Origin of the sequence: Vibrio sp. CUB2, from assembly GCF_001557945.1 — a bacterium.
GTDB classification, from domain to species: Bacteria; Pseudomonadota; Gammaproteobacteria; order Enterobacterales; family Vibrionaceae; genus Vibrio; species Vibrio owensii.
This window is the reverse complement of sequence record NZ_LNRB01000013.1, coordinates 1-57,671: the sequence shown is the minus strand read 5'-3', so window position 1 is coordinate 57,671 and position 57,671 is coordinate 1. Positions and strand designations below refer to the sequence as shown.

Genomic DNA, 57,671 nt, shown 5'->3' with positions numbered 1-57,671 from the left:
GTGGTTTACACCGCGCAGCCCGGTGACCAAAAACAAGAAGATCGCGCGTTGTTGACCGACTTCTGGGGACCTGGTTTAAAAGCGGATGACGGCATTACACGCATCTTTCCTGCACTTGCACCAACCGAGCAAGACATTGTTTACACCAAGTGGCGCTACAGTGCATTCCAGCGCACACCACTCAAAGCCATGATGGATGAAACAGGCCGTGATCAACTGATCATCGTTGGTATTTACGCGCACATTGGCTGCTTGCAAACCGCTGCAGAAGCTTTCATGACCGATATCCAAGCCTTCATGGTGTCTGATGCCGTGGCGGATTTCTCTGAAAGTGACCACGAAATGGCACTCAACTACGTCGCAGGCCGATGTGGTTATGTTCTGGATAAGCAGCAATTGCTTTCTCAAGTCGAGAGCGCCAACGAATTCGCCGCTGGTGATTACAGCATTCCTCAATCTCAACAGCACCTTACCCAGCAATTGGCCGCGCTACTGGAAGTTCCGGTTGATGAAATGACGCCTGATGACAGCTTGCTCGATTTTGGTTTGGATTCGGTGCGCATGATGTCGCTGGTGGGCTATTGGCAACAAGCGGGGCTGGATGTGAGTTTTATGGAACTTGCCGCCAAACCCAGTTTGCAAGATTGGTGGCAACTGATCGAGAAGAAGCTGACTTAACAGCCCAAGAGGAAGAGTGACAAAGGAATGAACATGTACGATTTACCTTATACAGCGGAGCAATTGCTGCCGTTGACGGATGCCCAAGCAGGGATTTGGTTTGCCCAACTGCGTGACCCAGAAAACCCAATTTACAAGACAGGCGAATACCTAGTGATTGATGGCAAGGTAGACGAACCTTGCTTTGTTGAAGCCGTAAAAACCGCCATTGATGAAGTTGACTCATTACACGCTAAGTTTGTTACCACCACCGAAGGCCCTCGCATGGTGATTGATAGACAAAACTGGCAAGTAGAACGAGTCGATTTCTCTGACCACGATGCACCGTTAGATGCAGCAGTCGAGTGGATGAAAGCAGAGCTAAAACAACCGGTTGATTTAGAGCAAGGCCCGTTGTTCATCATGGCCTTACTCAAACTTTCAGAAGACCAGTTTGTGTGGTTCTTATCGCTCCATCACATCGCTATTGATGGCTACAGCATGTCGCTAGTCGCAGGACGTGTGGCACATATCTACGGCCAATTGGCTAAGGGCGAGCACTTCGACAAGATCGAATTTGTCGACCAACAAGCCTTACTGAAAGAAGACGACGACTACAAAGCGTCGGAAAAATACCAAAAAGACCGCGCGTTCTATCTACAACGTTACGCCGATCACTCAGATACGGTGAATTTGGCAGGCAAACCAACCGTCACGTCTGATCATTTCTTGCGCTTAAAAGGTGCGATGGAAGTGAGTGATTTCCAACGCATGGAATCACTGGCAAAACAGTGTCGCACCCACTGGTACAGCGTGCTTATCGCATCCATTGCCGCTTATGTTCACCGTATGACTCGTTCTAATGAAGTGGTACTTGGTGTGCCGTTGATGGGGCGTTTAGGTTCTGTAGCGATTCAAACCCCAGCAATGCGCGTAAACATTTTGCCTGTACGCGTGAGCTTTGAACAAGGGTTGGATATCAAGACGTTGGTGAAACAGGTTAACCAAGAGTTTTCCTCAGTACGTCGTCATCAGAGCTACCGTTATGAAGAGCTGCACCGAGAGCTCAACTTGGTAAAAGACAACCGTAACCTTTTCGGTCCGCTGGTCAACATTATGCCGTTTGAGTATGAGCATAAATTTGGTGAGCTAACGTCAAAGGCGCACAACTTGTCAGCAGGTCCGGTAGATGACATTTCGTTCTACTGTTATGAACTCGGCGGCCAGCTTCATATCGATATGGATGCTAACCCGGAGCTGTATTCCGAGAAAGACATTCACGAGCATCAACAGCGCTTGTTCCACTTTATGAGCGACTTCTTTGCAAGCGCGCAAGCTCAAGACCCATCGTTATGCCAAATCAGTGACGTGAATATTCTTCTCTCTGGGGAAAAAGAAAAAGTCATCGAAACTTGGAATGATACTGCGCACGACGTCCCTGAAACGACGCTAGCGGCACTGATGGCGAGACAGCGAATTCTTACCCCTCATTCACCTGCGTTGATTTTTGAAGGTCAAACGCTGAGTTATGAGCAGTTAGCAAAGAAAGTCTACTCATTGACTAACTGGCTGACAGCTCAAGGCGTTGAATTGGGTGACCGTATTGCAGTGTGTGTACCAAGAAGCGAAGAGCTGATCGTCGTGCAACAGGCCATTTTGGCCGCAGGCGCGGTTTATGTGCCAGTCGATCCAGATTATCCAGAAGGCCGTATTCACTACATGTTGGCGTCTTCTTCACCTAAGTTCGTCTTTTCTACCACGGCACTGCAAGACAAGTTGCCAGAAGACGTTGAAGTGAAGATCGTTGATGACGAAACGCTGCCTACAATCTACAAAGTGGTGGAGCCGTTACCTCCCCAAGTTCAGCCAGAGCCTCACTCTCCGGCTTATATGATTTACACCTCTGGCTCCACTGGTAAACCAAAAGGGGTTGTCGTTACTCACGATGCTATCGTCAACCGACTGCTGTGGATGCATGACCAATACCCAATTGATGGAAAAGACCGCGTTTTGCAGAAAACGCCAGCAGGCTTTGATGTGTCGGTGTGGGAGTTCTTTTGGCCGATGATCGTTGGTTCTTGTTTAGTGGTCGCCAAACCAGATGGGCATAAAGATCCGATTTATCTACAAGATCTTATCCAACGCGAGAAGATCACTACGCTGCACTTTGTTCCGTCTATGCTGCAAATCTTTGTTCAGCAAGCAGACGCCAATTTGTGCCAAAGTTTGCGCCAAGTATTCTGTAGTGGTGAAGCACTGCCTATCGAGTTAGTGAATCACTATTACCAAGAATTCAATGCTCCTCTACATAACCTGTATGGCCCAACAGAAGCGGCCGTGGATGTAACTTACTGGCCGAGTGAAGCCAACACAGAAGGTAACTCGATACCTATTGGTCGTCCGGTGTGGAACACACAAATCTATATTCTTGATGATGCGCTTAACCCAGTACCACCGGGTGTGGTAGGACACCTATACATTGCGGGTCGACAGTTAGCACAAGGCTACCACGGGCAAGAAGCGCTAACGGCAGAGCGCTTTATCGACAATCCATTTGGTCCGCAAGGCAGTCGTATGTATCTATCGGGTGATTTGGCTCGTTGGCGCGAAGATGGGGCGATTGAATACTGCGGTCGAAGTGATTTTCAGGTCAAGATCCGAGGCTTCCGTATTGAGTTGGAAGAGATCGAGAACGCCTTAGCTAATCATCCAAGTGTTGCCCAAGTGGCCGTGCTGGCTCAAGAATACAATGACGGCGACAAGCGTCTGGTCGCTTACGTTACCGCAGAGGATACAGAGCAGGGCATCGATAGTAACGCTCTACAAAAATACCTTGCGGAACCGCTGCCAGAGTACATGGTGCCGAGTTACTTTGTTGAGCTTGAAACCTTCCCGCTAACGCCGAACGGCAAGCTGGATCGTAATGCGCTACCTAAGCCTGACTTATCTGGTCAAGTTGGTACTAAAGGGCCAAGCAACTTAGTAGAAGAGCGCTTATGTAAGCTGTTCTGTCAGTTGTTGGATCTGCCTGCTGTTGGTGTAGAAGATAACTTCTTTGAACTCGGTGGCCATTCATTGTTAGCTGCTCAGTTGATTGCGCATGTGAAAGAGATCATGGGTGTTGAACTGTCACTGGCCGCTGTATTTGAGTCGCCAACCGTTTCTGGCATTGCTGCCAAGTTAAACGGCAGTGAGAGTGATGATGCGCTGAGCATTCTGTTACCGCTGCGCAAGCGTGAAGGTAAAGCGGCGATTTTCTGTGTTCACCCTGCTGGTGGTCTAAGTTGGTGTTATGCGGCGCTGACGCCAATCATCCCATCCAATGTTCCGCTTTATGGCGTACAGGCTCGTAATCTTGGCGACCCTTCTGCACCACTGCCGAAGAGTATGAAAGAAATGGCAGAAGACTACGTGGCTGCCATTCGTGAAGAGCAACCCTTTGGTCCTTACCATCTTCTAGGTTGGTCGATTGGCGGCATGATTGTTCACTTGATGGCGGGCATCTTACAAGAGCAAGGCCAAGAAGTAGGGCTAGTAACGCTGCTGGACTCTTACCCTGCTGAGCAGTGGCAAACCATCCATCCACCGGGAGAAGAGCAAGCGCTCGGAGCACTGATCCGTATGGCCGGTGTTGAGTTTGTTGAAGCGGCGCATTCAAGCATCACCAAGCCTGAGGTGATCGATATCTTGCAAGATGCAGGGTCGTCCATGGCGCACCTGAGTACCGAAACCATCACGGCCATGATTGAGGTGGTGATCAACAACAACCAGCGTGTACGTGATGCGGTGGATTACCAATACCAAGGTGACGTGTTGTTCTTCAATGCAGAGAAGCCGCCGGAAGAGGCCTTCCTTGACCGCAATGGTTGGTTCAAATACATGGATGGCGATCTCAAAGTAGTGGATGTGGCCTGTATTCACCGCGACATGATGCGCCCGGATATGCTCCGACTGATTGGTACTCACATGGTTGAAGAGTTAAGAGAGAGATTCGATGTTTGATTCATCCACTCAAGCTAAATCGAAAACTCAGTTGGAGGGGATGATTTCCCCTCTGACTTTCCTTAAAACCAAGCTGGCCTCTGGTTGTGTAGTGGCGATTGGTGAGGCGCATTGGTATGCCGAGCTGTTCGAACAAATGACCAACACTCTGCTCAATCCAGAGTTGGACGGAGTCTTCTCTCACTTATTCATCGAGTTTGGCAATGCGAAGCATCAGGCATTACTCAACAATTATTTGATGGGGGAAGCGGTGACCGACGCTGAGTTGGCCGCTGTCTGGCTGGATTCTGTTGCGTTTCCTGCTTGGATGCATCCTTGTTACGGTGATTTCTTCAAACGGTTAAGAGCGGCGAACGTACAACGTAAAGTCCCGATCAAAGTCGTGCTGACGGAGCCTTCTTTCCACTGGCAAGACATTACCCATGCCGGAGAGTTGGTCAAGCTCAATGCACAGCGTGATCAAGCGCTAGTCGAAGGGGTCGAAAAGCAGTTTGCTAAGAACGAGCAGGGAGTCGTCGTTTTAGTTGGTGCGAGACACATCCTAAAGCGTTCTCCTACGTTAGGTTTTATGTCCAAACACAAGACATTTGGCGATCTGGCGAAACAGAAGTTCGCTGATCGCTACGTGTCCGTGTGGCCCCACATTTTACCGACTGACCTCGATGAGACGGAGCATGGAGTCTATGCCACCACTCAACCGCAACTGAGTAAAAAATCGTTCCTTGATTTGATTCCTAAGAAGCCACCAGTCAATCCTTACGCGTTTATCTCACTGGATAAACTGGTGGATGCTTATTGGTATCTAGGGCCACAAAGCCGTCAGCTCGATGCACAAGGTGTGAGTGTGCCGCAAATGTGGAAATCACGTTTGGAACAGCGATTGTCGCTGGTCAACGAGCGGCAGCAGATGGTGATCAAAAAGGTCATCGAACAAAAAACATAAAAAGATTCATCAGGAAAAGTAGCACAGCGAGAAAACGTACTGCTGGTCAAAGCAGTAGTAACCATGAAACCCGAGATTCGGTAATTTTTCGCGTAATGCGGCTTGGTTGCGGCCAATCAGCTCAAAACGAAATTGCCCCGAATATTCGGTCGCTGGCTCTAACGTAATTTGTGCATCAAGAAAGTCGAAGTACATCTGAACAAAAGGATAGCAACACTTAAAAAGGCTTTCTTTGATGCTGAAGATAAGCGTATCGGGAATATTGCCCGTGCTTGCAAGCAATTGTTGCTCATCACGGGTGTAGACCGTTGAAAAAAGGTGAGTGGCAAGCGGCTTGTTGGTTTCAATATCGATGCCCAAGCTCGCGATGTTGCTTTTTAGCGCGCAAGCCGCAAGGCAAATGTTATCCGTGTGACTGATGCTACCACTGATGGTCGCGGGAAATAGAGGCTCTCTGGCATTGCCAGACAAAATCGGCACATTCGCATCATTGCTGGTTAATGGGATGAGTTTCTTGATCGCGGAGCGGGCAGCATGGCGACCTCCTCTGAATTCTTGTTGGCGTTTCGTTACCGCCTTTTGGATGAGTTTTTCTTCCTCGGGAAAGCCGTTTTGGCAATACATGTCCGCAGTGGCTTTCACGATGTAAACCTTTGGACTTAGACCTTCTAAGTGAAGACAGACAGGGGGAAGGGAATTACCTAGCTCTTTGTTTTTCAATGGCGTCACTTTGCAATGAGTTGCAGTTCAAAAATATAACTTAGCTCAAAATTGAATGTTAATACGAATGATAATTGTTATTTATACATTCGTTCTTTACAGTTTGCGAGCTCAAATTATTTATAAAATAGATATAAGGAAATGCAGTGAAAAGTTTAGTTAACAAGCCCACGTTTATGCCCTCTGTGCTGACAGGTGCACTTTTGACAGCGCTTAGCGGTCAGGCAATTGCAGACGACAAAGAAGACGTCGTAGCAATGGAGCGCATGGTAGTAACCGCGTCTCTTACTCAACACTCTGAGTTGACTGCACCCGCATCGGTGTCGGTTATTACCGCAGAAGATATTGCGAAGATGCCGGTGAAAGACATCTCCGAAGCGGTTCGCAGCGCAACGGGTGTCAGTGTATTGAGCAGCACCGCTTATGGCCGTAACACCATTCGTATTCGTGGTCTGGATTCTAAGCACACCTTGGTTCTCATTAATGGTCGCCGTATCAACTCTCAAGATGCGCTGATCCGAGGTAACGATTTCGATCTATCGAGTATTCCTCTTACCGCGATTCAACGTATTGAAGTCGTGCGTGGCCCGGTATCGTCTCTGTATGGTTCAGAAGCGATGGGTGGCGTGGTGAACGTGATCCTGAAGTCACCAACCGAAGAGCTATCTGGCTCTGTTGGTCTTGAATACGAAAGCATTCTTGAAGGTGATGGCGGTGATGGTTTGAAAGGTCACGCTTACGCAAGTGGTACACTGACGGAAAATGTCGAAGGCAGCATCATTGTTGAAAGCTCTGCTCGTGACCCTTGGCGTACTGACACTAACCCAGATTTCGATGCATTAGAGCAGAAAGACACCACCAATGTTTTTGGTGAGCTTGCTTGGCAACTGACAGAAGAGCAACGCCTGATCGCGGATGTGATTTACACCAACGATGAGCGTGAAGCGGATTGGGTTCATCCTCGTTCAGGCCCACAAACGAACACTCAAGACTCAACTCGTTGGAATTACGGCCTGACCCATGAAGGTGCTTGGGACACCGTTGATTCACAAGTGCGTTTGTACGGCGAAAACATGCAGCTGGATGACGCAAGTACGGCGTATACCAATGGCGCAGCAGACGTTGAGCTACAAAACAACACACTTGATTTTAAACTCTCTGGTTTGTGGCGTGACTCGCACGAGTGGGTATTCGGTGGTGAATACCGTACTTCCGAGCTGAAAAACAGTCGCGATGTGCCTTCTGGCGACATCGATAACTACCAAGGTGCGGTGTTCGTACAAGGTGAGTTTGACCTAGATAAGTTGGCGTTGACACTGGGTGGTCGTCAAGACTTCCATGAAGTGTATGGTAGCCACTTCAGTCCACGTGCTTACGCGGTTTACAGCTTTACCGATGAGTTTGTCTTGAAAGGCGGTGCTGGTGGCGGTTTCCGTGCTCCGGGCATGATGGAAAGCAGTGATCAAGTTCGCGTGATCAGCTGTGGTAACCGTTGTTGGCTCACTGGTAACGAAGATTTGAAACCGGAAGAGTCAGAAAGCTACGAAGCTGGCCTAGCGTACGAATCGACGTCTATGGGTTTGGGTTTGATGTACTACTACACAGACCTGAAAAACAAGATCGAACGTGACTTAACTCAGGTTGTTGGTATGGATGGCCCAATGCCTATCTTCACTTACCAAAACATCGGTAAAGCAGAAATCAAAGGTATTGAGCTAGAAGGTTGGTACGATATTACCGATAGCATCAATCTAAAAGGTAACTACACCTACACGGATGCAAAAGACAAGAGCACGGGTGATACGCTAACGCAAACTCCAGAGCATTTGGCAAATCTTGATGTTAACTGGGAAGTGTTTGATTCATTCACCACCTTTGCTCGCGTCAACTACATTGGCGAACAGGTGATCACGAACCAAAGTCGTGAAAACGTAACAGTCGATGGTTACACGCTAGTCGGTCTGGGCGTGGCTTATGACTTCCAACAGCTAAACCTGAAAGCGGGTTTGAACAATATCTTTGATGTTGAGTTGGATGACGAAGACGATTACTACGGATACTCAGAGAAAGGTCGCAGCGCTTACGTAAGTGCAACGTACGTGTTCTAACAGAGCTCTAAAATGTAATGAGTTAAAAATAGCCTCCGTATAGAGGCTATTTTTCATTTCTAACAAGTGATTTTTAGCATTCAGCTTCGAGTGCCGTGGCCGTTTCTGTTACTTTGACCTGAACGATACGATTGCTCTTAACATGCAATATTTCGAATCGCCAATGCTGATAGTCAACAGTTTCGCCTTGAGTTGGCACCCGTCCGATTAACCACATCAAAAAGCCGTTTAAGGTTTGAAAACCCTCGCTCTCTTCACCTTCAATAGTATTGAGTTCAAGTTTGTATTTCAGCTCGTTAAGGGGGATAAGCGCATCCATCAACCAACTGTTATCTTTTTGCTTTTTCGCCCAGACATGCTGAGGTGCCATACCTAATTCACCCGCTATGGATTTGAGTAAATCGTGGTGAGTCACTAAGCCTTGCACATCTCCATATTCATCGACAATGAATACCATCTCTGTACTGGTTTGCTGCATGTAATTGAGCAGCGCTAAGCCTTTCATCGACTCTGGTACAAAGCGTGAACGTTTGAGCAACTTGGCCAAGCGAGAAATCGACAGCTCGTCATATTCATCCAACAAGACCTTGGAAGAAATCGTACCTATGATGTTATCCAGCCCGCCTTTGCACACTGGCCAAACGGAATGCTGCGTTTGGCGCAAGTTTCTGAGCGTTTCTTCAAGGGGTAAATCGAGGTCGAGGTAATGCATATCGCAGCGAGGTGTCATTAGCGAGAGTGCAAGGCGATCATTAAGGTGCAGTAAATTGCGAATCATCAGTTGTTCTTGCGGTTCGATAGCACCGCATTCAGACCCCTCGCTCATCACGGCAAAAATGTCTTCCTCTGTGACGACTTCCCCTGTGTTGTTCTGCCGCAATAGCTTGAGTAAAGCATCGGTCGATAAGGTCAGCAATAGCACAAACGGCGTGGTCAGTTTGGCTAACCAATGAATAGGGTAGGCAACGATAACGGCAATGCGCTCAGCATTATTTTGAGCAAAGCGTTTTGGGACCAATTCGCCTATCACAATAGCGAAGTAGGTGATGACGACAACGACAATCGCGGTGGCGAGTACAGTGGCAACTTCGCGCTCAATACCTTGAGTCACGAGCCAGTGTTCAAACGGAACCGAAAGCGTAGCTTCACCAAAGATACCGCTAAGGATACCGATCACTGTGATGCCGATTTGAATAGTTGAGAGGAATTGCGTGGGATTGTTCTTCAGTTGTAGAGCGAGGCGGGCAGAAGCGCTGTGTTCGGCAAACTTTTTCAGTCGGCCGCTTTTGGCGGTGACTAACGCAATCTCAGACATGGCAAACACGCCATTGAGAGCGATTAATCCAACCAGTAATAAAATGTCCATGAAGTTTTCCAGTGATGCACACGCTAGCAGCATAACGAGCTTTGCAGGAGAGAAACGTGAAGTGGCGAATAATTCATCACGCTGTAACAATGAAATGCGTAATGAAAAGGATAGAATTTGATTATCGAACCTGCTGTTGCTTGCGCGATGATTGATTCTGTTACTTAGGGCGGATTCTGATACACTACGCGCCCATTTCTTCGTTGAGACGTTTCTATGCCATTTTCTAAGCTTGGTTTAAGCGCTCCTATCACAGATGCTGTGAAGGCGCTGGGTTATGAAAAACCGACTTCTATCCAACAAAAAGCCATTCCAATTGTTCTGCGTGGTAGCAACCTAATTGCCGCAGCACAAACCGGTACGGGTAAAACTGCCAGCTTTGTATTGCCAATCTTAGAAAAACTGAGCCAAGGTGAAACGCAACGTAAAAAGCGTGCACGAGCGATCATCCTAACGCCAACGCGTGAGCTTGCACTCCAAGTACACCAAAGCATTGAAGCTTACGGTAAGAACTTGCCTTTGCGTTCAATGGCGATGTTTGGTGGTGTGGATTACGCACCGCAAAAACAAGCGCTGATCGAAGGTGTCGACATTGTGGTGAGTACGCCAGGACGTTTGATTGACCTATACGGCCAACGCGCAATCCATTTTGATGAAGTAGAAATGCTGGTTCTGGACGAAGCCGACAAGATGTTGGATATGGGCTTCATCGATTCAATCGATAAGATCGTCGATTGCATGCCAGAAGACATTCAAAGCTTGTTGTTCTCTGCGACACTATCTAACCCAGTGCGTGACTTGGCGAAGAACGCGATTGTCGATCCTGAAGAAATTTCGATTGCGAAACACAGCGCATCGAAATCAAACATCAAGCAGTGGATCACTACAGTCGATAAAGACATGAAGTCTTCACTATTAAGCCATATGCTAAACGAGAACGACTGGTCACAAGTGTTGGTATTCATCGAAACCAAGCACGGCGCAGCGAAGCTGGTTACTCAGTTAGAGAAGCGCGGCATTGTGGCAGAAGCGTTCCATAGTGGTCGTAACCAACGCGTTCGCCAAGAGCTGATTGAACAGTTTAAAGCGGGTGAAATTCAATACTTGGTTGCAACGGGTGTTGCGGCACGCGGTATCGATATCGACAACTTGCCAGTAGTTATCAACTACGATTTGCCGTTCCCAGCAGATGAATATGTACACCGCATTGGCCGTACTGGCCGTGCTGGCGCGCAGGGTGAAGCGATCTCATTGGTATCGAAAGATGACTTCAAAAACCTGTGCATGATTGAAAGTCGTCTTGGGCATTTGCTAGAGCGTGTAGAAATTGAAGGTTTTGCACCAAGAAAACCAGTGCCAATTTCTATCTTGAACTACGTGCCGAAGAACAAGCGTAAACCGCAAGATCAGCGTCCTCGTCGTGACAACGGTGATAAGCGCAACGCGAAGTAATTACGCTTGAACCCTAGCGTATAAACTTGAATAAAAAAGAAGCCGCATTTGAATGCGGCTTCTTTGTTTTTCGCTTTAGTATTAGTGCAGTTCAGATTAGCTCGCCTTAGCTCTGGCTAAACGTTGCTGAACATATTGAGGCTCAGTACGCATGCCCATCACCAAGCTCACACACATCACTAATAGAATGATAGTGAAAGGTAAGCCGGTTGAGATTGTACCTGCTTGCAGAGCTTGAATCGCTTCTGTTCCGCCAATCCAAAGTAGAACCGCTGCAATTGCACCTTCTACGCTTGCCCAGAAAATACGTTGTGGAACGGGCGCATCGACTTTACCGCCAGCGGTAATACTATCAACAACCAGTGATGCAGAGTCTGAAGACGTGATAAAGAACACCATGATCAAAACGATAGAGATAACCGATAGCACAGTGCTCATTGGCATCGCTTCGTATGCGTAGAACAGAGACAGCGTAATGTCTGTTAGGCCGTTTGTGCCTAGCTCACCGACTTTATTCATGACTTGCTCAATCGCGATGCCGCCAAATGCTGACATCCAAATCAGAGTAATAGTGGTTGGAATCAAGATAACTGCGGTAATGAACTCGCGTACGGTACGACCTTTAGAGACGCGCGCAATAAACATACCGACACATGGTGACCATGAGATCCACCACGCCCAGTAGAATACCGTCCAGCCGTGCATCCAAGCTTCGTCTTCACGACCATAAGGGTTGCTCAGTGGAAGAATGTTTTCTACGTATCCCATCAGTGTGGTTGGGATCGTGCTCAATGCTGCGGCAAGGCCAGCCAGAATCACGAACACTAGTAGAGCAAATGCAACAGTGAGGTTGATGTTACTCAATACCTTCACGCCGCCATCAATACCGCGCACAACAGAGAAAATTGCCAGAGTGGTTACGAAGGCGATGACCGCCAACTGCATACCCAAGCCACTTTCGATACCAAATACATGACCTAAGCCACTTGCCGCTTGCTGTGCACCCAGACCAAGAGAAGTCGCGAGACCAAACAAGGTTGCCAGTACGGCCAACACATCGATCACGTGACCAAACCAACCCCAAGTGCGGTCGCCTAAAATAGGGTAGAACACAGAGCGAATAGACAGCGGCAAACCTTTGTTAAAGGCGAAGAAGGCCATAGAAAGTGCAACCACTGCGTAAATTGCCCAAGGGTGTAGACCCCAGTGGAACATGGTTGCGCCTAACGCGACTTGTTTGGCTTCTTCGGTAAATGGCGTTACACCAAGTGGCGTTTCATACCAACCTGTGAAGTAGGCTACTGGTTCTGCGACGCCCCAAAACATCAAGCCGATACCCATGCCCGCAGCAAACAACATCGCAATCCACGAGATATTTGAGTGCTCAGGTTTGGCATCTTCACCGCCAATACGGATCTTACCAAAAGGAGAAAAAACAAGACCGATACAGAAGATCAGAAAGATATTGCCAGCCCACATGAAGAGATCATCAAAAGAACCGATGATCTGCCATTTGACGCCATCAAGGGCAGCTTTTGCTGTGGCAGGATCGACTAAAAGAAGTGCGATTAAAAAAACGATGATCAGACCCGCGCTAGTACCAAAAACAGGGTTGTGAACATCAAATCCCCATTTTTGTACGTTGTCTTGGCCGACCGTATAGTCAGTATTCTCGATACTGTACTTATCCTTAGTTGTAGACATCATCCCTCTCAAACTACTTAGAGTACAAACTAATTTGTCGGCGCGCACTATAACAAAACTCAGATTAAATGGCTAATTTGCTGATTAATAGATCAGTAATGTCAGTTTTTATGCATATAAAAAGCAAAGAACACGAAATAATTTTTGGTGTGGATAAGCAAGCTGCACAAATCATTTGTCAAAAAAATGCATAGATAAATTTGTCGATAGGTGAAGTGTGAAGTCCGTGGCTATTCTTTTGATTTAATTGCCAATAATTAGGAAAACTTGAGAGATGTGTCTTACGCTTTACACAAATCGTACGCGAAGGTTTGAGTTAGGGTTTTGTCAATTTTTTGTCGTCTTGTTTGCAGATGATGAGGAATAGGCGCAGACTTTCGCGCCTGCTATTCAACGCATAAATGAGGCACGAATGAAAACTGGTGATAAGCAATTTGCTGTAATTGGCTTGGGTCGTTTTGGCTTAGCCGTTTGTAAAGAACTGCAGGATTCCGGTTCACAAGTTTTGGCGGTAGACGTTAATGAAGACCGTGTGAAAGAAGCGGCAGGATTTGTTAGCCAAGCCATCGTGGCGAACTGTACTCAAGAAGATACGGTAGCTGAATTAAAACTCGACGATTATGACATGGTCATGATTGCCATTGGTGCCGATGTGAATGCCAGCATCCTCGCCACGCTGATCGCAAAAGAGGCGGGTGTGAAATCGGTTTGGGTAAAAGCGAACGACCGCTTCCAAGCCCGAGTGCTGCAAAAAATCGGCGCAGACCACATCATCATGCCTGAGCGTGATATGGGTATTCGTGTTGCACGTAAGATGCTCGATAAACGTGTTCTTGAGTTTCACCCACTAGGCAGTGGCTTAGCGATGACAGAGTTTGTTATCGGTTCTCGCTGGATGGGTAAAACCTTGGGCGATTTAGCTTTGTGTAAAGTCGAAGGCGTACAGGTGCTTGGCTTTAAGCGCGGCCCAGAAATCACTAAAGCACCTGATTTAAATTCAGCGCTAGAAATCGGCGACCTCATCATTGTCGTTGGTCCTCAAGACAAACTTGCGAGCAAGTTGAAATCACTATGAAGCAATTTCATCAGAGAGGCGTTTTTTACGTCCCAGATGGCAAACGAGATAAAGCGAAAGGCGGTGAGCCGCGCATTATATTGCTGAGCTTTCTCGGTGTGTTATTGCCTTCTGCTGTACTGCTTACTTTGCCTGTATTTTCCGTTACCGGCTTATCGCTGACGGATGCGTTGTTTACTGCAACGTCTGCCATCAGTGTGACGGGGCTTGGCGTGGTAGACACGGGCCAACACTTCACATTGGCGGGTAAAATCCTGTTGATGTTTTTGATGCAAGTTGGTGGGTTAGGGCAAATGACCCTTTCAGCCGTTTTGCTGTACATGTTTGGTGTGCGGTTAAGTCTGCGCCAACAAGCACTTGCGAAGGATGCATTAGGCCAAGATCGCCAAGTGAACTTGCGTAAGTTAGTGAAGAAAATAGTCATCTTTGCCCTGATTGCAGAGGCAATTGGCTTTATCTTCCTATCGTTCCGTTGGGTTCCTGAAATGGGTTGGCAAACAGGCATGTTCTATGCGCTGTTCCACTCTATCTCGGCCTTCAACAACGCAGGTTTTGCGCTCTTCTCCGATAGCATGATGAGCTTTGTGAATGACCCAGTGGTTATTTTCACGCTGGCGGGCTTGTTCATTTTTGGCGGTTTGGGTTTTACGGTCATCGGTGATTTGTGGCTGCATTGGCGCAGAGGTTTCCACTTCTTGCACCTGCATACCAAAATCATGCTGATTGCCACACCGGCATTGCTCGCTGTGGGCACAATCATGTTCTGGCTATTGGAAAGACACAATCCGAATACGATGGAGTCTCTACCAGTCGCTGGGCAGTGGCTCGCCGCCTTCTTCCAATCAGCGAGTGCGCGTACAGCGGGTTTCAACAGTGTCGATTTGGCGCAGTTCACTCAACCAGCGTTACTGGTAATGATTGTATTGATGCTTATCGGTGCGGGTTCTACCTCAACCGGTGGTGGTATTAAGCTATCGACCTTTGCTGTGGCATTCATGGCAACGTGGGCATTCTTGCGTCAGAAGAAACACGTGGTGATCTTCAAACGCACTGTGAATTGGCAGACGGTGACTAAATCGTTGGCGATCATTGTGGTCAGTGGCGCTATCTTAACGACCGCGATGTTCTTACTTATGATCACTGAGAAAGCGGCCTTTGATAAGGTGATGTTTGAAACCATCTCAGCTTTTGCAACTGTAGGCTTGACTGCGGGTCTGACGGCAGAACTGTCTGAGCCGGGTAAATACATCATGATTGTGGTGATGATCATCGGACGTATCGGACCTTTGACGTTGGCGTATATGCTAGCGCGTCCTGAACCAACGTTGATTAAGTACCCAGAAGACAATGTCTTAACTGGCTAATAATAGATCTATTACCAGCAAACGATTACGCGAGTATGACGGTTAAACCGCTGCTCGCGTTTTTTATAAATACATCAGCAAAATGAGAATAATTTCGATTTATTTGCGATTGCAGTATTTCAATCTTTAACGATTTCTGTACTATCCCATAGTTCTTTCATATACAACTTGTTGTTTTTATTTGCGTATGGAATGCGTAATCGCGCATCGAACTCATGGAGCCGTAGTTTGAAGTTCAAGACTCTAGCACTCACCATGCTGGCCACCGTTATCTCTGGTCAAAGCATTGCAACCACACCCCCTTCTCCTGTTTGGCAACCCGTTACCCTCAGCGATGGAACATCCAGTGATATTATTTTACGCGGAACCGCTGCGTTTCACTGGCATGAAGACAAGCAAGGCAATGCCCTGATCAAAAAAGATGGACATTGGTTCTTTGCCGAGATTAAACGTGAATCCGATTCTCCAATTTTGGTTTCAACGGGTGTAGAGAAAACACAATCAACGTCAGCACCAGAAGCTTCACAGCTTCGTCCGAGTGTGTTGGTTAAGCCTGCTTTGTCTTCGTTGAGAACGATTGAGCCAAGAGCGCGTGCAAACCTGATGCGTCAGCAAGCCCAAGGTTACCGAGCAATGAGCTCATCAGGTGTGACAGAGCAACCTTTGCTGGTGGTGGAAGTCTCTTTCAATGACCAGAAAATGGTGCATGATTTTCAACAGCTCGTGTTTGGTGAAAACCGTCAAAGTGTCGTGGATTTCTACGATAAAAACTCAAAAGGTCAGTATCGAGTTGTACCAGCTAACGAAAACTATGGTACGACAAATGATGGTGTGATTAGCGTTACTGTGAATCAAAACCACCCGGATTGTAACAGTAATAGTCGTGGTGATGCGTGTGACGTAAAAACCAACGCAGTTTTTGCCGAGGCATATCAAAAGCTCGATCAATACATCAACTTGGCGCAATACGACACGAACAACAGCGGCAGTGTTGATCCAACAGAGCTGTCAGTGATGTTTATTTTTGCAGGTGGTGATTTAGCCGCTAACCAAGTCGATCGTCCTTCTATTTGGCCGCATAAGTTTTCCCATGATGACGTGACGATTGATGGCACTGTCATCAGAGACTACTGCGTATTTGCTGATTTTCAGCTAACGCACCAATCGACACTGGGTGTGATTGTGCACGAGCTCGGTCACCTAATGTTGGGATTACCTGACTTGTACTCATACAGTGGCTCAGGCTCTATTGGCGAATGGGGTGTCATGGGCGGCGGTTCATGGGCGATGAAGCCTGGTGATAGCTACGCGGGTGATACGCCTGTAAACATGAGTGCTTGGAGCAAACATGCGGCTGGCTTTGTTGTCCCTCAGGTGGCTCACGGTAATGAACCTTTTTCATCGATTAAAAATGGCGAAGTGAAGCTGGTCTATCTCGACCCATATTTAAAAGATCACGGCCCTCGAGTTTATCTGGAGAACCGAACTTATTCTGGTTACGACCGAGCGCTTGCTGGCGAAGGTATGTTGGTTACATCTGTCAACATCATGAACCGCTTCAATGACACGGGCGAGATGCAGGTTCAGATCATGCAGGCAGATGGCTATGGTGAGCTAGAAAGCCGTTGGGGAACCAGTGAGAGTGGTGACTTGTATCCGAACGGAGGCATGTTCATTACAGACAGCACTAATCCGGGTTTTTATGACATTGCTGGTTTCAATACTGATGTAGCCATTTTGAACTTTGTAAGTAATACCACCGATGCGGCTTTCTCATTAGAGATGCCAAGCGAGCCAAATAAATCGGCATGGAAGAACTCATTTTACCGTGGTTTTATCTACCCGGGCTCTGATGATGCATTAGCGATTACTGTCGACCTTGGCGTTGACTCAGAACTGGATGGTTTACAACTGTTTGCTTCAACTAATATTTGGAGCAACACGATGAGCTACAAAGTATGGCGTTTCCCTGCGCCTGCATTTGAAAATTACAGTTTGTCTTTACAAGAAAGCGACGCTCAATTGCTGCAAGAGGGGACGTTCGATTCGTCTTCACGCATTATCTTTGAACAACCGAGTCAGTTAAGTGCGGGTAAACACCTTCTTCTCGTTGAAATTGAGGGCGGTATCTTCGAGACCAACTTCAACTTTGACAGTGAGTTAGCGACAGAGATTTCACCTTTGCCAACCATGTGGGCTGGCAGCAGCAGTGATATTTACTCTTCAGGCTTATCACGACAAGGGTTCTCTTTTGTTCCTTTCGCGGCACTGTTTGATGTCGATGCCAGCAGCATTGTTGAAGCAAAATCGGATGCGATTGAAACCGACAAGAACGTGACTGCCGATCTTAACTTGATGTCCAACGACTTTATCGCACCAGGCTATCAGTTTAGCGTTGAGTACACGCAACAACCGACGCATGGCACCATCAATGATGATCAATATGTGCCTAAAACTAACTTCGTAGGCAGTGATAGCTTCCAGTATCGTTTGGTGTCTTCGGATGGCTCTCTATCTTCTCAACCTGTTACGGTTCAAGTGACGGTTAATGGACAAAACGACGCACCAACCGCAAGTGTGGAAGCTGACACGAGCAGCATGAGTACCAATGGTCAAGGAAGCCTGTCTGCGGCATCAAGCACTGACCCTGATGGTGATGCGCTTGAATACGCTTGGCAGCAAACCGCAGGTACGGATGCGACGCTGTCTGACGCAAACACCGCAGAGGCGAGCTTTACCGTTGCACAGGGCACCAAAGCCGGTGAGATTCTGACATTCCCAGTCACGGTCAAAGACCCAAGCGGCTTGTCTTCAACCGCCAATGTGGATGTCGAAATGGTCAACACCGCCCCAATCACCACTCAAGATGTGGCAAGCGTGGAGGAAGGTAAGAGCATCACCATTGATGTGTTATCGAATGATTATGACTTCAACAACGACTCTCTAACACTTCAGTCGGTAAACAATCCGTCTGGTGTGGGTACTGCCAGTGTGGTTAACGGCAAGGTTCTTTACCAAGCACCTGAAGAGGGTGTGGCAAATGTACAACTGCAGTACACCGTGTCTGACGGCAATGGTGGCACTGCGACAGGTTCAGTGAACGTCTCGGTTGTTGCTTCAGTTAACAGTGTGAGCTTCGAAAGCTCTGATAGCGGCGGTAGTGTCTCTTACTGGGCGCTCATGTTATTGGCATTGTTAGGTTGGCGTCGTCGCGCTTAAGCTTTAATTTCCAATACTGTTAAGCCACTCATTTGAGTGGCTTTTTCTTTGGCTTATTCAAACCTCAATAATTCACCCATTAATCTTTTTGTTATGAGATGAGTTTCACTTTTATTTTTGTACGCTTTGTGCTTTTGAGGCGTAGTCTATGGCTAAATCATTTATAAAAAGTAAGGATATTTTTTTATGTCTGATAATTCGTTTTCTGTTGCTGCTATTTGCCAAGAGGCTGTGGGCATGGTCAGGGCAAACTTACTCGCGATTGTAATAGCGTGTATTCCTTTGATCGTGGTTCACACGATATTTATTACTCAATATCAAGGAGCCTTGGTTCAAGGATCGCAAGAACCTGACTTTTCCAACGTTGGTGCCGGCTTCTTTGTGACGACTTTTCTGCTCTATCCACTGGTCGCGGCAATGGCGGTAGTACGTATCCATCGTATCTACCTTGCACATGAGTACATGCATTCTGCTCTAGATGTGATGCGATTATCGATGCGCGAGCTGCGCTTTATTGGTTGGTGGATTTTGTTTGGTTTGTCGATGATGTTTACATTGGCGCTTCCTATATTCATCGTCACCTTTTTGTATGCGGCAGAAGGTGGAGAAGCGAGTGAGTTAACTTTCACTATCATTACCTTACTTGCCAGTATCCCGGGTCATTGGATCCTTTCGCGTTGGTCGTTAGTTTTGCCAGCGACGGCGCTAGATCGTGAACCTAGAAGCCTTGGCGACGCATGGAGACAAAGTAAGCCTTATAACAAGCAGATATTTGTCTTGATGGGGCTCATTCCTCTGATAGTTGGCGCTGTTAACCAGTTCATTTTTGCCGAGTTTAATCACATATTGGCATTTGTTGTGTCTGGCGTGATCTTCGGTATTTTTGGTGCTTACCAAATAGCACTTTTGTCTTTAAGCTACCGAACGATTCTGAACATTGAGCGCGCTAAATTCAAAGGTGTGCCTGACTCTCAAAGCGATGCTTATGAGTTTCGTGGTTAATTGAAACTCATACTTGCCCCATGATTACCGATGGTTCTTGGGGCATGCTTCCAACTTCTTTTCCTCTCCTAGTAACCCAAACTTCTTCGTGAATCGTAAATACCCATGAATAATTCGTGGCTGAAGGTGACCTTGCACACAGCTTATACTGTTGGTTAGGAAGTCGTTTATTAAGGAACTGCTATGTCCGTTTGGGAAGGTGTGAATTTTACCCATCGATTCAGTGAACTGCCGTCGGCATTTTTTACCTATGTTACGCCGCAGCTTTTAGATAACACTCGCTGGGTGGTGTGGAATGGTGAGTTCGCGCAGCAATTTGGTTTACCAGCAATCGAAAACGAAGAGTTGTTGAATGTGTTTGCCGGACAAAAAGAATTTGCGCTATTTGCTCCTCTGGCAATGAAGTACGCGGGTCATCAATTTGGTGTGTACAACCCGGACTTGGGTGACGGTCGTGGCTTGTTGCTCGCTGAAATGCAGCACCAAGATGGCACTTGGTTCGACATTCACCTCAAAGGGGCCGGTCTTACACCTTATTCTCGAATGGGCGATGGTCGAGCGGTATTGCGTTCTACGATACGCGAATATCTGTGCAGTGAAGCCATGGCAGGGCTTGGCATTCCCACTACCAGAGCGTTGGGTATGATGGACAGTGATACACCCGTTTACCGCGAGAAGATGGAATACGGCGCACTACTGATTCGTGTTGCAGAAACCCACATCCGTTTTGGTCACTTTGAGCACTTTTTCTACACCAACCAACTTGCGGAGCAAAAGCTGCTCGCTGACAAAGTGATCGAGTGGCATTTCCCTGAGTGCTCCCAAGCGGAAAAGCCATACGCAGCCATGTTTGAGTCTTTTGTGGAGAAAACCGCAGAGATGATCGCGTACTGGCAAGCTTATGGTTTTGCCCATGGCGTAATGAATACTGACAACATGTCGATTCTGGGGCAAACCTTTGATTACGGGCCGTTTGGCTTCCTCGATGACTACGATCCTAATTACATCTGCAACCACTCGGATTACCAAGGCCGTTATGCTTTTGAACAGCAGCCACGCATTGCATTGTGGAATCTCTCTGCTTTGGCGCACTCCTTGTCGCCTCTTGTACAGAGAGAAGATCTTGAGGCTGCTTTAGGGAAGTTTGAAGTGCGTCTGAGTCAAAAGTTCAGTGAACTAATGCGCGCCAAACTCGGTCTTCATACCAAAGTGGACGAAGATGGCCGCCTGTTCGAAACCATGTTTGAACTGTTGAACCAAAACAAAGCTGACTACACTCGCTTCTTCCGTGAGTTGTCTAACCTTGATGTTAAGTCGCCTCAAGCTGTGATTGATTTGTTTATTGATCGAGAAGCGGCAAGTGCATGGGTAGACTTATATCTCGCTCGCTGTGAATTAGAAGTGGACGAGCACGGTGAGCGCGTATCAGCAGAAACTCGTTGTGAAAAGATGCGTCGAACGAATCCGAAATACATCCTACGTAACTACCTAGCTCAACTTGCCATCGATAAGGCAGAGGAAGGGGACTTCAGTGAAGTAAACCGACTGGCGGAGCTATTAAAGCGTCCTTATGATGAACAACCCGAGTTTGATGATTATGCCAAGTTGCCTCCCGAGTGGGGTAAGAAGATGGAAATCAGCTGCTCTTCTTAATGTGTCATTTTCCACCCATCTCGTTGGTTCGTGTGGGTGGATTTGACCCCTTATCTTCCCCCATGATTTCTCATTGTTATTTAAGTGTCTGACTAATAAAGAATAATTAACTTGGTCTGCAACTTGCTCTTTGTTGAACATCCGTACCCATTACCCTCTACCGATTTAGGTGCTCATGGAAAGGATGGGATGTGATTCAACAAGGAGAATAATAATGTTTAAGCCTCTAACCCTATTGTCTGTTTCTGCTCTGGCTATCACTAGCTTTAACGCTGCCGCAAACTGTGACCCTGGTGAAACCGTGATCAAGTTCAGTCACGTAACCAACACAGATAAGCATCCAAAAGGCATTGCTGCTTCGTTACTGGAAAAGCGCGTGAACGAAGAGATGAATGGCAAAGTCTGTATGCAGGTTTTCCCTAACTCGACACTGTACGATGATAACAAGGTGCTTGAAGCGCTACTTAATGGTGATGTTCAACTCGCTGCCCCTTCTCTTTCAAAGTTTGAGAAATTCACCAAGAAGTACCGCATCTTTGACCTTCCTTTCCTATTCGAAGATGTGGCGGCTGTTGACCGTTTCCAAAACTCGGAATCAGGTGAAAAGCTGAAAAACGCAATGAAACGACGTGGTCTACAGGGCTTAGCTTTCTGGCATAACGGTATGAAGCAAATGTCTGCCAATAAGCCATTGATGGTACCGAGCGATGCAGAAGGCTTGAAGTTTCGCGTGCAAGCTTCAGATGTACTGGTGGCTCAGTTCGAACAGCTTGGCGCAAACCCACAAAAGATGTCTTTCAAAGAAGTGTACGGTGGCCTTCAAACTAAGGTTATCGATGGTCAAGAAAATACATGGTCGAATATTTACGGTAAGAAGTTCTTTGAAGTCCAAGATGGCATTACCGAAACCAATCACGGCATTCTGGACTACCTAGTGGTGACATCGAACGACTTCTGGAAAAACCTGCCAGACGATCAGCGTGAACAGCTAAACACCATCATTCAAGAAGTGACGGCTCAACGTAACGCTGAGTCAACCAAAGTGAACCTAGCAAACAAGAACAACATCATCGAAGCAGGTGGTGTGGTACGCACCCTAACGCCAGAACAGCGCCAAGAGTGGGTAACTGCACTGCAACCTGTGTGGAAGAAGTTCGAGAAAGACATTGGTTCAGACCTTATCGATGCAGCACTCGCATCCAACCAATAATCCGCTCGCCCAAGCTCTTTGGGTGAACAAGTAAAAATACAAAGCACTACGATTGGCCCTCATGTACTCATTAATGGGGAAGAGGGCCCTTTTCTCCCAATAATGACGTGATGTAATTATGGAACAGACTTTTTTTGCCAAGGCAGGGCGAATCACCGACGCCATTGAAGAGACGTTAATTGCGTTCTTTCTTGGCGCGATGACGTTGCTGACGTTTGCCAATGTGATTTTTCGCTATGTCTTCAACGACAATATTCTTTGGGCGCTGGAACTGACGGTGTTCATGTTCGCATGGATGGTGTTGGTTGGTGCATCTTATGGTGTGAAGAAGCATTTTCACATTGGTGTCGATGTCATTATCAATATGGTGTCTGAGCCTAAACGAAAAATCCTCGCACTGCTCGCAGCCGCTGGTTGCTTAGCGTTTTCCATTCTGCTTTTAGTTGGCTCCTGGAACTACTGGTATCCGTTTGTTACCGAGCGAGCGTGGTATGAGACCGACGATATTCCGATGCCAGAGATGTTTCAGTTTCTCGCCGACTGGCTCAATGAAGGTGAGCGCTACGAGAAGCTGCCTCGCTTCATTCCTTACTTTGCTTTGCCCCTTGGTATGGCGCTACTCACTTTCCGTTTTGTGCAAATCACTTGGCAGATCGCAACAGGCAAACTGGATCGCTTGATTGCAGGCCATGAAGCAGAGGAAGAGTTAGAAGCGTTAAAAGAAGAACTCAGTGAAGCCGCAGATGCGATTCCGAATGGTTCTTCATCATCAGATCGCAAGGAGCAATAAATCATGGATATTTTGTTTTTATTCTTGATGGTGATTGGCTTCATGCTGATCGGTGTGCCAATTGCTGTCTCGCTGGGTCTTTCCAGTATTCTTTTCTTACTAATGCACTCGGATGCGTCTTTGGCTTCCGTTGCCCAAACACTGTTTAATGCGTTTGCTGGCCACTACACTTTGTTAGCGATTCCCTTCTTTATTTTGGCCTCAAGCTTTATGTCTACCGGTGGCGTTGCTAAGCGTATTATCCGCTTTGCAATTGCTATTGTCGGTTGGTTCCGCGGCGGTTTAGCTATGGCATCGGTCGTGGCATGTATGATGTTTGCTGCGCTATCGGGGTCATCCCCTGCAACCGTAGTGGCGATTGGTAGCATCGTTATCGCTGGTATGATCAAGAATGGTTACTCGAAAGAGTTTGCTGCGGGTGTTATCTGTAATGCGGGTACGCTGGGCATTTTGATCCCACCTTCGATCGTGATGGTGGTGTATGCCGCTGCAACGGACGTGTCGGTTGGGCGCATGTTCCTTGGTGGCGTCATTCCGGGCTTGCTGGCGGGTGTGATGTTGATGATTGCGATTTACATTGCCGCGAGAATCAAGAACCTGCCAAAACAACCTTTCGTCGGCTGGAAAGAAACGTTCGATGCCGCCAAAGACGCAAGCTGGGGTTTATTGCTGGTGGTGATCATCCTTGGTGGTATCTACGGTGGTATCTTTACGCCGACAGAAGCTGCTGCGGTGGCTGCGGTGTATTCATTCTTCATTGCTAACTTTGTCTACAAAGACATGGGGCCATTTGCCGACAAGCAGAATACCAAGCCTGCATTGGTTAAGATCTTCCAAACTTTTGTTCATAAAGATACCAAGCATACGCTTTATGAAGCAGGCAAACTGACCATCATGCTGTTGTTCATCATTGCTAATGCCTTGATTCTTAAGCACGTGCTTACCGAAGAACGCATCCCGCAAATGATCACCGAATCTATGCTGTCAGCGGGTCTTGGGCCGATTACCTTCTTAATAGTGGTTAACGTGTTGCTGCTGATTGGCGGTCAGTTCATGGAACCGTCTGGCTTGCTCATTATCGTCGCGCCGTTGGTGTTCCCAATCGCGATTGCACTGGGTATTGATCCGATCCACCTTGGCATCATGATGGTGGTGAACATGGAGATAGGCATGATAACGCCACCTGTAGGACTCAACTTGTTTGTGACCGCAGGGGTAGCGAAGATGTCGATGATGAATGTGGTGAAAGCGGCACTGCCATGGGTGGCGGTGATGTTCCTCTTCCTCATTATCGTAACGTACGTGCCTTGGGTATCCACTTGGTTACCAACGACATTGATGGGACCAGAAATCATCACCAAGTAGTGAAATAGCAAGTAAATCTAATTTACTGTCGATGAAAACAAAAAGAGGTGTGACTATTCACACCTCTTCGTCTATTGATTTGTAGGTAGGTCTGCGCGGGTCAGGCTTTACTCTACGCTCGTAACCATGCCACTTCTTTTTGTTCTTACGCCGGTCTTCTCCCGAACGCCTCTCTTCTTGATAATGCCCATCGATCATCACGGTATCGGTGATAACTGGGATTCTAATTTTCTCTGTCATATCCGTATGAACCATCAATCCGTTGTTACAAAAAGTATGATTCAAGTTGGATATAACGACAAACCGTAAACGGCGTTTTATTTATATAGATCCTTATCTATCTGATAGCGTTGCATTTTGTCGTACAGGGTTTTTCGAGGCACGTTCAATTGTTCCATGGTTTGTTTGATACTGCCGCTGTTCTCTAGTAATGCGCTTTCTATCGCGGCTTTTTCAAATTCTGCCACTTGTTCAGCAAGGCTAGATGAAGATGGTGAGGTCGAGGCGGTATCTCCCAATTGGATTAATTTACCTAGTAGGACAAACCGTTCAGCCGCATTTCGTAGTTCGCGCACATTACCCGGCCAATCATGCGCCATTAATTGAGCCAAATCTTGTGAGGAGAGGCTAGGAGAGGTTTTGCCGTAACGAGACGCGGCAACCAATAAAAAGTGATGGAACAGCGCAGGAATATCCTCTTTACGCTGGCGCATTGGTGGTAGATCGAGCGTGACCACATTAAGGCGATAATAGAGATCCTGACGAAATGCACCTTCCTCTGCGGCTTGTTTTAAGTCGACCTTGGTTGCGGCAATGACGCGAATATCCAACGGCAGCAATTCGTTGGAGCCAACACGCTCAATCACTCTTTCTTGAAGCACCCGTAGCAAGCGGATTTGTGCCTGAATCGGCATCGATTCAATTTCATCCAAAAACAGTGTGCCGCCCTGAGCAAATTCAAACTTACCAATTCGGCGACTTTCTGCTCCAGTAAACGCACCTTTCTCGTGCCCGTACAACTCGCTCTCAATCAGGTTTTCCGGCACGGCGCCGCAGTTTACGGCGACAAAGTTATGGTTGCGACGAGCGCTTTGCTCATGCAATGAACGGGCAATCAGCTCTTTACCTGTGCCAGTTTCTCCAAACAGCAAGATATCCGCATCGGTATCGGCAATGTGAGTGATAGTTTCACGCAGCATTTGTATACTCGCGGTTTCGCCAATGATTCGCGGACCAAGGGTTTTACTGGCTTTGAGTGACTGGCGCAGTTTTTCATTTTCATTGGTGAGTTTGCGCTTCTCGATTGCCCGCTTAACGGTTTCTACCAAATGTTCTGGCGCAAAAGGTTTCTCAATAAAGTCGTAAGCGCCTTGATGGAGGGCTTGCACTGCCATAGAAATATCACCATGTCCGGTGATCATGATGACGGGTAGGTGTGAATCGCGCTGAGTGAGTGTGGTCAGCAAATCCATACCAGAAATGCCCGGCAAACAGATATCGGTGACCACGACGCCAACTTCTTCGCCTTGCTGCATGGCAATTAAAGCCGATTCTGCATCCGGGAAAAACTTGGCATCGATGTCCGCCAGTTCAAAGGTTTGCTCGATGGCGAGTCTGAGATCGGCTTCGTCGTCAATAAAAAACACCTGACACATGGTCTCATCCTTCTGGTTGTGCGGCGATTGGTGAAACAATAGGTAAGCAGAGTGAGAATCGAGCACCGCCTTGTTCTCGATTCTGAGCGCTTAATTTGCCGTTCATTCCGGCTAAGATTTGTTGTGAGATAGAAAGCCCCAACCCCAAGCCGTTTTGTTTGTTGGTGAGGAAAGGTTCACACAGTTCTGAAAGTGTAAAATCGCCAAGTCCTGTGCCGTTGTCATCCACATGAATCCAGACGAGTTTGGCCTCGCTGTCTTGCTCTACGGATAGCATAACTTGCTTGTCGTCATGCTCCTTAAGCGCCTCTATCGCATTGGTGAGCAAGTTTACTAACACTTGTTCTAACTGGATGGTATTGATCTGCACTTCTACATCCTGCTCTAGCAAATTCGTTTCCAAGGTTACGCGAGCTGATTTTAGCGCTGGCTTCATCAATTCTTTTACTGAAGCGATAACCGGTAAAAGATGAGTGTGTACCAATTCATTGCCACTGGTTTTCTTGGCGAATGAGCGCAACTGCTGACTGATGTTCGCCATCCGGTCGGTAAGGGCAGAGATGCGAGTGAGGTTGTCCTCGACACGTTCGAACTTTCCTTTTTCTAGGAACAATTTGCCGTTCTCAGCAAAACTGCGAATAGCTGCTAACGGGTTGTTGAGCTCATGGCTGATGCTGGCTGACATTTGCCCCAACACCGCCAATTTCGCTGCTTGCACCAATTCATCTTGAGTTAGGCGAAGGGTTTGTTCCGTTTCAATCCGTTGAGCAATCTCTGCTTGTAACTCGGCCGTTCGAGCCATCACTTGATATTCCAGCTTTTGATTGGCTTCTTGTTGAATCCGTTCAAGTTGAAGGTGACGCTGTTGGCGGTGATAGACAAGTTGACCAACCAAAAACAACACAGTGAAGACAAGCGTCAAGACGAGCAAATAGCCCATCGTTATCCAAACCACGGACTGCTTTGGAGACAATACTCGAATCGTGAGTTTGAGATCTTTCAAAGGAAGAGAAGAGATCACCAAGGTACCTTTGTTGTATGGGTAGCCTTGCTTCGCCTCTGTGTGGGTTAACTCCATGTCGCCAACAAAACCTAGAGATTCAATCGTGGTATCTAAATACTGGCGACTGGCCCAAACTTCAGCAGCTTTTGGTTCGTCGAGTGGCTGTAAGCTTTTGAAAAGCCAATCACTACGACTGCTCATAAAAATAATGCCGTTTGGGTCACTCGCGACAAAGATGCTTTTCGGCTGCTGCCAATTGTCTTCTATCTTGCTCAAATCCATTTTGACTACAACGACGCCTAAAACGCCTCCCGCATACACAAGAGGATAGGAATAGTAATAGCCTCGCTTTCCTGAGGTAGAACCCAGTGCATAGTATTCCGCTCGCTGACCAATAATCGCCTGTTTGAAGTAAGGGCGGAAAGCGAAGTTGCGGCCAATAAACGAACGCTCTTTACGCCAGTTACTTGCTGCGATCGTTGTGCCCCATTTGTCGATCAAATAAGTGTCCGCTGCAGCAATAACATCATTGACGGACTCTAAGTACCGATTAGTGATTTCTAGCTGTGCACTGTTGTTCGGATTGAGCAGCGCTTCAACCAAAGGTTCGTCTTTTGAAAGTAGGTGAGGGATGTGGGCGTACTTGTCTAACTTGTTTTGAATGTGGCTAGAAAAACGTTCCAATTGGGATTGGTGTTTATCGAGCAAGGACTGGTAGCTGGCATTCCAAACCCAATGTCCGCCGGCGAACGCGCAAAGGAAATAGAAGGCGAAAAAAATCAGTAGAATACGGTTTCTTTGCGACATCCTTACGCTCCTTGCTACCTTCCCTTTTACCACATAAGAAAATGTTAATGGTTTGTAGGAATGAATAGGGATTTAGTTTCCAACTCTGTGGAGTAAAACAAGAGCAAGATCTCTTTTTAGGCTTTTCAATAAAAAAAGCTGTCGATTCTCTTGAAAAAGTCGCTATTGTCCCCATTCTAGATATGCTGGCAGCGTTGAAGCGGCATTCAAATCGCATTTTTCGCTATTTTTTGAGTCGGTATTCGAGAATTTAGCGCAGACAATGTCCACATAGTGGCTATTGGCTCGACAGGGTTGCGACAGATCGCTAGAATGTCGCGTCTAAAAATTCTGTCCTGAGGCTAATAGGAGATACCTTTGGTGATGACGCCGAAGATATCACTGATTAGTCCGGTGTTGAGATTCAGCATCGATACTCGATTTTAAATTAGGTGTTCGGACAGGACACTACACAAGGATGAAGCGTGAACTCACAGAGTCTCGCTCATACGCTCGGGAAGACCGGGCCACTTTAGAGGTTTATATATAATGCAAGTTACTGTTGAAACGCTAGAAGGCCTAGAGCGCCGTCTAAACATTACTGTTCCAGCTGCAAACATCGAAGACGCTGTAACAGCTGAACTACGCAACATCGCTAAAAACCGTCGTTTCGATGGTTTCCGTAAGGGTAAAGTGCCTCTAAAAATGGTTGCTAAGATGTACGGCAAAGCAGTACGTCAAGACGTTCTTGGTGAAGTTATGCAACGTCACTTCATCGAAGCGATCGTAAAAGAGAAAATCAACCCAGCTGGCGCACCAACTTTCGCTCCAGTTGAAAACAACGAAGGCGCAGATCTAGTATTCACTGCAACTTTCGAAGTTTACCCAGAAGTTGAACTAAAAGGCCTAGACAGCATCACTGTTGAAAAACCAACAACAGAAGTTAACGATGCAGACGTAGAAGAGATGATCGAAACTCTACGTAAGCAACAAGCTACTTGGGCAGAAGTTGAAGAAGCTGCAGAAGCTGGTAAGCGCGTAAGCATCGACTTCGTTGGTTCTATCGACGGTGAAGAGTTCGAAGGCGGTAAAGCTGAGAACTTCCCACTAGAAATGGGCGCTGGTCGCATGATCCCAGGTTTCGAAGACGGTATCGAAGGTAAAACTAAAGGTATGGAATTCGAAATCGACGTAAACTTCCCAGAAGATTACCACGCTGAAAACCTAAAAGGTAAAGCAGCTAAGTTCGCAATCAAAATGAACAAAGTTGAAGCTCGTGAACTACCAGAACTAAACGACGAATTCGTTTCTAAGTTCGGTGTTGCTGAAGGTGGCGTTGAAGCACTTAAAGCTGAAGTTCGTAAGAACATGGAGCGCGAACTTAAGCAAGCTGTTAAGAACCGCATCAAAGAGCAAGCTATCGACGGTCTAGTTGAGCAAAACGAAATCGACGTACCAGCTGCACTTATCGACCAAGAAATCCAAGTTCTTCGTCAACAAGCTTCTCAACGCTTCGGTGGCAACCCAGAAGCAGCTGCACAGCTTCCACGTGAACTGTTCGAAGAGCAAGCTAAACGTCGCGTTGTAGTTGGTCTTCTTCTAGGTGAAGTAATCAAGTCTGAAGAGCTAAAAGCTGACGACGAGAAAGTTAAAGCGCTAATCGAAGAGATGGCAACAGCTTACGAAGATCCATCAGAAGTTATTGCTTACTACGAGCAAAACGAGCAAATGATGAACAACATGCGTAACGTTGCTCTAGAAGAGCAAGCAATCGACGCGATCATCGCTAAAGCACAGGTTACTGAGAAAGAAGTAAGCTTCAACGAGCTACTTAACCAACAACCTGCTGCTTAATAAGCAATATCTTGCGTAGAAGGTTGACTTAACGTCGACTATTCTGCTAACAATGGTCCGTATGATACACATCATCCGGGCCATTTATTTTAGGGACATAAGAATATGAGCTACCAAGAAAAAAATGCAATGTCGCCAATTATTGACGCGCTAGTGCCAATGGTGGTTGAACAAACTTCCCGCGGCGAACGCTCTTACGACATTTACTCACGCTTGCTTAAAGAGCGCGTGATCTTTTTAACCGGTCAAGTGGAAGACCACATGGCAAACCTTGTCGTGGCTCAGCTACTTTTCCTAGAATCTGAAAATCCAGATAAAGATATTTTCCTATACATCAACTCACCAGGCGGCAGCGTAACAGCAGGTATGTCTATTTACGACACCATGCAGTTCATCAAGCCAAATGTGAGCACAGTATGTATGGGTCAAGCTTGCTCAATGGGTGCGTTCCTGCTTGCAGGTGGTGCGCCGGGTAAGCGTTACGTTCTGCCTAACTCACGTGTGATGATCCACCAACCACTTGGTGGCTTCCAAGGTCAAGCTTCTGATATCCAAATCCATGCTCAGGAAATCCTGACCATCAAGCAGAAGCTAAACAACCTATTGGCAGAGCATACAGGCCAGCCTCTTGAAGTGATTGAACGCGATACTGATCGTGATAACTTCATGTCGGCAGATCAGGCTGTAGAATACGGTATTGTGGATGCAGTGTTGAGCCACCGCGGCGAGTAATTTAGCCAGCGCATTTTGGCTAAATTTGATATACACTCATTCATAAAGAGTAAAGGCTAAGAGGTTAGCGAATGACAGATAAAAGCAAAGAAAGCGGCAGCGGCAAATTGCTGTACTGCTCTTTCTGTGGCAAAAGTCAGCACGAAGTTCGCAAGCTAATCGCAGGTCCGTCAGTTTACATTTGCGACGAGTGTGTCGACTTATGTAACGATATCATTCGCGAAGAAATCAAGGATGTTCTCCCTAAGAAAGAATCTGAAGCGTTACCAACGCCAAAACAGATCCGTGAACACCTTGATGACTATGTGATCGGACAAGATTACGCGAAAAAAGTGCTCGCAGTTGCGGTATATAACCACTACAAGCGTTTACGCAATGGTGATACAACGAGCGAAGGTGTGGAGCTTGGTAAGAGTAACATCCTTCTAATTGGTCCAACGGGTAGTGGTAAAACTCTGCTTGCTGAGACGCTAGCTCGATTCTTGGATGTGCCATTTACAATGGCCGACGCTACCACACTAACCGAAGCTGGTTACGTAGGTGAAGACGTTGAAAACATCATCCAGAAGCTTCTGCAAAAATGTGATTACGATGTAGCGAAGGCTGAACGCGGCATTGTATACATTGACGAAATTGACAAGATTTCTCGTAAAGCTGAAAACCCATCTATTACGCGTGACGTATCTGGTGAAGGTGTTCAGCAGGCGCTACTAAAACTTATCGAAGGTACGGTTGCATCGGTTCCACCACAAGGTGGTCGTAAGCATCCACAGCAAGAATTCCTACAAGTGGACACGTCTAAGATCCTGTTCATCTGTGGTGGTGCATTTGCTGGCCTAGATAAAGTGATTGAACAGCGTGTAGCGACAGGCACAGGTATTGGTTTTGGCGCAGAAGTGCGCTCTAAGAACGAAACCAAAACAGTCGGTGAACTATTTACTCAGGTAGAGCCTGAAGATCTAGTGAAATACGGCTTGATCCCTGAGTTTATCGGTCGTCTACCAGTAACAACAACACTGACAGAGCTTGATGAAGAAGCGCTAATTCAGATCCTATGTGAACCGAAGAACGCACTGACCAAGCAATACGCAGCATTGTTCGAACTAGAAGACGCTGAACTTGAGTTCCGTGAAGACGCGCTACGTGCTATCGCTAAGAAAGCAATGGAGCGTAAAACGGGTGCTCGTGGTCTACGCTCAATCTTAGAAAGCGTTCTGCTAGAAACCATGTATGAACTGCCATCAGCGACGGACGTAAGTAAAGTCGTGATTGATGAATCAGTGATTAACGGTGAATCAGAACCATTGCTCATTTACAGCAACGCCGACAATCAGGCCGCTGGAGCAGAATAAATTCAGCCATGAATAGAAAGGAGGTAAGTAATTACCTCCTTTTTTTATTTCTCTTATTGAATCCAAATAATTAGACCCCATATACTGCCTTAAGTAATACGTTAAACGTGAAAGCGGAAGAGAGAATTATATGAACTTGGAACGTTCCGAGCGTATCGAGATCCCGGTATTACCTCTACGTGACGTAGTGGTCTACCCACACATGGTTATTCCATTGTTTGTTGGTCGTGAAAAATCGATTAGCTGTCTAGAAACAGCGATGGAAACAAACAAACAAGTTCTGCTTGTGGCACAAAAGCAAGCGGACACTGATGAGCCGACGGTTGACGACCTATTTGAAGTAGGTACGGTTGCAACCATCCTCCAACTTCTTAAGCTACCTGACGGCACGGTTAAAGTGCTGGTTGAAGGTCAGCAACGCGCGAAGATCAACCACTTTAAAGAAAGCGAATTCTTCCTTGCTGAGGCAGAGTTTGTGGTAACGCCTGAACTTGAAGAGCGTGAGCAAGAAGTGATTGTTCGCAGCGCTATCAACCAATTTGAAGGCTTCATCAAGCTAAACAAAAAGATCCCGCCAGAAGTGCTCACTTCGCTAAGCGGTATTGACGAAGCGGCGCGCCTAGCAGATACCATTGCAGCGCACATGCCTCTTAAGCTTGTAGACAAACAACAAGTACTTGAAATCATCGATGTAACTGAGCGTCTAGAGTTCCTAATGGGCCAGATGGAATCAGAGATCGATCTTCTTCAAGTTGAGAAACGCATCCGCGGTCGTGTTAAGAAGCAGATGGAAAAATCTCAGCGCGAGTACTACCTGAATGAGCAAATGAAAGCGATTCAGAAAGAACTTGGCGAGATGGAAGATGCTCCTGACGAGTTCGAGACACTGAAGCAAAAGATTGAAGAATCTAAAATGCCTCAGGATGCGCGTGAAAAGACAGAACAAGAGCTGCAAAAGCTTAAGATGATGTCTCCAATGTCTGCAGAAGCGACAGTGGTACGCAGCTACATCGATTGGATGGTGAGCGTGCCTTGGAACAAGCGTTCTAAAGTGAAGAAGAACCTTGCGAAAGCGGAAGAGATTCTGAACGAAGACCACTACGGCCTAGAACGCGTTAAAGAACGTATTCTTGAGTACTTAGCGGTACAAAACCGTATCAACAAACTGAAAGGTCCAATCCTTTGTCTTGTTGGTCCTCCTGGTGTTGGTAAAACATCGCTAGGTCGTTCTATTGCAGCGGCAACGGGTCGTAAGTACACGCGTATGGCACTAGGTGGTGTACGTGATGAAGCTGAAATCCGCGGTCACCGTCGTACATACATTGGTTCGCTACCAGGCAAACTTATTCAGAAGATGTCGAAAGTAGGCGTGAAAAACCCATTGTTCCTTCTGGATGAAATCGACAAGATGTCTTCAGACATGCGTGGCGATCCGTCTTCAGCACTGCTTGAAGTTCTAGACCCAGAACAAAACAACGCGTTTAACGACCATTACCTAGAGGTCGATTACGACCTATCTGACGTAATGTTCGTTGCGACGTCTAACTCGATGGATATTCCAGGTCCTCTACTAGACCGTATGGAAGTGATTCGTCTGTCTGGTTACACAGAAGACGAGAAACTAAACATCGCAAAACGTCACCTTGTTGATAAACAAGTTAAGCGTAATGGTCTGAAACCAAACGAAATTACCATCGAAGATTCTGCAATCATCGGTATCATTCGTTACTACACGCGTGAAGCGGGTGTACGTAGCCTAGAGCGCGAGATTTCTAAGATCTGTCGTAAAGCAGTGAAAAACATCCTGCTGGATACGAGCTTGAAGTCAGTGACAGTTACGATGGAAAACCTAAAAGAATACTTAGGTGTTCAACGTCATGATTTCGGTAAAGCGGATGACAGCAACCGTATCGGTCAAGTAACTGGTCTAGCTTGGACACAAGTGGGCGGTGACCTTCTTACGATCGAAACGGAAGCTATGCCGGGTAAAGGTAAGCTAACGCAAACCGGTTCTCTTGGCGATGTTATGAAAGAGTCTATCCAAGCAGCAATGACGGTTGTTCGTTCACGTGCCGAGAAACTGGGTATCAACTCAGACTTCTACGAGAAACGTGATATCCACGTACACGTACCGGAAGGTGCTACACCAAAAGACGGCCCAAGTGCGGGTATCGCAATGTGTACAGCACTGGTTTCTAGCTTGACAGGTAACCCTGTAAAAGCAGAAGTGGGCATGACAGGTGAGATTACGCTACGTGGTGAAGTTCTACCTATCGGTGGTCTAAAAGAGAAGTTACTTGCGGCACACCGTGGTGGCATCAAAACTGTACTGATTCCGAAGGACAATGAGCGCGATTTGGAAGAGATTCCAGAAAATGTTATCGCGGATCTGCAGGTTATCCCAGTACAGTGGATCGACGAAGTTCTTAAAGTTGCACTAGAGCGAGACCCGACAGGCGTTGAGTTTGAGTCTCAAAAATAGTGATGTGCAGCAAAAATAAGTAAAACTTTACGCTGATAGGCCTAAAAAGGCTTGTCAGCGTTTTTTTTGGACGCTAAGTTAAGTTCGATAGCTTCCAGCCCTTGAAGAATAAGGGGTGGAGCATATTTTCTTAATTATGGAACGAACGTCATCACAAAAATAATCACAGATGACACAAAGGGGAAATCACAGTGAATAAAACTCAACTAGTAGAACAAATCGCAGAAAACGCAGACATCTCTAAAGCATCAGCTGGTCGCGCTCTAGACGCATTCATCGAAGCAGTAAGTGGTACGCTTCAGTCTGGTGATCAAGTTGCTCTTGTTGGCTTCGGTACGTTCAGCGTACGTACTCGTGCAGCACGCACAGGTCGTAACCCAAAAACTGGTGAAGAAATCCAAATCGCAGAAGCTAAAGTACCTTCTTTCAAAGCTGGTAAAGCTCTAAAAGACGCTTGTAACTAATTCTTTGTGTCACTGACACAAAGCTAGTTCTGCTGACGGCCATTGCATAACTTTTGCTCAAATAGTCAAATTTGAACAAAAATTTACAAACTAAGAGCCGAACTTTTTTAAATTATGCGCATCCTACTGATGCGCATTTCTTTTTCTGATATTATCGCGACATTACATTTTCTATTAGAAGCAGTCGGCTTCAATTGTGGAGAGCAGTTAAATTATGATGGATCGACTACGCGAAGGCGTGAACAGCATCGCGGTCAAAATTATCCTTGGACTTATCATCCTATCTTTCGTATTTGCAGGTGTAGGTAGCTACATCGTTGGTGGTAACAACAACTCAGCAGCGAAAGTAGGTAACACCGAGATTGCTCGTGGTGAGTTCGAGATGGCATACCAAAATGAGCGCAACCGCATGCAAGCTCAATTGGGTGATTACTTCTCTCAAATGCTGGCTGACCCTGCATACGTTGAATCTTTCCGCAAATCTGTTCTAGATCGCATGATCAACGACGTGCTGCTTGACCAACAAGCAGAAGCACTTGGTCTACGCATTAGCGATGCACAAGTACGTAGCATGATTCTAGACATGCCTCAGTTCCAATCTAACGGTCAATTTGATCAAGACATTTACCAAGCGTCTCTGCGTCGTGCTGGTTTCTCTCCAGACTCATTTGCAGAGTACATGCGCCGTGAATTGGTTCGTGAGCAACTATTGAACGCACTTCAAACGAGTGAATTCACACTACCTGGTGAAGTTCAGGCAGAAGGTAAACTGTTCACTCAAACTCGTGACGTTCGCACAATTACTATCGATTTGAATGAGTTTGCTAAGAAAGTAGATTTGACTGATGAAGAAATTCAAGACTACTACAAAGCAAACCCAGACATGTTCACTCGTCCTGAGCAAGTTAAAGTTGCTTACATTGAGCTCTCAGCTGAAGAGCTTAAGAAGCAAGTTCAAGTTTCTGACGAAGACGTTAAGAAATACTACGACGAGCACCTAGACAAGTACTCTACAGAAGAGCAACGTCGCGTAGCGCACATCCTTGTTGAGGGTGATGACGAAGCGAAAGCACAAGCGATTCTTGACGAGCTAAACGCAGGCGCTGACTTCGCAACAGTAGCGAAGGAAAAATCAGACGACTTTGGTAGCGCAGAAAACGGCGGCGACCTAGGTTGGATTGAGCGCGATGTAATGGACCCTGCATTCGAAGAAGCGGCATTTGCTCTTAAGAATCCAGGTGACATGACTGGCCTAGTGAAGTCTGACTTCGGTTACCACATCATCAAGCTTGAAGAGCTAAAAGGTGCGGTTGCTAAGCCTTACTCAGAAGTTGCGGCTGAAATCAAACAAGAGATGATTGACCAGAAAGCGGTTGATCAATTCTACGAACTACAAAACGAGCTTGAAAAAGTGGCGTTTGAGTTCCCTGATTCTCTAGATGACGCATCTAAAGCTGTTGGCCAAAAAGTGAAGACAACAGACTTCATCTCTCAAGCTGATGCTCCAGAAGTGCTGAAGAACCAAGCGGTAATGCAAGCGATTCTAAGCCCTGAAGTGAAAGAAGATGGCCTAAACTCTGAAGCAATCGAAGTTGCACCAGAGCACATCATCGTTGTTCGCGTTGAAGATGCTCGTGATGAGACTGTACTTCCTCTAGACGAAGTGAAAGACCAAGTGGTTGCTGAGCTATCTCGCGTTAAAGGTGAGCAAGGCGCAATCGAACTAGGTACTAAAGTCGTTGCGGCTCTGAAAGAAGGTAACAAAGACTTTCTTGCTGAAAACAACCTAGCGTTTGGTGAGCAAGAGTCTGTAGACCGTCGTTCTCCGCTAGCATCAACAGTATTTGCGATGGCGAAACCAGTCGATGGTAAGCCTGTTTACGGTCAATCTAAAGACCTAGAAGGTAACATCGTGGTTGTTGAGCTAGACGCGGTTCACGCAGAGCTAGACAGCGCTCTAGAAGAGCAAGTGGCGACACAAATGCAACGTGCGTCTTCTCAGCTAGACCTTTCTTCAGTAATCGCGGTACTGCGCGCAAACACTGACATTGAATACTTTGTTGTGAGCAACTAAGCATTACTGATGTAATTTGCATGTTAACTAAAACGGGTCGCATTAGCGGCCCGTTTTATTTTTGTCTGAACCAACTTCTATGACAGCAACACTTTTCCTAGAGTGATCCTCGTTTTTGATAATTCGATTTAGGGGAGAACACTCAAATGAAATGGATGTTAACACTGTGCTTGCTGCTATTGGCGCCAATGAGTTGGGCGGAAGAAGGCAAGTCGGTAACGACAAAAGCGGCCAAGTATGAAGGCATTGAAATCACCGTTAATGTGAATACGGCTTCCGCGGAAGAAATTGCGACACTACTGAATGGTATTGGGACGAAAAAAGCGCAAGACATTGTTGAGTACCGAAATGAACATGGCCCATTTAAAACCGCAGCGGACTTAAGCAAAGTGAAAGGCATTGGTGAAGCGACGGTGAAAAAGAACCAAGATCGTATCTTACTTTGATTCACGCTTTGATTTGAAAAGCGAAGTTCTGTTTCCTATTACTGCTTTCCCGAACCAAAGCGTTTTTCTGGTTCGGGACTTTTTGTTTTATCGAGGTTTGTGCTCACTCAGATTGAAGCGTATTAACCGAATATACGACGATGCGTTAGTTTTTCTAGCCAAGCCATGCCCATACCCCCGATAGCACCAAATAGGTGAGCATCAACAGCGACGCGAGCACCAATCATTGCCGCCGTGCTTGTTGAAGGGCCGTAGAACTGCTCCCAAGCGACTTTTGCAATTAAACCGCCTACCAGTACTAAACTGCTTCTTCTACCGTCGAAAACCTCTGCCAGAGCCCAGAAACCAAACAATCCGTGTAGTACTCCAGACAGTCCAACGTAAACCGACATATTGGTGAATAAGTTCATTGCACCAACGAAGGTACATAGAACAAGAAAGACGATAGAGAAGTTACGCACCGAAGGGCGAAAGATGAATCCTATTACCCATAAGCCCGCTAAATTCATCCCTAGGTGAGCAAAGTTGGTATGCGTCAGATTTCCTGTTACGATTCGCCACCATTCGCCATGGCGTATATTGTAAGCGTGCCATTCGGTTAGGCTTGCCATTGGTTCGAATTGCAGTATTAAACAGATAACGCTGATGATGCTCAGCAATGTATAAAGGTTCACTCTATGTCTCGTTATTGTTCTCAGTGTGGAAAGTCGCGCAAAGCTTGTATTTGCCAATGGATTGTACCGCTAGCAAACGAGGTTGAACTTATCATCCTTCAGCATACGAGTGAAGAACATCGTCCTCTTGGTACGGCACGGATTCTCAATTTGAGCCTAAATCATTGTACTTGCCTGATTGGAGAAGACTTTTCTGACAATGCAGCGTTGAACGCGTTGCTTGAGGACGACACCTACCAATATTTCATTCTTTACCCTTCAGAACAATCGTTGTGCCTTTCAGAGTTGGCGACGGTTAGTGAGACGGCAGATAAGAAAATACGTTTGATTTTACTAGATGGTACTTGGAAGAAAGCCTACAAAATGTGGCAACTTTCGACCAACTTGCATGCCATCCCAACGGTTAAACTGCCAGAGGATCTGCAAGGACATTACACCATTCGTAAGGCACCATCGAACAACAGCTTATCTACCGTGGAAGCCGGCTTTCATGCACTGAGCTTGTTGGAGTCTGGGAAAGATTTCACGCCTTTGCTAACGGCGTTTGAGAAGATGATTGAATTTCAAATCGCCCAGATGCCTCCGGGCGTATTTGAAAAGAACTATCTGAAAGACGAGTAGCGAAGCGATAGAGTACTTCTCTAAATGACTATTGAAGAGAACAACTGTCGATGCAGCTTTTGTGCGTGGCCATCGGTCATTGCTGAGATGTAATCTGCAATCACGCGCATCTTTGCACTTTCGCAGCTTGCTTCTTGCCATAGTGAGCGAGTGTGCGGTGGCAGCAGACGCTCAGGGTCCGCACTTAGAGCTTCAAACAAATCCATGATGATCTGCTGGCCTTTGTACTCTACGATCTGTACTTGATGCACTTGAATCACATATTGGCTCACGAAGTGTTTGAGCACTTCTAGTGCTTTGGCCATGTGTGGCTCTAAACAGGCATTCCAAGCTAAGAGCGGGTTATTAAACGGTTCATCCATCACTTTGATTGAAATACTGGTCAACAGCGCATTCACCATGCCACCAATCGCATCTTTGCGTTGATGGTGTTTACCGCTAAAGAGCATTTGGCCGATAGAACCAATATGCTCCTCAAACCACAGGTCACCACAATCCGCTAATTGACTGGCTGCGCCTTCTTGCCATTGCTGACGTGTGACCATGCCAAGCACTATCGCATCTTCCAAATCATGCACGCCGTAAGCAATATCGTCCGCAAGTTCCATGATCGAGCAGTCTAGTGATTTAAAGCGGGTTTTACAGTGTTCTAGGTCTGACTCCGGACGACAGCGCATTTGACTCAACAGGGCTTTGTCATTGTCCGTCAGTGGTGCAATTACCCAATCAAACAAGTCTTTATCACAGTCATACAAGCCTTTTGCCGGGCTCCAGTCTTTGGCTTTCAGTTTGCGTTGATGCTCCACAGGATCGGGCATACACAGCGCTCTTGTTTGACTGAGCAGAGCAGGGTATTTAATCAAACCGAGTAAGGCGCGGCGTGACAAGTTCATGCCAAAGTGTTCAGTGTAAGGCTCAAGCTTGGTGACAATGCGAAATGTTTGGGCATTGCCTTCAAAGCCGCCATGTTCACGCATCATGTAGTTCAGCGCGACTTCGCCACCATGACCATAGGGTGGGTGACCGATATCGTGCGCCAAACAGAGCGAATCAATCAAACTGTCTGAAGGCAGCAAATCTCGGAATTCCGGTTGCTTCTTTTTCAGTTGAGCGACAATGCCCGTGCCCAGTTGTGCGGCTTCAAGGGAATGGGTCAAACGGGTACGGTGGAAATCTTCTAAGCTGTTGCCGTGGACTTGAGTTTTCGCTTGTAGGCGACGAAATGCCGCAGAGTGCAGTATACGAGCGCGATCTCGCTGGTAAGGACTACGATGATCGTCACGGCGGATTTTATGTTCATCATCATGGCGTTCTTGCCACAAGGCATCTAATTCAAACGACACTTTTCTCTCCATCAACTAACTGATTTCATCCAGCGATAATTCAAAACTTGGGGCAAAGGTATGAAGGAAGTATTCCATTTCTGGTGTTTTGCGTTCTTGCAGTGTGATGTCTAGGCGCTTTTTAGCCAAGGCAAACTCGTGGTTACCTGCGCTCAGTTCTTCGAGACATTTTAAGTACGCGCAGATGGAGTCGGCTTGCTTAACGATCAAGGCATCTTCTTCATGTGCAGAGTGCGAAAGCAGATACGGTGCAAAATCGTCTTGGAATTCTTCTGGCAGCATGGATAGTAGCTTTTGCTCGGCTGCGGCTTCTATCTTTTTATATTCTTTAGAAATTTCTGGGTTGTAATACTTAACTGGGGTTGGAAGGTCACCCGTTAATACTTCACTGGAGTCATGGTACATCGCAAGAATAGCAATGCGTTCGGGATTCAGTTTACCGCCAAACTTTTTGTTTTTGAACAGGGCAAGGGCATGAGCAACAAACGCGACTTGCAAGCTGTGTTCAGAAACGTTTTCTGGTGATACTGAGCGCATTAAGGGCCAGCGTTGGATTAGCTTCATTCGCGCCAAGTGGGCGAAAAAATGGCTTTCTTTCATTGCTGTCTCCAATTTTGATTCTGATACAAAAAAAGGAGCTCACTAGGAGCTCCTCTAAGCATATGAGAGATCAGCAGTAATTACTACTGGCTATACGTTGATAGGAAACGCTCAAAGCGGCCAATCGCGGTTTCAAGATCTTCTACGTGCGGCAGGGTAACGATACGGAAGTGATCCGGTTTCGGCCAGTTAAAGCCTGAGCCCTGTACCAGCAGTACTTTTTCTTGTTTCAAGAAATCCAGCACCATCTGCTGGTCATTCTTAATGTTGTACATCTTGGTGTCGATTTTCGGGAACAAGTACATAGCGCCTTTCGGCTTCACACAAGAAACCCCAGGGATCTGGTTGATCAGCTCGTAAGCTCGGTTACGTTGTTCAAGCAAACGACCACCCGGCAAGATCAGCTCATTAATACTTTGGTAGCCACCCAATGCGGTTTGAATCGCGTGTTGCATCGGTACGTTGGCACATAAACGCATTGACGAAAGCAGCTCAAGACCGTTGATGTAACCTTGCGCCAGATGTTTAGGGCCGGTTAGGAACATCCAGCCGCCACGGAAGCCACAAACACGGTATGCTTTTGACAGACCGTTGAAAGTCATCACTAGCACATCTTCTGTTAGTGTCGCGACTGAGGTGTGTGTTGCTCCGTCGTAAAGCACTTTGTCGTAGATTTCGTCAGCGAAGATGATCAGGTTGTGTTGACGAGCAATCTCGATAACTTCTAGTAGAAAATCACGACTGTATACGGCACCCGTTGGGTTGTTCGGGTTGATCAGAACAATACCACGTGTTTTTGGGGTGATTTTCTTTTTAATGTCTTCTAGATCAGGATACCAGTCTGCGCCTTCATCACAGATGTAATGCACAGGTTTACCACCAGACAGAGCAACAGATGCGGTCCACAGTGGGTAGTCTGGTGCCGGGATCAGCATTTCATCGCCGTTGTTCAGTAGCGCTTGCATTGCCATCACGATTAGCTCTGAAACGCCGTTACCTACGTATACATCTTCAACATCGAGTGAGCGGATGCCTTTACGTTGGTAGTGTTGTACAACGGCTTTACGCGCAGAGTAGATGCCTTTGGAATCACAGTAGCCTTGAGAAGTTGGTAGATTGCGGATTACATCTACTAAAATCTCATCAGGGGCGTCAAAACCAAATGGGGCGGGGTTACCAATGTTTAGCTTTAGGATTTTATGCCCTTCTTCCTCCATGCGCTTAGCATGTTTGAGTACAGGACCCCTAATGTCGTAGCAGACATTGTCGAGTTTTGACGACATCCCGATATTTTGCATTGTATAATTCCTAAAAAATCGTTAATTTCTTTATTAAAGTACAATAATTTGTTTTTTATTAGAATAAAAATCTGTAAATTATCCGTTTAGTGGCTAACTTTTGTTCTGTTGGTATCACAGGATTTTGCAAAAGATCGCATACGACCTTGATTTGCTTTGGGTCTAAACTTAGAGTAGCCGTCAGTTATCCCTTATCCTCATAGACTTCGAGGTTGATTTGTCACAGTTCCATCAAGCCGTAAAGAGAATTATCGAGCGAGTTCAGCAAACGGAAGGCAATCAAACACGTTTAGTCGAGCCACTCAGCGAGAAACCCAATTTCGCGTTTATTGACTGGCTTGAAGCACAACCACTTTTTCCCAAGTTTTACTGGCAGTCCCGTGATACTCGTGAAGAAGTTGTTGCCCTAGGTCAGCTCCATTCATTTGTTGAGCCAGGACCTGCCTATACGATCCTTGGCGAAGGCCAACGTGTATGGGGTGGGCGTTCATTCGATGGTCAGCACGAGAAAAACCGCCGCTGCATGCCGTCTTTCTTCTTTCTACCGCAAATCGAGTTGATTCGCTTCGATCAGCAATGGTCGCTTGCAGTGAATATCTCAGAAGATAAAACCCGTACATTAGCAGGCTTGAAAAAGCTGGTTTGTGATGTGCCTATGCTTGCGCCAATTTCTTCTCATATTCGTTCTATTGATCATGCGCCAACAGAGCCTCAATGGAATGATTTGGTAGAGAAAGTACTAACAGGTATTGAGAACGACGATTTCAAAAAAGTCGTTTTAGCTCGCAAATCAACAGTTCGCTTAGATTCGACACTTTCTGCTGCGCAACTTCTGAAAGCGAGTTACCTAAACAATCACCATAGTTTCCATTTCCTATTGAGCTTAGACAGCAAGCACAGCTTCATGGGCTCTACTCCTGAGCGCCTGTATTCACGTGTTGGGCATGAACTCCACACTGAAGCATTGGCAGGCACGATTGGTCGTGGTGACAATGCAACGCAAGATATGGAGCTAGCGAACTGGTTATCTCAAGATTCAAAGAACCTGAACGAGAATCAATATGTGGTGGATGACATTGTTGATCGCTTATCGCCACATTCAGAGAGCGTTGAAATAGAAAAAGAACCTCGACTCGTTCGCCTGAGAAAAGTCCAACATCTTAAGCGTAATATTCATGCGGATCTGAAAGCAGGCATCAACGGTGTTCAATTGCTTTCAGCTTTACAGCCAACTGCCGCGGTAGCCGGTTTACCGCGTAAAGAGTCGATGCAATTTATTTTGGATAATGAGCCGTTTGCACGCGGCTGGTATGCAGGCTCTATGGGTTACATTAGCCATGAGCGTGCAGAGTTTTGTGTCGCAATCAGAAGTGCTTTGATCTTAGGCGATCAAGTCCAACTGTTTGCCGGCGCGGGTATTGTTCCGGGCTCCATTGCAGAACATGAATGGGCCGAGTTAGATAAAAAAATGTCGACGTTACTATCTCTTATTTCAGACCACCCACCGCTTGGGGTTGCATCATGAAGGCAGATCAAGCTGTATTGAATCGCATCTGGTCTGAAACCATCCTGACAGAATTGAACCGCTTTGGTGTGAACCACGTTTGTATCGCCCCCGGTTCCCGCTCTACACCTTTAACGGTAGAGGCGGCAGATAACCCAAACTTTACTATCCACACACACTTTGATGAGCGTGGCTTAGGCTTTATGGCTCTTGGGCTTGCAAAGGCAAGTAAACAGCCGGTTGCGTTGATCGTGACCTCTGGTACCGCTGTCGCTAACCTTTTACCTGCTATTGCTGAAGCAAAACTGACGGGTGAAAAGCTGGTGGTGCTAACGGCAGACCGTCCGGTTGAACTGGTTGGTTGCGGTGCAAACCAAGCTATTAATCAATTGGGTATTTTTTCAGGACATGTTTCTGACAGCCTTAACCTGCCGAGCCCTACGCTATCAACTCCGTTGAACTGGTTGCTTACTTCTGTTGATGAAGTGATGTTTACTCAGCGCCTAAGAGGTAGCGCGGTTCACATTAACTGTGCGTTCCCAGAGCCTTTGTACTCCAATACAGAAAAGAGCACCTATCAGGACTACCTTGATACCGTTGCCGGTTGGCGAGATAGCAAGGTGACGTATTGCCAGCGTTTTAACCCGAAAACCAGCAGTGCAATTCCAAGCTGTGGGGATAACAAAGGTGTGGTGGTCATTGGTAGTTTGCCACTGGTTCAGGCGCAAGCTGCACAAGCGTTTGCAGAGCAAATGGGCTGGCCAGTCCTTGCCGATCCACAAAGTGGTGTGAGCTCGGATTGGGCGCATTTTGATTTATGGTTGCAGAATCCTAAATTGGCAAGCCAACTGGATTGTTGTGACTTAATCGTGCAATTCGGTAGTCGAATCATTTCTAAACGTTTTAATCATTGGTTAGAAAAACACGTAGCGCGCAATCAGCAAGGTGGAGACATTCAATATTGGTACGTATCGCCTCGATTAGAGCGAGATAACCAAAGTCACTTACCACAATGGCACTGGGCAGAGCAGCCAAGCTCATGGGTTGAACGTACGACGGAGTTTTCATCAGAACACGCTGGTTGGGCAAATGAACTTGCCGCGGACATCAAACAGGTCACGCAACACGCGAAAGGCTTATTTGCCTCTGACCCTAAGAGTGAGCTGAGCGAGATTGCGTTAGCGATTGATGTGGCTGAGCGCGCACAAGGTGTGGATCTGTTTGTTGGCAACAGTCTGTTTGTCCGATTGATCGACATGTTCGGCAAGCTTGATAACACAGAGGTTTTCACTAACCGTGGTGCGTCTGGCATTGATGGCCTGTTTGCAACGGCAAGCGGGGTACAACGCGCGCGCCAGAACCCGATGTTAATGTTTATTGGCGATACTTCTGCCTTATATGGGCTGAACTCATTGGCACTGTTTACGCACAACAAGTTGCCTTCGGTGTTGGTGATTACTAACAACGATGGTGGTGCGATTTTTGACTTACTGCCTGTACCGCAAGAGCATCGCGAGTCGTTCTATCAAATGCCTCATGGCTATGAATTTGAACATGCAGCGAAACAGTTTGGTTTACAGTATCGCAAACCGAACACGCTTGCTGAGTATCAATCTATAGTCTCTGAGCATTTTGCTACTGGCGAAGGGGCGTTAGTGGTTGAAGTTCAAACGCCATCGAACCAAGCGGTAGAGCAGTTAAAATCCTTCAACAAGAATTTGCATGCTCTATTCTAAACGCTTCCCAGCAACGGAAAAGCACCAAAGTAGTACTTTGCCTACTCTGGTGTTTTTGCATGGTTTGCTTGGTAGCGGTGAAGATTGGCAATCGTGTATCAACGCGTTACCCGAGTATGAACGTGTTACGGTTGACCTTCCTGGTCATGGGCATAGCCAATCTATTTTTTGCAGCGGTCTGAATGATTGCTGCAAATTACTCAATTCCGCACTATCTTTATTATTTCCTTCGCAACAACCGCTTATCCTGATTGGTTACTCAATGGGTGGACGCATTGCTATGCACGGCCTTGCTCACCAATGTTTTCCAGATCTCAATATTTGTGGAAGCATTGTTGAAGGAGGAAACTTCGGGCTTCAAAGTGAGTCAGATAAACAGGCACGGTTCGACAAAGATTCGCGCTGGGCAAAGCGTTTCAAAACTGAGCCTCTTGCCTGTGTTTTGAACGATTGGTACCAACAGTTGGTCTTTTCTTCACTAAACCATGAGCAAAGACAAACATTGATTGCGAAACGAAGTGCTAATCTTGGTTCCGCAGTAGCGGATATGCTGATTGCAACGTCATTAGCGAAGCAATCTTATTTGCTCCCAGCTCTGCAACAGCAAGCGGTTCCACTGCATTATATCTGCGGCGAAAAAGACAAAAAATTTAGCCAACTGGCTGAGACAAGCGGGTTGGCGTATCGACAAATCGAAGGTGCTGGACATAACGTCCACCAAGAGCAACCACAGCGATTTGCGAGGCAAGTTAATCAAATAATTCATTCTCACTTTGAGTGAGAGCAACGAGAACAATGGGAATCACCATGGCTAAAACAGTAGGCATTTCTGAAGAAGAACTTTACGCTCCGGTTCAATGGAAAGATTGCAGCGAGAAATACGAGGACATTCATTACCACAAGTCTGAAGATGGTATCGCGAAAATCACTATTGCACGTCCTCAAGTGCGTAACGCGTTTCGTCCTCAAACGGTAAAAGAGATGATTGATGCGTTGGCAGATGCACGCTACGACTCTGGTGTTGGCGTGATCATTCTGACAGGTCTAGGTGAAGACGCATTCTGTTCTGGCGGTGACCAGAAGATCCGTGGCGATTACGGCGGCTACAAAGACGACCAAGGTACGCACCACCTAAACGTATTGGACTTCCAACGTGATATTCGCACTTGTCCAAAACCAGTGATCGCATCGGTAGCAGGTTGGGCTGTGGGCGGTGGTCACGTACTGCACATGATGTGTGACCTAACGATTGCGGCTGACAACGCTCAATTTGGTCAAACAGGCCCTAAAGTGGGTTCATTTGACGGCGGTTGGGGCGCATCTTACATGGCTCGCATCGTAGGCCAAAAGAAAGCTCGCGAAATCTGGTTCCTATGTCGTTTCTACAACGCTCAAGAAGCAGTCGACATGGGCCTAGTAAACACAGTTGTACCATTAGCGGATCTAGAGAAAGAAACTGTTCGTTGGTGTCGTGAAGTTCTGCAACACAGCCCAATGGCACTGCGTTGCTTGAAAGCTGCATTGAACGCGGACTGTGATGGTCAAGCGGGTCTGCAAGAACTTGCGGGTAACGCGACTATGATGTTCTACATGACAGATGAAGGCCAAGAAGGTCGTAACGCATTCAACGAGAAACGTCGCCCAGACTTCGACAAGTTCCCTCGTAACCCATAATCCGTCTAGAAGAGGAGCCTTTGTGCTCCTCTGTTTCGTTTTTCGTCCTGAGCGTCTCGCCCTCTGGGAGACTAGCGAGTTCTCTCGTTAAAAAGCTCAGAATATACGGCATTACATAGGATTCGAATTATGCGTAAAGCGAAGATTTACCGTTACTGTCTACCAATGGACAGTGGCGTAATACTACGTGATAACAAGCTGACGGAACGTAAAGGTTATATCCTTGAATTAACGGACGGTGACAAGGTTGGTCGCGGTGAAGTTGCCCCTTTGGTTGGTTTCAGTCTAGAAGGCACTGAGGAAGCGGGCATTCAGCTGCAAGCGCAAGCAGAGCGCTGGGTGGCAAACTTGCCTTTAGATTACAACCACATGTATCCATCGGTTGCATTTGGTCTGTCTATGGCCCAGTTGGAGCTTGAAGGCGGTTTACCTGCACAAGGTAAGTACCAAGTCGCCCCTCTGTGTAACGGTGATCCAGACGATCTGATCCCGAAACTGAACGAAATGGAAGGCGAAAAAGTCGCGAAAGTAAAAGTGGGTTTGTATGAACCTATTCGTGACGGCATGTTGGTGAACTTGTTCCTTGAGTCGATTCCACAGCTGACGCTTCGTCTTGATGCTAACCGTGCTTGGACGCCAGAAAAAGCGCAGCAGTTTGCTAAGTACATTGCACCATCACTACGCCAGCGTATTACCTTCTTGGAAGAGCCATGCCGCTCTCCGGGTGATAGCCTGTCTTTTGCTATCAATACAGGTATCGCTATCGCGTGGGATGAAACACTGCAAGATGCAGTTCGCCGTGAAGACTTCAGCTTAGAAGATCTCACTGGCGTGAAAACCATCATCATCAAGCCAACGCTGATCGGCTCAGTTGATTTCTGTATTAAGCTGATTGAAAAGGCGAAGACGTTAGGTATTAAAGCCGTAATAAGTTCAAGCATTGAATCAAGCCTTGGCCTGAACCAACTTGCTCGCTTAGCACAATGGCAACTACCTAATGAGATCCCAGGTCTGGATACCATTGGTTTGCTCAAAGCGCAGCTAGAGCAAGGTTGGCCCAAATGTGAACTTCCAGTTCTTCCGCTATCTGAGCAGGAGTTAGTGTGGCATTCAGCGTAGATACTATTGCGATAGCACCATGGAAATACTGGGCTCAAGTGAGCCCTTTTTCTATTGGGCTTGAGACAACAAAAGAACAAGTTAACTGGCAGCAATTGACTGCTCGTGTCGATTTGTACGCTCGCTACCTTCAACAACAGGGTGTGGCGAGTGGAGATGTGGTGACGCTAGTCGGTAAGAACCAAGTTGAAACCCTGTGGTTTTATCTTGCTGCGCAGCAGATAGGCGCAATTGCTGCGTTGACCATGCCGCAGCCATTTGATGCGCTTTCAGGTAAGTTAACGACATTATATAAGCCAACTCAAAAACGTTTTGTGTGGTTTGCTGATGGTGTTGCCGCTAGCTACTCTGAACAGCAGTTATCGCAACTAGGTATCATCCAACTTTCGACTCTGGATAGCGAATCGCAATGTGATGCTGGCACTTCAAACGAAGGCTACGCACATGATGCTTTAGCGTCTATTGTGTTTACCTCTGGCTCAACAGGCACCCCTAAAGCCGTGGTGCATACTCATCGTCAGCACCTGGCTTCTGCTCAAGGTCTGTTAAGCGAATTCCAATTCAACCATCAAGATACTTGGCTGCTTTCCTTGCCGCTTTACCACGTGTCAGGCTTGGCGATTGTCTACCGTTGGTTGTTTTCAGGCGCAACACTCAAAGTAGGAAACGGAAATCTTACTGAAGACATTGTTGGTGTCTCTCACGCTTCTTTAGTCGCGACTCAGCTTAAGCGTTTACTGGATGAACAAGTCGAATTGTCTCTCTCGCATGTCTTACTCGGCGGCAGTCATGTTGCTCATGAGTTGGCACTGCGAGCCACACAGCAAGGCATTGAAACTTGGCTGGGCTATGGCATGACAGAAGCGGCCTCTACCGTAACTGCAAAGCAAATCGATAGCATCAGTAACGCGGGCCTCCTATTGCAAAATCGCGACATTAAGCTGGTGGAAGAGCGTATTTATATCGGCGGGCAAACACTAGCAGTAGGCTATTTCAAGCAAGGCTCAGTTACCTCACTTCTGAATGAAAACGGTTGGTTCGACAGCAAGGACCTCGGAGAGTGGCAAGGCGATGAACTCAAGATCATTGGTCGAGCAGACAACCAATTTATCTCTGGCGGTGAGAATGTTCACTGTGAAGAAATTGAAGCGGTACTGAACCAAGTCGAGGGTATTTCGCAGAGTATTGTTGTGCCTGTAGAAGATGTTGAATTTGGACACCGACCAGTAGCTGTGATTCAGACAGAGTCGTTACTGGACAAAGCTCAATACGAGCAACATCTGAAGACTAAGCTAGAAAAATTCAAATGGCCAGTAGCGTATTATGCAATGCCTCAAACCCTGTTGGGTGGGGGAATCAAAATCTCGCGCAAAGCGGTGAAAGACTGGTTAAAAAATGAAGTGCAAAACGGTGACTAAGCGTTATTGCACTTCAGGGGGATGTGGTGATGGTGAGTCACCACAATTCTTTAGTTAGCGAGCGCGAGTTTCATCTGCTCAGCTACCTTATCTACTTTTCCTAAACCGATAATCACTTGTAAGCCGCCTTTACCAATCATGACTACGCCAGCAGCACCCAACTGTTTAAGCTTAGCTTCGTCAGCTAGGGATGAATCTTTTACAGTCAAACGAAGTCGAGTAATACAGTTGTCCACTTCTAGGATGTTGTCTGCACCGCCAATTGCTGCGATGTAGTCTTTTGCTAGCTCGCCAATATTCTCGGTGACTTCTTTTTCCATGTCCTCACCACGACCCGGCGTACGCAAGTTGAACTTGATGATCGCGAAGCGGAACACGCTGTAGTAAATCGCAAAGAAGACCAAGCCTTGTGGGATCAGCATGTACCATTTGGTTGCCAGTGGGTTTTGGCTTGAAAGTACGAAGTCAACGAAACCAGCCGAGAAGCCAAAGCCCGCCATCCACTGCATGCTTGCTGCAATGTACATTGAGATACCAGTCAGCACAGCGTGAATCAGGTACAGCACTGGCGCTAGGAACATAAAGCTGAACTCTAGAGGCTCTGTAATACCAGTGAAGAAGGACGCCATCGCTGCAGCTAGCATGATTGAGAACACTTTGGTTTTGTTTTGCTTATCAGCACAGTGATAAATCGCAAGAGCAGCGCCTGGTAGACCAAACATCATGATTGGGAAGAAACCTGCTTGGTACATACCCGTTTGGCCAACTACAGCAGTACCGTTAGCAATAGATTGTGCGCCGCCTAAGAAGTTTGGAATGTCGTTGATGCCAACCACATCAAACCAGAAGACAGGGTAAAGCGCATGGTGCATGCCGATAGTTAGCATTAGACGGTTAAAGAAACCAAATAAACCCGCGCCAACCGCACCCATGGATTCAAGTTTGGTTCCGAAAACAATTAATGCATCGTAAATCACAGGCCATACGTAAAGCAGAACAAACGCCAGCGCCATACCTGCGATAGAGGTGAGAATAGGTACTAGGCGTTTGCCGCTAAAGAACGCCAGTGCTTTTGGTAGTTCGACACCTGAGTAACGGTTGTAGATTTCAGCGGAGATAATACCTACCAAAATACCGATGAACTGGTTGTTGATCTTATTGAATGCATCCGGCACTTCATCCGCAGCGACGTCCATTAATTGTGTGACCGCACCTGGCGCCAATAGCGTCGTCAGTACCATAAAACAGATAAACCCAGACAGTGCTGCTGAGCCGTTTTTGTCTTTGCTTAATCCGAAAGCGACACCAACGGCGAACAGTACCGCCATGTTGTCGATGATTGCGCCGCCTGATTTAATGAGGAATGCTGCTAAGACACTTTCAGAACCCCAGCCGACCGGATCGATCCAGTAGCCAATCCCCATCAAGATTGCCGCAGCAGGTAGGGTTGCTACGGGTACCATTAATGCCTTACCGACTTTTTGCATGTAGCCGAGTATATTCATATTTGCCCCTATAATTTTAATACCACCTAAAACATGATCTATGTTTGAAAGTGGCGTTTTTATTAAGTTTCTAAGGGCTATTTGAAACTTAATTATCGACGCAAACAAACGAATTCACTACTATCATGAATTAATATTTTTAATGCATGGTCGATCATGGCGAATCAACAGTTACTGCTTCGAAACCTTCATACCTTTAGCATCGCAGCTAAGCATCTCAGCTTTACGCAGGCGGCAAAAGAGCTGCACTTGACTCAAGGCGCCGTGAGCCATCGCATTAAAGTGCTAGAACAGGAATTGGGTTTCTCTCTGTTTGTTCGAGGCACTCGAAAGCTTGAACTGACATCAGAAGGGCATCGATTTCAAAAAACGTTATCTACGTCACTCAGTACCATTTTTAATGAGATTGAAGAGATCAAGTCGACGGACTTGGTGGGTGAGCTCAACATTGCTGCGTCCCCTGGGTTTTTGAATGGGTGGTTGATGCCTCGCATTGCGGATTTCCAACGCCATTTCCCAGGTTTTAACCTCAACCTTTTCGCCCAAGAAAACCAACTCGATTTGGTGACCAATCAGATTGATGTGGCGATTTTCTACGATACGGATCATATGGTTGACGTGTACCGTCAGCGGTTATTTGGCGAAAAATACATTCCGGTCTGTACGCCTCAGTACATGAAGGAACTGAATATCTTAGAAGACGGCACTGAGTCTCTCAATCGCATCAACTTTGTTCACGCTCTTGGTTCTGATGTTTGGCAGCGCTGGGTTGCTTATATGGGACTGGACGTGGATGTTTTTCAGCATTTTTACTGTGTGAGCCATCGTGATATGGCAGTGCTAGCAGCAAGAAATAACGTTGGCGTTGCGATGGGGCGATATCGATTCGTCAAAGATCTCTTAGACAAAGGTGAGCTAGTTAGTCCCTATCCTGTGATGGATACCCAGTTAGGGTACGATTTGATTTGTCCTTCAGGCTACGAGCATCGACCTAAAGTGAAGACTTTTATCTCGTGGGTAGAAAGCCAACTTAGTTGATTTCGCAATGTATTAGTCGAAAAGGGAATTTCGCATCCTTATAACTCTGAATCATAATTATGCTCAAAGATTAAGGAATAAAGCATAAGGTTCAGGATGATCAAGTTAGTGTTAGCGGCAGTGGTGTTGCTACAAATTGGCGTAGCGATGAGTACGGAGGGTTTAACGCGCTCATTGGCTGAGTTAACTGCTTTTCTGGTCGCGATCGCATTAGTCTTGGTACACAAAAGCCAAAGCACACGAAAAGTCGAGCCAACCCAGCCTCAGAAAATCAATCAAGGTTTAGTTGAGAAGTAACCAACCTAAAGACGTAGTAGAAATCAGCACCCACAATGTGACGCCAAACAACAATGGCTTAGCGCCTGCCGACTTCAGCTTCGATACTGAGATACTGCAACCAATCAAGAACAAACACACCACAAGCGCTTGCTTAGCAATAGCAAAGATGCCTTGATACACCACTTCAAATTGCGGGAAGAAGTCGCTGAATGCAATCGCAGCGCAGTACCAGAAAATGAAGTAAGGAATCACTAACTTACTCTTGCCTTCCTCACCGTTTCCACGGGAAAAAATCACAGCACTCACTAGTGCGACAGGAATGATCCACAATGCGCGAGCAAGCTTCAATGTTGTTGCGGTAGTCAATGCTTCTTCACCGTAGGCAGATGCCGCACCCACAACCGAAGAGGTATCGTGAATTGCAATCGCAGCCCACGTTCCGAACGTATGCTGATCCAAGCCAATAGCGTGACCAATAACAGGGAAGATGAATAGCGCCAGTGAGTTCAGAACGAAAACCGTCGCTAGAGCCAGACCAATTTGCTCGTCCTTTGCTTTAATCGCTGGAGCGACCGCAGCAATTGCGCTACCACCACAAATGGCGGTACCAGAAGCAATCAGATACGCCGTTGTGCGTTCAAGTTTTATTGCTTTGGCGATCATCATGCCGATCACAAGCGTGCCAAGGATGGTTGCGATGATCAGACCAATGCCGTCAGAAGTGACCGCGAGTGCTTGGTCAAAGTGAATCCCAAAGCCCAAACCAATAATGGAATAAGAAAGCAGCTTCTTGGTAAATGAAGCAATAGGAAGCTCTGTCGGTACTAGGCTAAAACTCGCCAAAAGAAAACCGATCACAAGCGCGATAGGAGAGGACACAAAAGGGGTTAAACAAAACAGCAGTGCCAATCCAAAGGGGATATTCTTTGTATTCAAGGGTGTCGTTCGTTGTTATGAGTTAAAGCGTGGAGTATACAGTAACGCTTTTGGTCAGAAAGTCTTAATGAATTGAACATGCGTTCAGTAAAACTAAACGCATGTTCAACATTCTCAAATTAACTGGTTTGAGTTTAGCGCCAGTCACCACGCAGTGCTTTTACTTTTTCAAACATCACTTGTGAGGTTGCTTGCTTTGGCTCGACAGGCGCTCCAGCTTCAATTTCTAGTTTAGACCAGAAGCGAGTTGGTAACCCTTTACAAGCACGCCCTTTTGCTCGGCTGAAATAGCTGCCCCACAAGCCTTTTAGGGCGATTGGAATCACTGGAACAGGGCTGCGACGAAGTATGATGTCGATACCACGCATAAACTCGTTCATTTCACCATCTGACGTTAAACGCCCTTCCGGGAAGATGCACACGATATGGCCTTCACTCAGTGCTTTTTCAACATCATTAAATGCACGACGAATAGACGTTCGATTACTTGCTGAAATAGGGATTACTCCAGCTCGACGAAGGAAACGGCGCAAAGGAGGAAGGTTTGCGTAGTCTTCTTCCATCACAAATCGAATCAGGCGAGGACAGACCGCACTTAACAGTAGTGAGTCCATATAGCTGACATGGTTGCAGACGATCAACGCACCACCGTGTTCTGGAAGGTGATGTAGGTTCTTATGTTTGACACGGTAAATGGTGTGAGTGACCACCCACATCGCAAAGCGCACCACAAAGATAGGGATCTGTAGGAAGATGTATGCGGCAACCAAGAAATTCAGGATAGCCAAAAGAGCGAACAGTTGAGGAATGCTCATCTCAAGCACACTCAAACAAACAATGCCTAATACAGCGCTGCCTACCATGAACAGAGAGTTAAAGATGTTCAAGCCAGCAATCACTTGTGCACGTTCCGTTTCTTTCGCTCTGTGTTGCATTAAGGCGTAAAGGGGAACGATAAACAAACCACCCGAAATACCAATCATCAATAGATAGAAGAACAGTGGCCAGAAAGCGTCATAGCTGACGAATTCTGCGAATGTATGGAATCGAGGTAAGTCCGTTGGAATCGATGTCGCCATCAAGAAGCCGAAAATGGTTATCCCTAAAGCACCAATTGGTACGATACCCACTTCAATGCGATGATTGGACAGCCAGTTACATGCCATTGAGCCAACCGCAATCCCCACAGAGAAGAGCGCTAACAGGAAAGAAACTGCGCTTTCGGTGCCATTCAAATACACCTTGGTGAAGTTCGGGAACTGAGTCAGGTATGCTGCGCCCAAGAACCAGAACCAACTGATCGCCATGATGCATTGGAAAACGATGCGGTCAGACTTGGCAATTGAAAGTGTGTGTTTGGTTTGCTTGTAAGGCTGCCATTTGAATTGAATATCCGGTGCGCTTGCTGATGCAAATGGAATAAAGCGACTCGACAAGTAACCAAGAACAGCAAAGATAACAACGCAGAAGGCAGCAAGATATTTCGCATTGTCAGCCGAAGCAATAAGCCCCGCCCCAAGCGTACCGACCAGAATTGCAATAAAAGTACCGGCTTCAACCAATGCGTTGCCAGGAACCAACTCTTTTTCATTGAGTTGTTGAGGAAGTAGAGCGTATTTGACGGGACCAAAGAATGCGGATTGCGTCCCCATTAAGAAAAGTAGTAAGAGCAGCACGCCGTAGCTTTCGGTGATAAAGCCAATCGCCCCCAAAAGCATGATGCCGATTTCGAAAAGCTTTACCTTACGAATAAACCAAGACTTCTCGTATTTATCAGCTAATACGCCCGCAGACGCCGAGAACAAGAAGAAAGGCAGAATAAATAAACCAGCAGCCAAGTTTATAAACAGGTTACTAGAGATCGGTAATGCGCTGGATCCAGCAAAGGCCACAAACAGCAGCAGTACGTTTTTGAATATGTTGTCGTTGAAAGCTCCGAAAAACTGGGTGACAAAATAGGGGAGGAACTTTCGCTGCCTAAGCAAAGACGACTGGCTGTCTGATGACATGAATAATCCTTTATTACCAGCTGATCAGATAGTTTGAAATCAGGTTATCAATAAGCTCTTTACCATCAATAGGTTCACTAGAGAAAAACTTATCATCAACGCTAAGAAGCGTGATTCCATGTACACCTGACCACAATACGCGACTCGCTTGCAGTACTTCAGATTCAGTACGATGCGGTGCGATTTGAGCAAGTAAGGATTCTAGCATGCCAGTCATACCGTCGATGCGTTTTGCGTGCCACTCTGGTAGCTCGGCACCATTCATGTTGTGTTCGAACACAAGTTGCCAGCGGTATGGGTGCTTTTGCGCGAAGTCGTGGTAGCAGTATGCCAGTTCAAAAAGTGATTGATGAGCATCCTTACTGTTTTTCGTCGCGGCTACGGCTTCTTGTTGCAACTCATCCAATGTCTGTGCAACGGCATGTAAAAGCAGTAGGTTGTAGTTACCAAAGATATTAACTAGCGTACTTGGCACGTAACCTATCATGTTAGCGATCTTGCGAAGGCTAAGGTCGTGGTAAGAGTTTTCGTCTAAAAAGTCTTTGACTGTGGAAAGAGTCAAGTTGACCAACTCTTCTCTGGTGTGATCGTTTCTGCGCGCCATAATTTAAAACTACTTATTGAACAACGTTCAATATGATAGTCAGCTACCGATTGACCGTCAATAACGCAAACAAGTCATAAACCTATTGCTTGGCAATATTCTGATACATGTCTTCTATTGTGGAATGTTTCATTGTTGAATCTGACGGAGTATGATGGTCACATCTCATATTTAGCGTGCTACTGATATTGGATGCTTGTTCATCTTGTTATCTGGCAGCATGATTAAGTACTTATCGTCAATTTTAAGGATAACGATGAAACGTTTATTTTCGATTGTCGCCCTACTGATGTTTACCGTTGCTGTAACGCCTATCGCGGAAGCGAAGAAGTTTGGTGGTGGTAAATCGTTCGGTAAGAGCTATAAAACGGCTCCTGCTCCTAAACAGCAGCAACAAAACACAAACACCATTGGTAAAGAACAAGGTGCTAAATCTTCAAGCAAGAAAGGCTTGATGGGCGGCTTACTTGGTGGTCTTCTTGCTGGTGGTCTATTGGCAGCATTCTTTGGTGGTGCATTCGAAGGTATCCAGTTTATGGATATCCTGATCATTGGTTTGATTGCGTTTGTTATCTTCAAGCTAATGCGCGGCATGCTTGGTGCTAAGCAGGGTAGTATGAATCAGCATCGTCAGCAGCCAGCATTTGGTGGCAACGCTTCTAAGTTCGAGCAACCAAACATGCAGAACTTTGAACAGCAGCCTAACAACACAAATGCAGGTGGTTTTGGTGGTTTCGGTGCACAGACTGATATCCCGCATAACTACCCACCGGGTTTTGACCAAGCGGCATTCATCAACGGCTCTCGTGAGCACTACCGAATCCTGCAAGGCGCGTGGAACCACAACCAACTTCATACAATTGAAGAGTACGTTTCACCAAGCCTATTCGAAGACTTGAAAGCAGAACGTGCGAAGCTAGATGGCGAGCAACATACTGATGTTATGTACGTAGATGCGGAAATTGTTCGTGCTGACTACGATGCGAACAAAGCACAGCTTAGCCTGCAATTTAGCGGTCGTTATCGTGATGCAGAAGAAGGTATCGAAGAAGACATCGAAGATATCTGGCACTTAGAACGTGACCTAACGGTACCAAACGCACCTTGGTTGATTGTTGGTATTCAAGGTTAATCACCAACAGCGTTCAATTTAGTCTTATTAAAATCCCGCTCTCGAGCGGGGTTTTTTATGCCCTTAGATCAGAGAATCTAAACGTATCACGCTAATGGTGAGTGATTGAAGTCGAACTAAATAGGGTTGGTATAGGGGAAACGATGAGCGGGACAGTAGGGAATAGTGAAGATAGAACTGACGGAGGTGATCAATGGCTTGATTCCATTGACCTAAATAAACCAACTGACACTTGGATTCCCTCTCAAGCAGATCTAGTTAAAAGCACCTAGGTGTCGTACTACTTAACGAAAGATCACTAAGAATCGCGCTGTGAGTGAGGCTAGATTTAGCCAGATAGTTAGGTAAGTCATTGAAAAGCGATAGTTATAGAACGAAAAAAGCCAGCTCAATGAGCTGGCTTTTTCAATATGGTGGAGGGGGACGGATTCGAACCATCGAAGGCAGTGCCGGCAGATTTACAGTCTGCTCCCTTTGGCCACTCGGGAACCCCTCCAGGGTGTTTTATACTTGAAAATTAGTTTCCCAACCTAGCTTCCAAGTTGTTCTCATGTTCAAAGGAAAAACATAAGAAAGAATATGGTGGAGGGGGACGGATTCGAACCATCGAAGGCAGTGCCGGCAGATTTACAGTCTGCTCCCTTTGGCCACTCGGGAACCCCTCCAGGGTGTTTTATACTTGAAAATTAGTTTCCCAACCTAG

The 57,671-nt window shown here is 46.6% G+C and carries 44 protein-coding genes, 2 tRNA genes and 1 pseudogene (1 of these 47 running past the window's edge); 31 read left to right on the top strand and 16 right to left on the bottom strand.

Annotation, left to right across the window (positions count from 1 at the left end; translation table 11 throughout):
* The 3 genes in view from ATB78_RS19470 to ATB78_RS19460 are tightly spaced (at most 33 nt apart) and all read left to right on the top strand, a layout consistent with a single transcriptional unit that may run on beyond the window.
* Window positions 1-678: the 3' portion of an isochorismatase family protein gene (locus ATB78_RS19470; RefSeq protein ID WP_061009985.1), read on the top strand. The gene continues 213 nt to the left of window position 1, outside the view; the window shows 678 of its 891 coding nt (coding positions 214-891); its start codon lies off the left edge, out of view; its stop codon occupies window positions 676-678.
* Window positions 679-711: 33 nt separating this feature from the next.
* Window positions 712-4,659 carry an enterobactin synthase subunit F gene (locus ATB78_RS19465; protein ID WP_061009983.1) on the top strand — a complete coding sequence of 1,316 codons (3,948 nt, stop codon included), beginning with the start codon at window positions 712-714 and terminating at the stop codon, window positions 4,657-4,659.
* Window positions 4,652-5,602 carry a hypothetical protein gene (locus tag ATB78_RS19460; RefSeq protein ID WP_061009981.1) on the top strand — a complete coding sequence of 317 codons (951 nt, stop codon included), beginning with the start codon at window positions 4,652-4,654 and terminating at the stop codon, window positions 5,600-5,602. Before ATB78_RS19465 ends, ATB78_RS19460 begins: the two co-directional genes overlap by 8 nt.
* 9 nt (window positions 5,603-5,611) lie before the next feature.
* Here ATB78_RS19460 and ATB78_RS19455 read toward each other — a convergent pair whose 3' ends face one another.
* A complete protein-coding gene (locus tag ATB78_RS19455) occupies window positions 5,612-6,244 on the bottom strand; it encodes a 4'-phosphopantetheinyl transferase superfamily protein (RefSeq protein ID WP_081096628.1) in 633 nt (210 codons plus the stop codon).
* A gap of 224 nt (window positions 6,245-6,468) precedes the next feature.
* Here ATB78_RS19455 and ATB78_RS19450 point away from each other — a divergent pair, with 224 nt between their 5' ends.
* The gene (locus tag ATB78_RS19450; protein WP_061009977.1) at window positions 6,469-8,430 is read left to right on the top strand and encodes a TonB-dependent receptor; all 1,962 of its coding nucleotides are present in this window, start codon (window positions 6,469-6,471) and stop codon (window positions 8,428-8,430) included.
* 73 nt (window positions 8,431-8,503) lie between these two features.
* On the opposite strand, the gene ATB78_RS19445 is transcribed toward ATB78_RS19450, so the two are convergent.
* A complete protein-coding gene (locus tag ATB78_RS19445; RefSeq protein ID WP_061010059.1) occupies window positions 8,504-9,829 on the bottom strand; it encodes a hemolysin family protein in 1,326 nt (441 codons plus the stop codon).
* Window positions 9,830-10,012: 183 nt separating this feature from the next.
* On the opposite strand from ATB78_RS19445, the gene ATB78_RS19440 reads away from it, so the two are divergent.
* Entirely contained in the window at window positions 10,013-11,248 is a 1,236-nt protein-coding gene (locus tag ATB78_RS19440) for a DEAD/DEAH box helicase (protein ID WP_061009975.1), read from the top strand.
* Window positions 11,249-11,344: 96 nt separating this feature from the next.
* Here ATB78_RS19440 and ATB78_RS19435 read toward each other — a convergent pair whose 3' ends face one another.
* Window positions 11,345-12,952: a BCCT family transporter gene (locus tag ATB78_RS19435; RefSeq protein ID WP_061009973.1), complete on the bottom strand. Its 1,608-nt coding sequence runs from the start codon at window positions 12,950-12,952 to the stop codon at window positions 11,345-11,347.
* Between the two features lie 412 nt (window positions 12,953-13,364).
* On the opposite strand from ATB78_RS19435, the gene ATB78_RS19430 reads away from it, so the two are divergent.
* From ATB78_RS19430 to ATB78_RS19395, 8 genes are all read left to right on the top strand, one after another.
* Window positions 13,365-14,027 (top strand): TrkA family potassium uptake protein, encoded by a 663-nt coding sequence (locus ATB78_RS19430; RefSeq protein ID WP_061009972.1) that lies wholly within the window; start codon window positions 13,365-13,367, stop codon window positions 14,025-14,027.
* Window positions 14,024-15,391 (top strand): TrkH family potassium uptake protein, encoded by a 1,368-nt coding sequence (locus ATB78_RS19425; protein ID WP_061009970.1) that lies wholly within the window; start codon window positions 14,024-14,026, stop codon window positions 15,389-15,391. The genes ATB78_RS19430 and ATB78_RS19425 overlap by 4 nt, the downstream gene beginning before the upstream one ends.
* A gap of 228 nt (window positions 15,392-15,619) precedes the next feature.
* Window positions 15,620-18,610, top strand: a complete 2,991-nt coding sequence (locus ATB78_RS19420) for a M6 family metalloprotease domain-containing protein (RefSeq protein ID WP_061009968.1) — start codon at window positions 15,620-15,622, stop codon at window positions 18,608-18,610.
* A gap of 186 nt (window positions 18,611-18,796) precedes the next feature.
* The gene (locus ATB78_RS19415; protein WP_061009966.1) at window positions 18,797-19,612 is read left to right on the top strand and encodes a hypothetical protein; all 816 of its coding nucleotides are present in this window, start codon (window positions 18,797-18,799) and stop codon (window positions 19,610-19,612) included.
* 183 nt (window positions 19,613-19,795) lie between these two features.
* Complete coding sequence (locus ATB78_RS19410; RefSeq protein WP_061009963.1) at window positions 19,796-21,265, top strand: protein adenylyltransferase SelO; 1,470 nt, start codon at window positions 19,796-19,798, stop codon at window positions 21,263-21,265.
* A gap of 214 nt (window positions 21,266-21,479) precedes the next feature.
* Window positions 21,480-22,475 (top strand): TRAP transporter substrate-binding protein, encoded by a 996-nt coding sequence (locus ATB78_RS19405; protein ID WP_020196010.1) that lies wholly within the window; start codon window positions 21,480-21,482, stop codon window positions 22,473-22,475.
* Window positions 22,476-22,593: 118 nt separating this feature from the next.
* Window positions 22,594-23,265, top strand: a complete 672-nt coding sequence (locus ATB78_RS19400) for a TRAP transporter small permease (RefSeq protein WP_039841497.1) — start codon at window positions 22,594-22,596, stop codon at window positions 23,263-23,265.
* A gap of 3 nt (window positions 23,266-23,268) precedes the next feature.
* The gene (locus tag ATB78_RS19395; protein WP_005437607.1) at window positions 23,269-24,630 is read left to right on the top strand and encodes a TRAP transporter large permease; all 1,362 of its coding nucleotides are present in this window, start codon (window positions 23,269-23,271) and stop codon (window positions 24,628-24,630) included.
* 57 nt (window positions 24,631-24,687) lie between these two features.
* Here the strand turns inward: ATB78_RS19395 and ATB78_RS30135 are convergent, their stop codons facing one another.
* The 3 genes from ATB78_RS30135 to ATB78_RS19380 form a co-directional block, all read right to left on the bottom strand.
* Window positions 24,688-24,870 carry a hypothetical protein gene (locus ATB78_RS30135; protein WP_020196008.1) on the bottom strand — a complete coding sequence of 61 codons (183 nt, stop codon included), beginning with the start codon at window positions 24,868-24,870 and terminating at the stop codon, window positions 24,688-24,690.
* 77 nt (window positions 24,871-24,947) lie between these two features.
* Window positions 24,948-26,285 carry a sigma-54 dependent transcriptional regulator gene (locus ATB78_RS19385; protein ID WP_061009961.1) on the bottom strand — a complete coding sequence of 446 codons (1,338 nt, stop codon included), beginning with the start codon at window positions 26,283-26,285 and terminating at the stop codon, window positions 24,948-24,950.
* 4 nt (window positions 26,286-26,289) lie between these two features.
* Window positions 26,290-28,095 (bottom strand): ATP-binding protein, encoded by a 1,806-nt coding sequence (locus ATB78_RS19380; protein ID WP_061009959.1) that lies wholly within the window; start codon window positions 28,093-28,095, stop codon window positions 26,290-26,292.
* Window positions 28,096-28,136: 41 nt separating this feature from the next.
* Here ATB78_RS19380 and ATB78_RS30315 point away from each other — a divergent pair.
* The 8 genes and pseudogenes from ATB78_RS30315 to ATB78_RS19345 all read left to right on the top strand — a co-directional run bounded on the left by ATB78_RS30315 (window position 28,137) and on the right by ATB78_RS19345 (window position 37,478).
* Window positions 28,137-28,349 (top strand): annotated as a pseudogene (locus tag ATB78_RS30315) (hypothetical protein).
* Window positions 28,350-28,623: 274 nt separating this feature from the next.
* Window positions 28,624-29,928, top strand: coding sequence for a trigger factor (gene tig / locus ATB78_RS19375; RefSeq protein WP_061009957.1), 1,305 nt, complete (start codon window positions 28,624-28,626; stop codon window positions 29,926-29,928).
* Window positions 29,929-30,033: 105 nt separating this feature from the next.
* Complete coding sequence (gene clpP / locus ATB78_RS19370; protein WP_005430931.1) at window positions 30,034-30,660, top strand: ATP-dependent Clp endopeptidase proteolytic subunit ClpP; 627 nt, start codon at window positions 30,034-30,036, stop codon at window positions 30,658-30,660.
* A gap of 71 nt (window positions 30,661-30,731) precedes the next feature.
* The gene (gene clpX, locus ATB78_RS19365) at window positions 30,732-32,012 is read left to right on the top strand and encodes an ATP-dependent protease ATP-binding subunit ClpX (RefSeq protein ID WP_005430932.1); all 1,281 of its coding nucleotides are present in this window, start codon (window positions 30,732-30,734) and stop codon (window positions 32,010-32,012) included.
* 130 nt (window positions 32,013-32,142) lie between these two features.
* A complete protein-coding gene (gene lon, locus ATB78_RS19360; RefSeq protein WP_005437599.1) occupies window positions 32,143-34,494 on the top strand; it encodes an endopeptidase La in 2,352 nt (783 codons plus the stop codon).
* A gap of 191 nt (window positions 34,495-34,685) precedes the next feature.
* Window positions 34,686-34,958 carry an HU family DNA-binding protein gene (locus tag ATB78_RS19355; protein WP_005430934.1) on the top strand — a complete coding sequence of 91 codons (273 nt, stop codon included), beginning with the start codon at window positions 34,686-34,688 and terminating at the stop codon, window positions 34,956-34,958.
* A 214-nt stretch (window positions 34,959-35,172) separates the two neighbouring features.
* Window positions 35,173-37,032, top strand: a complete 1,860-nt coding sequence (gene ppiD / locus ATB78_RS19350; RefSeq protein ID WP_061009954.1) for a peptidylprolyl isomerase — start codon at window positions 35,173-35,175, stop codon at window positions 37,030-37,032.
* A gap of 146 nt (window positions 37,033-37,178) precedes the next feature.
* Entirely contained in the window at window positions 37,179-37,478 is a 300-nt protein-coding gene (locus ATB78_RS19345) for a helix-hairpin-helix domain-containing protein (protein WP_020196004.1), read from the top strand.
* Between the two features lie 122 nt (window positions 37,479-37,600).
* Here ATB78_RS19345 and rrtA read toward each other — a convergent pair whose 3' ends face one another.
* Window positions 37,601-38,152: a rhombosortase gene (gene rrtA / locus ATB78_RS19340; RefSeq protein ID WP_020196003.1), complete on the bottom strand. Its 552-nt coding sequence runs from the start codon at window positions 38,150-38,152 to the stop codon at window positions 37,601-37,603.
* 3 nt (window positions 38,153-38,155) lie between these two features.
* On the opposite strand from rrtA, the gene ATB78_RS19335 reads away from it, so the two are divergent.
* A complete protein-coding gene (locus ATB78_RS19335; protein WP_061009952.1) occupies window positions 38,156-38,773 on the top strand; it encodes a DTW domain-containing protein in 618 nt (205 codons plus the stop codon).
* A gap of 20 nt (window positions 38,774-38,793) precedes the next feature.
* On the opposite strand, the gene ATB78_RS19330 is transcribed toward ATB78_RS19335, so the two are convergent.
* From ATB78_RS19330 to ATB78_RS19320, 3 genes are all read right to left on the bottom strand, one after another.
* Window positions 38,794-40,128: an anti-phage deoxyguanosine triphosphatase gene (locus ATB78_RS19330; RefSeq protein ID WP_179947010.1), complete on the bottom strand. Its 1,335-nt coding sequence runs from the start codon at window positions 40,126-40,128 to the stop codon at window positions 38,794-38,796.
* 3 nt (window positions 40,129-40,131) lie between these two features.
* Window positions 40,132-40,716, bottom strand: a complete 585-nt coding sequence (gene yfbR / locus ATB78_RS19325) for a 5'-deoxynucleotidase (protein ID WP_061009948.1) — start codon at window positions 40,714-40,716, stop codon at window positions 40,132-40,134.
* An 83-nt stretch (window positions 40,717-40,799) separates the two neighbouring features.
* Window positions 40,800-42,014: a pyridoxal phosphate-dependent aminotransferase gene (locus ATB78_RS19320; protein ID WP_005437583.1), complete on the bottom strand. Its 1,215-nt coding sequence runs from the start codon at window positions 42,012-42,014 to the stop codon at window positions 40,800-40,802.
* Between the two features lie 217 nt (window positions 42,015-42,231).
* Here ATB78_RS19320 and ATB78_RS19315 point away from each other — a divergent pair, with 217 nt between their 5' ends.
* The 6 genes from ATB78_RS19315 to menE all read left to right on the top strand — a co-directional run bounded on the left by ATB78_RS19315 (window position 42,232) and on the right by menE (window position 49,465).
* Window positions 42,232-43,539: an isochorismate synthase gene (locus tag ATB78_RS19315; RefSeq protein ID WP_061009946.1), complete on the top strand. Its 1,308-nt coding sequence runs from the start codon at window positions 42,232-42,234 to the stop codon at window positions 43,537-43,539.
* Complete coding sequence (menD, locus tag ATB78_RS19310) at window positions 43,536-45,254, top strand: 2-succinyl-5-enolpyruvyl-6-hydroxy-3-cyclohexene-1-carboxylic-acid synthase (protein WP_061009941.1); 1,719 nt, start codon at window positions 43,536-43,538, stop codon at window positions 45,252-45,254. Before ATB78_RS19315 ends, menD begins: the two co-directional genes overlap by 4 nt.
* Window positions 45,241-46,035: a 2-succinyl-6-hydroxy-2,4-cyclohexadiene-1-carboxylate synthase gene (gene menH / locus ATB78_RS19305; RefSeq protein WP_061009939.1), complete on the top strand. Its 795-nt coding sequence runs from the start codon at window positions 45,241-45,243 to the stop codon at window positions 46,033-46,035. Before menD ends, menH begins: the two co-directional genes overlap by 14 nt.
* 26 nt (window positions 46,036-46,061) lie before the next feature.
* Window positions 46,062-46,928 (top strand): 1,4-dihydroxy-2-naphthoyl-CoA synthase, encoded by an 867-nt coding sequence (gene menB, locus ATB78_RS19300; RefSeq protein WP_039841510.1) that lies wholly within the window; start codon window positions 46,062-46,064, stop codon window positions 46,926-46,928.
* A 129-nt stretch (window positions 46,929-47,057) separates the two neighbouring features.
* Window positions 47,058-48,047 (top strand): o-succinylbenzoate synthase, encoded by a 990-nt coding sequence (menC, locus tag ATB78_RS19295; protein WP_061009938.1) that lies wholly within the window; start codon window positions 47,058-47,060, stop codon window positions 48,045-48,047.
* The gene (menE, locus tag ATB78_RS19290) at window positions 48,032-49,465 is read left to right on the top strand and encodes an o-succinylbenzoate--CoA ligase (protein ID WP_061009937.1); all 1,434 of its coding nucleotides are present in this window, start codon (window positions 48,032-48,034) and stop codon (window positions 49,463-49,465) included. Before menC ends, menE begins: the two co-directional genes overlap by 16 nt.
* 50 nt (window positions 49,466-49,515) lie before the next feature.
* Here menE and nagE read toward each other — a convergent pair whose 3' ends face one another.
* Window positions 49,516-50,970, bottom strand: coding sequence for an N-acetylglucosamine-specific PTS transporter subunit IIBC (nagE, locus tag ATB78_RS19285; protein WP_020195995.1), 1,455 nt, complete (start codon window positions 50,968-50,970; stop codon window positions 49,516-49,518).
* 156 nt (window positions 50,971-51,126) lie between these two features.
* Here nagE and ATB78_RS19280 point away from each other — a divergent pair, with 156 nt between their 5' ends.
* Window positions 51,127-52,008 carry a LysR substrate-binding domain-containing protein gene (locus ATB78_RS19280; protein ID WP_020195994.1) on the top strand — a complete coding sequence of 294 codons (882 nt, stop codon included), beginning with the start codon at window positions 51,127-51,129 and terminating at the stop codon, window positions 52,006-52,008.
* 96 nt (window positions 52,009-52,104) lie between these two features.
* Complete coding sequence (locus ATB78_RS19275) at window positions 52,105-52,305, top strand: hypothetical protein (RefSeq protein WP_061009936.1); 201 nt, start codon at window positions 52,105-52,107, stop codon at window positions 52,303-52,305.
* Here ATB78_RS19275 and ATB78_RS19270 read toward each other — a convergent pair.
* From ATB78_RS19270 to ATB78_RS19260, 3 genes are all read right to left on the bottom strand, one after another.
* Entirely contained in the window at window positions 52,291-53,196 is a 906-nt protein-coding gene (locus tag ATB78_RS19270) for a putative sulfate exporter family transporter (protein WP_020195992.1), read from the bottom strand. The two genes, ATB78_RS19275 and ATB78_RS19270, sit on opposite strands and share 15 nt — an antisense overlap.
* A 161-nt stretch (window positions 53,197-53,357) precedes the next feature.
* Window positions 53,358-55,232: an MFS transporter gene (locus tag ATB78_RS19265; protein WP_061009933.1), complete on the bottom strand. Its 1,875-nt coding sequence runs from the start codon at window positions 55,230-55,232 to the stop codon at window positions 53,358-53,360.
* A gap of 13 nt (window positions 55,233-55,245) precedes the next feature.
* Window positions 55,246-55,836 carry a TetR-like C-terminal domain-containing protein gene (locus ATB78_RS19260; RefSeq protein ID WP_005437561.1) on the bottom strand — a complete coding sequence of 197 codons (591 nt, stop codon included), beginning with the start codon at window positions 55,834-55,836 and terminating at the stop codon, window positions 55,246-55,248.
* Window positions 55,837-56,092: 256 nt separating this feature from the next.
* Between ATB78_RS19260 and ATB78_RS19255 the strand changes: the two genes are divergently transcribed.
* Entirely contained in the window at window positions 56,093-56,968 is an 876-nt protein-coding gene (locus ATB78_RS19255; RefSeq protein WP_009707155.1) for a TIM44-like domain-containing protein, read from the top strand.
* Window positions 56,969-57,379: 411 nt separating this feature from the next.
* Here ATB78_RS19255 and ATB78_RS19250 read toward each other — a convergent pair.
* Together ATB78_RS19250 and ATB78_RS19245 are read right to left on the bottom strand one after the other, a co-directional pair.
* Window positions 57,380-57,464: transfer RNA gene (locus ATB78_RS19250), tRNA-Tyr, on the bottom strand.
* A gap of 84 nt (window positions 57,465-57,548) precedes the next feature.
* A tRNA-Tyr gene (locus tag ATB78_RS19245) sits at window positions 57,549-57,633 on the bottom strand.
* Between the last annotated feature and the right edge of the window lie 38 nt (window positions 57,634-57,671).

Bases quoted from the DNA above. Each gene is read 5' to 3' on its own strand.
- menH (WP_061009939.1), top strand. From the start codon at position 45,241: ATGCTCTATTCTAAACGCTTCCCAGCAACGGAAAAGCACCAAAGTAGT.
- ATB78_RS19440 (WP_061009975.1), top strand. From the start codon at position 10,013: ATGCCATTTTCTAAGCTTGGTTTAAGCGCTCCTATCACAGATGCTGTG.
- nagE (WP_020195995.1), bottom strand. From the start codon at position 50,970: ATGAATATACTCGGCTACATGCAAAAAGTCGGTAAGGCATTAATGGTA.
- ATB78_RS19380 (WP_061009959.1), bottom strand. From the start codon at position 28,095: ATGTCGCAAAGAAACCGTATTCTACTGATTTTTTTCGCCTTCTATTTC.
- yfbR (WP_061009948.1), bottom strand. From the start codon at position 40,716: ATGAAAGAAAGCCATTTTTTCGCCCACTTGGCGCGAATGAAGCTAATC.
- ATB78_RS19260 (WP_005437561.1), bottom strand. From the start codon at position 55,836: ATGGCGCGCAGAAACGATCACACCAGAGAAGAGTTGGTCAACTTGACT.
- ATB78_RS19400 (WP_039841497.1), top strand. From the start codon at position 22,594: ATGGAACAGACTTTTTTTGCCAAGGCAGGGCGAATCACCGACGCCATT.
- ATB78_RS19335 (WP_061009952.1), top strand. From the start codon at position 38,156: ATGTCTCGTTATTGTTCTCAGTGTGGAAAGTCGCGCAAAGCTTGTATT.
- menB (WP_039841510.1), top strand. From the start codon at position 46,062: ATGGCTAAAACAGTAGGCATTTCTGAAGAAGAACTTTACGCTCCGGTT.
- clpP (WP_005430931.1), top strand. From the start codon at position 30,034: ATGAGCTACCAAGAAAAAAATGCAATGTCGCCAATTATTGACGCGCTA.
- ATB78_RS19410 (WP_061009963.1), top strand. From the start codon at position 19,796: ATGTCCGTTTGGGAAGGTGTGAATTTTACCCATCGATTCAGTGAACTG.
- ATB78_RS19430 (WP_061009972.1), top strand. From the start codon at position 13,365: ATGAAAACTGGTGATAAGCAATTTGCTGTAATTGGCTTGGGTCGTTTT.
- menC (WP_061009938.1), top strand. From the start codon at position 47,058: ATGCGTAAAGCGAAGATTTACCGTTACTGTCTACCAATGGACAGTGGC.
- ppiD (WP_061009954.1), top strand. From the start codon at position 35,173: ATGATGGATCGACTACGCGAAGGCGTGAACAGCATCGCGGTCAAAATT.
- ATB78_RS19280 (WP_020195994.1), top strand. From the start codon at position 51,127: ATGGCGAATCAACAGTTACTGCTTCGAAACCTTCATACCTTTAGCATC.
- ATB78_RS19460 (WP_061009981.1), top strand. From the start codon at position 4,652: ATGTTTGATTCATCCACTCAAGCTAAATCGAAAACTCAGTTGGAGGGG.
- ATB78_RS19330 (WP_179947010.1), bottom strand. From the start codon at position 40,128: ATGGAGAGAAAAGTGTCGTTTGAATTAGATGCCTTGTGGCAAGAACGC.
- ATB78_RS19345 (WP_020196004.1), top strand. From the start codon at position 37,179: ATGAAATGGATGTTAACACTGTGCTTGCTGCTATTGGCGCCAATGAGT.
- ATB78_RS19435 (WP_061009973.1), bottom strand. From the start codon at position 12,952: ATGTCTACAACTAAGGATAAGTACAGTATCGAGAATACTGACTATACG.
- ATB78_RS19415 (WP_061009966.1), top strand. From the start codon at position 18,797: ATGTCTGATAATTCGTTTTCTGTTGCTGCTATTTGCCAAGAGGCTGTG.
- ATB78_RS19320 (WP_005437583.1), bottom strand. From the start codon at position 42,014: ATGCAAAATATCGGGATGTCGTCAAAACTCGACAATGTCTGCTACGAC.
- tig (WP_061009957.1), top strand. From the start codon at position 28,624: ATGCAAGTTACTGTTGAAACGCTAGAAGGCCTAGAGCGCCGTCTAAAC.
- ATB78_RS30135 (WP_020196008.1), bottom strand. From the start codon at position 24,870: ATGACAGAGAAAATTAGAATCCCAGTTATCACCGATACCGTGATGATC.
- ATB78_RS19445 (WP_061010059.1), bottom strand. From the start codon at position 9,829: ATGCTGCTAGCGTGTGCATCACTGGAAAACTTCATGGACATTTTATTA.
- ATB78_RS19385 (WP_061009961.1), bottom strand. From the start codon at position 26,285: ATGTGTCAGGTGTTTTTTATTGACGACGAAGCCGATCTCAGACTCGCC.
- ATB78_RS19425 (WP_061009970.1), top strand. From the start codon at position 14,024: ATGAAGCAATTTCATCAGAGAGGCGTTTTTTACGTCCCAGATGGCAAA.
- ATB78_RS19255 (WP_009707155.1), top strand. From the start codon at position 56,093: ATGAAACGTTTATTTTCGATTGTCGCCCTACTGATGTTTACCGTTGCT.
- clpX (WP_005430932.1), top strand. From the start codon at position 30,732: ATGACAGATAAAAGCAAAGAAAGCGGCAGCGGCAAATTGCTGTACTGC.
- ATB78_RS19275 (WP_061009936.1), top strand. From the start codon at position 52,105: ATGATCAAGTTAGTGTTAGCGGCAGTGGTGTTGCTACAAATTGGCGTA.
- ATB78_RS19395 (WP_005437607.1), top strand. From the start codon at position 23,269: ATGGATATTTTGTTTTTATTCTTGATGGTGATTGGCTTCATGCTGATC.
- ATB78_RS19405 (WP_020196010.1), top strand. From the start codon at position 21,480: ATGTTTAAGCCTCTAACCCTATTGTCTGTTTCTGCTCTGGCTATCACT.
- ATB78_RS19465 (WP_061009983.1), top strand. From the start codon at position 712: ATGTACGATTTACCTTATACAGCGGAGCAATTGCTGCCGTTGACGGAT.
- lon (WP_005437599.1), top strand. From the start codon at position 32,143: ATGAACTTGGAACGTTCCGAGCGTATCGAGATCCCGGTATTACCTCTA.
- ATB78_RS19265 (WP_061009933.1), bottom strand. From the start codon at position 55,232: ATGTCATCAGACAGCCAGTCGTCTTTGCTTAGGCAGCGAAAGTTCCTC.
- menD (WP_061009941.1), top strand. From the start codon at position 43,536: ATGAAGGCAGATCAAGCTGTATTGAATCGCATCTGGTCTGAAACCATC.